This is a genomic window from Kitasatospora sp. NPDC101176 (assembly GCF_044768035.1).
Classification (GTDB): Bacteria; Actinomycetota; Actinomycetes; order Streptomycetales; family Streptomycetaceae; genus Kitasatospora.
This window is the reverse complement of record NZ_JBIWPA010000014.1, coordinates 1-56,626: the sequence shown is the minus strand read 5'-3', so window position 1 is coordinate 56,626 and position 56,626 is coordinate 1. Positions and strand designations below refer to the sequence as shown.

Below are 56,626 nucleotides of genomic sequence, written 5' to 3'. Positions count from 1 at the left end.
GGTTGCGCACCGAGGTGCGGTAGCGCGCCCGGAGCCAGCCGCGCCGGCGCCGCGGCGCCAGCTCGGTGTGCAGCTCGTGGAAGGGCTCCACGGTGACGGTGGTCTCGGGGACGGTCACGAGTTCGGGGCGCTCGGCGGGCAGCACCCGCACCCCGAGCGGGAACTCGCCCGCCCGGACCTCGGGGGAGCGGGCCGGTGCGAGCCGGACGGTCACCGTCTCCGAGGTCCCCGGGAAGAGCGAGAGGCGGGCCGGCTCGACCGTCGCCCACGCGGCGCACGGCCCGACCACCTCCAACGAGTACGCCTCAACGATGTCCGTCTCGTTGCGTACCGTCAGTGTGGTCGTGGCCACGGCGCCGGGCGACACCGTCAGCGCAGGCAGGCCGAGTTCGGCGGATGCGGTCATGCCGCGACGGTAGGGCCGCGGACCGCCCCGGCGAGAGAGCCCCGCGGGCAAGCCGCGGGCACGCGCCTTGCCCGAGCGAACAGCCCGGCCCTGCCCGGCACCCCCGCCGCCCGCCCCGGCGGCACCCCCCAGACCCCGGCAGTACCGACGGCCGCCGCCACGACGCGGTGGCGCCCGGCCGTCCTCCCCCCACATCCAGTCGACATCGCAGTAGCAGAACGGAACCGGTGATGACACCGATCGAAACCACCGTCCACGAGACCGCCGTGGCGCCGAAGTACGCCCAGGTCCGGCCCCGCGGAGCCGCCGAGTCCGCCGCCGTGCGCGTCAAGCCGGGTCGGGTGCGGGTGGCGGTGTACGCGGAGGACATCATCCTGCACACCGGCGTCGTCCAGCAGTTGCGGCAACGGCCCGAGGTGGAGCTGCTCACCGACGCCGAGGCGCCAGGCGCCCAGGTCTCGCTGATGGTCGTCGACGGGCTGAACGACGCCGTGGCCGACCGGCTGCGCAGGCTCCGGCTCAACACGTCGAGCCGGACCGGCCTGGTGGTGGGTCACTTCGAGGCCGGCGGCCTGCAGACCATCATCGAGTGCGGGGTCGGTGCCGTGCTGCGCCGCTCGGACGCCGACCAGGACCGCCTCGTCCACCTCATCACCGCCCTGGCCAACGGCGAGGGAGTCATGCCCGGTGACCTCCTCGGCAAACTGCTCGACCGGGTCGGCAGCCTCCAGCGCACCATGCTCGACCCGCGCGGCCTGACCCTGTCCACCCTCACCGCCCGCGAGGCGGAGATGCTGAAGCTCGTCGCGGACGGCTTCGACACCAGCGAGATAGCGGCGCACACCTCGTACTCCGAACGCACCGTCAAGAACGTGCTGCACGAGATCACCACCAGGCTGGGGCTGCGCAACCGGGCCCACGCCGTCGGGTACGCGATGCGCCACGGCCTGATCTGATCCGCCACGGTCCGATCCAATCCGGATCCGGGTCCGGTCCGGATCGGAGCGATCCGAGCCGAGCCGGCCGGAAACCGGCACCCGGCTCCGGGGCACCTGCCCCGGAGCCGGGCCGGATTGCCCTCACGGGCACCGCGCGCTACCCCCGGCTCGGGTGCCCCGGGCCTGTCGCCCGCGCGCCCGGGCCGGAGAGACTGCCGGGCGTACCGCCCTTCTCGGTCTGTGAGGTTGAGCGTGATCCGCGCCACCGGCACCCCCCGCCCCCTGCGGCGGTCGGCGCGAGCCGCCGCCGCGATGCTGTTGTCCCTGGCCGTGGCCGTGGTGACGCTCGGCACCGCGAACCCCGACGGCCCGGCCGGCGGCACGGCGCCGGTGGCCGCCGGCGACGACTCGGCCACCGGGCGGATCGTCTTCGCGGGCACCGGCCACCGCAGCCTGGCCCGGGTGACCGGCGCGGAGACCAGCGCCCCGCTGTTCGGGCCCGGACCGCGCCACTTCGACACCGAACCCTCCGCGCGCGGCGACCGGATCGCCTTCACCAGCCTGCGCGACGGCACGCTGCCCCAGGTGTACGTCCGCGAGGGCTCCGGCGAGGTGCGCCGGCTGACCACCGGCATGGACACCGCCCACCCCGCGCTCACCCCGGACGGCAAGGCCGTGGTCTTCGACGCGCTCGGGCCCGGCGGACGCGACGGCAAACCCCAGCGCGACATCTGGGTCGTCAACACCGACGGCTCCGGGCTCCGGCGGCTCGCCGAGACCACCTCCAACGAGACCCACCCGACCGTCTCGCCCGACGGCACCTGGGTCGCGTACACCTGCGACGCCGACCCGGAGCACCTGCAGATCTTCGTCATGCCGATGGCCGGCGGCGCGTCGCGGCGGATCACCGGGGTGACCACCGGCAGTGCCGTCGAACCGGCCTGGAACCCGGTGGACGCCCCCACCCTGCGCGACCAGATCGTCTACACCTGGGACCAGGGCGGCCAGACCGGACCGCGCCTGCGGGTCATCTCGCCCGCCGGCACCGACGACCGGGCGTTCTTCCCCGGCACCGGTTCCGACTGGCGCACCCGGTCCCCCGGCTGGCTGCCCGACGGCACGGGCGTGCTCTTCCTGAGCCCCGACCGGCCCAAGGACGGCCCGTCCGCGTACGAGAACGTGTACCGCGCCCCGACCTGCTCCTGCACGCCGTCCGAGCTGGTGCTCGCCGAGGACCGCGCCGTCCGGACCCCGACCTGGCTGGGCGGCCCGAAGGACGGTGGGCCCGTCGTGGACCAGAACAGCGCCGGCGCCCCGAACCTGGCCGACCTGGAGGACATCCGCCCCGACGGCGCCGACCCGCGCGACCTCGGCGTCGGCGTGCTCCGGGAGGACCCGGCCGCCGACACCGAGACCGACCCCGCCGCCGACCCGCTGTTCAACCCCCACCCCGGCTACGACCCGTGGTTCGAGCGGCAGAGCTACACCCCGGACGGCCGGAAGATCGTCGTCACCCGCTTCGAGGACACCCCCGCCGGCCGCGTCCAGCGCATCTGGCTCACCGGCGCCGACGGCTCCGACCCGAAGCCGCTGAACCTCGCCGGGCGCGGCCCCAAGGACTGGGACACCGACCCGGCGCTCTCCCCGGACGGCCGGCTGATCGCCTTCACCCGCACCTCCCCCGGCGGCGTCGGGCCGGCCTCCGGACCCGGCCGGATCCTGGTCGCCCAGGTGTCCACCGGCGCGGTCGTCGGCACCGTCGAACCGACCGGCGGCCAGCCGGCCGCCTCGCTCGCCCAGCCCACCTGGTCCCCGGACGGCAAGCTGATCGCCTACACCAGGACCGAGGTGGTCAACGGCAACGCCGGCAACAAGCACGTGTGGACCGTGCCCGCCGACGCCCTCGACCGGCCCACCGACCTCAGCCGCGCGGCCTGCCCGGGCGACTGCGCCGTCATCGACGACAGCCCCGCCTTCGCACCGGACGGCCGGCGGATCGCCTTCAACCGCAAGGGCGGCAACGGCGGGGCCGGCCAGGGCGGCGGAGTCCTCGTCACCTCGACGACCGGCACCGACTGCACCGTGGTGCTGCCCGCCGGACTCGACCGCAACGCCTGCCGGCGCCCCCTGCCGGACCCCTCCGCCGCCGGCCCCTTCCAGCCCCGCGACGTCGCCTGGACGGCGAACGGCGCGCAGCTGGTGCTGACCTCCCGCCGCGCCCAGCCGGCCAACTCGCCGGAAGGGCTGTCGATCTACGACTTCGCGACGGGCCGGCTCACCCCGCTCAACGACCGGCTGCCCGGGCGGCAGAAGGAGCCGAGCGTCCAGCAGTCCGTCGACCTGGCGGTCACCGCGCCCGCCGGGACGCCGCCGGTGCCGTTCGGCGGACGCACCACCGTCGAGCTGACGGTGACCAACCGCGGGCCGGCGCCCTCGCCGGGCACCGTGCTCACGGTCTCCGTCCCGGCGGGCGTCCGGCTCGACGGACTGCGGACCACGGCCGGCAGTTGCACGGCCGGGGCGCTCCGCTGCGAGTTCGGCACGCTGGCCCCCGGCGCCGTCGTCCGGGTGACCGCCACCATCGTCGGCACCCAGGCCGGCGACCAGAAGATCGGCTGGTGGGCCACCGGCACGGTGGTCGACCCGAACCCGGGGGACAACGCGGCACAGACGGTCGTGCCCGTGCAGGCCGCGCCGCCGACCCCCTCGCCGACACCGACGACCCCGTCGCCGACACCCACCCCGACGCCCTCCACCACCACGCCGCAGCCCGCCCCGCCGGCTCCCGCCCCGCCGGCTCCCGCCCCGCCGCCCGCCGAACCCCCGGCGCCGCCCGCGCCCAAGGCCGGACCGTCCGTCACCGTCGGCGCCCAGCCCAACCCCGGCTACGTCGGAGGCCGCGTCACCGTCACCTACACCGTGCGCAACACCGGCCAGGCCCCCGCCACCGGACTGCGCCTGCGGCTCGGACTGCCCGCCGTCGTCCCGGCCGCCGGACCGCTGCCGCCCGGCTGCACCGGCGACACCTGCGAGGTGGCCGACCTGCCCGCGGGCGGCACCGCCACCGTCCAGGTGGTGCTCGCCCCCGACGCGGCCGTGCAGACCGCCGTCACCGCCACGCTGACCACCACCGGCAGCGACGCCGCCCCCGGTGACCACGTGGCGAGCACCCCGCTGCGCATCCTCCAGCCGCGCATCACCGCCGTCCCGCCGATCGGCAAGCCCGGCTTCGTGACCTCCGTCCGCGGCCAGGACTTCCCGCCGGGCACGCCGGTGACGCTCACCTGGACGCCCGGCATCACCGCCGCCGCCGCGCCCACCCTGCCGCGCGCCGACGGTACCTTCGCGGGCCAGCTGCTCATCCTCCCCAAGGACGAGACCGGTCCGCGGACCATCACCGCCGCCGGCCCCGGGTTCTCCCCGGTCACCACCCCCTTCCTGGTCGTGACCGGCACCATCGGCCCGCCCGGGGAGGTGCAGCGCCGGTGATCCACGAAGTCGACGAGGCGCTGCGGCTGCTGCTCACCGAGAGCGGACTCCAGGACCGCGGGATCGAGCTGGTCTTCGACTCGCCCACCCGGGACTGGGCCGCCCGGCGCAACGCGCCCACCGTCAGCGTGTTCCTCTACGGCATCCGCGAGGACGTGGCCCGCCGGCAGAGCGGCACCACCGAGGAGTACGACGCCGACGGCATGGTCGTCGCCCGGCGCGGCGCACCCCGCTGGTACGAGCTCGCCTACCTGGTGACCGCCTGGACCAACCGGCCCCAGGACGAGCACCGGCTGCTCTCCGAAGTGCTCCGCTGCCTGACCGCGGCCGACGCGCTGCCCGCCCGGCTGCTCACCGGCACGCTCGCCGAACTCGGGCTCGTCGTCGGGCTGGAGACGGGCGGGGGCCGGGACGGCATGCCCTCGGTGTCCGACGTGTGGTCCGGCCTCGGCGGGGAGCTGAAGCCGTCCATCGACCTCCGGGTGCTCGCCCCGCTGTCCGGCCCGCGCACCGCCGCCGGTCCGCCGGTCACCGAGGGACTCGTGGTGCGCGCCACCGACCGGACGGCGCAGGGGGCCCCGGACGGCGCGGACGTCGCCGCGGGCCCGGGCAGCGCGACCGCGGCCACCGGCCCGACCGACGGGCCCGACGCGACCGACGGATCGGGTGGCGCCGCCGCCGACCCCGGCCGCCGGCTGCGCTACGAGGGCGGCACCGACCCGGGCCCCGACGGCTTCGCCGCTCCCCGCGAGCGCCGACTGCCGCCCGGCCGCCGCCGACGCGGCGGTGCCGCGCGGTGACCGTCGACCTCGAAGCGCCGGCCGCGAGCGCGACCACGGCCGGCCCCGACCCCCTGTGGGAGCGCCTGCGCGGCGTCGAGGAGCGGGTCAGGGCCGCCGTCCGCGACCGCCGCGCCGTCGACCCGGACCCGGACGACCCGTACCGCGGCCAGTACCTCACCCCGGAGGGGGCCGAGCGGACCCTCGCGGCGCCCGCCGCCGACGGCCGGGCCGGCGCCGTACTCGGCGACCCGCCCCAGCCGCCGCCCGGCTCCCGGCTCGCCCGGTTCGCCGAGGCCTTCGGGCTGCTCCCCGTCGACCTCGAACTCCTGCTGGTGGCGCTCGCCCCCGACCTGGACACCCGCTTCGAGCGGCTGTACGGCTACCTCAACGACGACCTGACGCTGCGCCGGCCGACTATCGGGCTCGCGCTCGAACTGTGCGGCCTGCCCGGTGCCGGGCCCGGCCGCTTCCGGTTCACCGCGCGCGCACCGCTGATCGCCGGCGGGCTCCTGGAGCTCACCGAGCCGGAACGCCCGCTGCTCTCCCGGGGGCTGCGCGTCCCCGACCGGGTGACGGCGCACCTGCTCGGCGTGGACGAACCCGACGCCGCGCTGGCCGGGCTGGTCCGGTTCGGCCGGCCCGGCGGCGGCCCGGCCGCCGAACCGTCCCGCCGGGTGCGCGCCGCCGCGGCGGACGGCACCGCCCCGGTGCACCTGCTCGACCGCGGCGGCAACGCCGGGCAGCTCGCCGTCGACGCCCTGGCCGCCCTCGGCCGCCCGGCCCTGGTCGTCGACACCGCCGTGCTCGCCGCCCGCCCCGCGGAGCCGACCGTGCGGGCCCTGGCCAGGGAGGCCCGGCTGACCGGCGGCGGCGTGGTGCTCGGCCCGCTGGAACGGCTCGAACCCGAACGCCCGGAACGCGCCGCCCTGGTGCGGCTGCTCTGCGGGCACCTGGCCGGCGTCCCCCTGCTGGTGCATGGCACCCGGCCGTGGGACCCGGCCTGGGCCGGGGACAGCCCGGTCGTCGTCGCCGTCCCGCCGCTGGACGCGGAACAGCGCGCCGAGCGCTGGGCGCAGGCGCTGGCCGAGGCGGGCGGCGCGGCCGGGCCCGACGACGAGCTGACCGCGGCGGTCGCCGCGTACCAGCTGGACGGCGAACAGGTGGCCAGGGCCGCCGGGGTCGCCACCAGGACGGCCGCCGCCGAGGGCCGCGCCGTCACCGCCGACGACCTGCGGGCCGCCGTGCGGGGGCAGAACGGGGCCGGACTCGCCCGGCTGGCCCGCCGCGTCGAACCCGCGGTCGGCTGGGAGGACCTCGTGCTGCCGGAGCCCACCGAGCGGCAGCTGCGCGAGCTCGCCCTGCGGGCCCGGCACCGCGACCAGGTGCTCGGTCAGTGGCGGATGCGCCCCGGCGGCGGCCGCGGCCGCGGGGTGATCGCCCTGTTCGCGGGGGAGTCGGGCACCGGCAAGACGATGTCGGCCGAGGTGGTCGCCGCGGACCTGGGCATGGAGCTCTACGTGGTGGACCTGTCCACCGTCGTCGACAAGTACGTCGGCGAGACGGAGAAGAACCTGGAACGCATCTTCACCGAGGCCTCCCAGGTCAACGGCGTGCTGCTGTTCGACGAGGCGGACGCGATCTTCGGGAAGCGCTCGCAGGTCAAGGACGCCCACGACCGGCACGCCAACCTGGAGTCCGCGTACCTGCTGCAGCGGATGGAGTCCTTCGACGGGATCGCCGTGCTGACGACCAATCTGCGCGCCAACCTCGACGAGGCGTTCACCCGCCGGCTGGACGTCATCGCCGACTTCCCGGTGCCGGACGAGGAACAGCGGCACGCCCTGTGGGAACGCTGCCTGGGCCCGTGGATCCCGCGCGGTGAGGACCTCGACCTCGCCTACTGCGCACGGCACTTCGAGCTCGCCGGCGGGTCCATCCGGGCCTGCGCCGTCACCGCGGCCTACCTGGCCGCCGAGGCCGGCCGGCCGCTGGACATGGCGCAGCTGGTGACCGCGGTGGTGCGGGAGTACCGCAAGCTCGGCCGCCTCGTCCTGGAGAGCGAGTTCGGGCCGTGGACGGGCGCGCTCGGGGGCACCGGGCGGGGCTGAGGCCTGCCGGGCGGCCGGCCGGGCTGGCTCCGGACCGGCCGGACGGGCACCCCGCGCCGCCCGGCGCGGCCCGCCCGGGCGCCCCGGGGTGCCCGCCGGGGCAGTGACGTTGCCCCTGGTCCGGGACCTGCGGACATGTCCCCGGGGGCGGTCCGGCGGCGAGACTCGGTGGCGACTGATCGGCCACCAGAAGGAGCGAGCATGCCGTCGTACCTCACCCCGGGCGTGTACGTGGAGGAGGTCCAGTCCGGTGCCCGGCCGATCGAGGGAGTCGGCACGGCCGTCGCCGCCCTGGTCGGCTTCGCCGAGACCGGACCCTTCCACGAACCCACCCTGGTGACGAACTGGGACCAGTACGTCCAGCAGTTCGGTGGTTTCACCGAGGGCACCTACCTGCCCCACGCCGTCTACGGGTTCTTCGCCAACGGCGGCGGTGCCGTCTACGTCGTCCGGGTCGGACGGCCCGCCGACGGCGCGGCCACCGGCCGGCCCGCGCCCGTCCGCCAGGCGCCCGCGCCCACCCCGGTGGCCGGCTTCCTGTACTCGGTGCTGCCCGCCGCCGGCGGCGACGTCTCCGTCGAGATCGCCGACGCCGAGGGCGAGAACGTCCCCGACGACCGCTTCAAGCTGGTCGTCCGCAAGGGCGCCGAGGTGGTGGAGACCTTCGAGGTCTCCACCCGCAAGAGCACCAAGGGCTACGTCGTCACCCAGCTGCGCGAGTCGAAGCTCATCGCGGTCAGCGAGCAGCCCGGTACCGCGCCCAGCCGCCCGGAGCGCCAGACCCTGGCGCTCGCCGCGGCCCCCGCGACCGGCCCGATCGCGCCCGCCGGCACCCGCGTCGACCCGGCCGAGTACGTCGGGGACGCCTCGGCCCGCACCGGGTTCGCCGGGCTGGAGTCGATCGACGAGATCACCATGGTCGCCGTCCCCGACCTGATGAGCTCCTACCAGCGCGGCGAGATCGACGCGGAGGGCGTGCGGACCGTCCAGCTGGCGGTCATGTCGCACTGCGAGCAGATGGGCGACCGGATCGCCGTCCTCGACCCGCCGCCCGGCCTGAACGCCCAGCAGGTGCGCACCTGGCGCAACGACGAGGCGGGCTTCGACTCCCGCTACGCCACGCTGTACTACCCGTGGATCAAGGTGTTCGACCCGGCGACCGGGCGCAACGCGATGGTCCCCCCGAGCGGTCACGTCGCCGGGGTCTGGGCGCGCAGCGACGCCGAGCGCGGCGTCCACAAGGCGCCCGCCAACGAGGTCATCCGCGGCGCCGTCGACCTGGAGATCCGCCTCAGCAAGGGCGAGCAGGACCTGCTGAACCCGATCGGCGTCAACTGCGTGCGGGCGTTCCCCGGGCGCGGCATCCGGATCTGGGGCGCCCGCACCCTGTCCTCGGACCCGGCGTGGCGCTACCTCAACGTGCGGCGGCTCTTCAACTACCTGGAGGAGTCGATCCTCCTGGGCACCCAGTGGGTGGTCTTCGAGCCCAACGACGACCGGCTGTGGTCCAGCATCCGCCGCAACATCACCGCGTTCCTCACCGAGGAGTGGCGGCGCGGGGCGCTGTTCGGGCAGACCGCCGCGGAGGCCTTCTACGTGAAGTGCGACCGCGAGAACAACCCCCCGGAGTCCATCGACCTCGGCCAGGTGATCTGTGAGATCGGGGTCGCGCCGGTGAAGCCCGCCGAGTTCGTGGTGTTCCGGCTGTCGCAGTTCTCCGACAGCACGAGCCTCGTCAACGAGTGACCGGTCCGTCCGGCGGACCGGAGGGGCCCGGCACGGACGCCGGGCCCGTCCGGTCGCACCGGTCCGGCCCGCGCCGGCCCGGCTCCAAGCAGGTCCAGTAGGTCCAGCAGGTCCGCAACACACCGGAAGGTGACAGGAAGTCATGGCTGAAGGCGATCCGCTCTCCACACACATCTTCGGCGTCCAGCTCGGCGGCTACAACGTCGAGTCCGTCAAGGAGATCAGCAACCTCACCGTCGACCAGGACGTCGTCGAGTACAAGCAGGTGACCCAGCAGGGCAAGCTGATCGTCCGCAAGCAGCCGGGTGCCCGGCTGCCGGGGGAGGTGACGATCACCCGCGGTCTCGACAAGAGCGGGGCGTTCACCACCTGGATCAAGGAGACCCTCAACAACGGCGCGATCAACACCGCGCGCCAGAACCTCACCATCGAGGTCAAGGACACCACCGGCGCCACCCTGCGCCGCATCCAGCTGATGAACGCCTGGGCCAGCCGCTGGGAGGGCCCCACGCTCACCGCCGGCGAGTCGAGCGCCGCGACCGAGAAGGTGACCATCGTGTTCGAGGAGATCTCCGTCGAATGAGGAGACGGATCGGCCTCGACGAGCTCCTGGAGAAGGCCCCGGCGCCTGCGGCGGCCCCGGCCCCGCAGGCCGCCGCGCCGCAGCGCGGCCGGAGCCCGCAGGACCACGGGCTGCAGACGGAGTTCGAGTTCGAGCTCCCGCGCGGGTACGTCGACGACGAGGGCACCGTGCACCGCCACGGTGCCATGCGCCTGGCGACCGCGCGGGACGAGCTCATGCCCCAGATCGACCAGCGCGTCAAGGAGAACCCGGCGTACCTGAGCGTGGTGCTGCTGAGCCACGTGATCACCCGGCTCGGCACCGTCACCGACGTGCACGCCGGCGTGGTCGAGCGCATGTACGCCACCGACGTCGCGTTCCTCCAGGACTTCTACCAGCGGATCAACAGCGAGGGCCACACCCGCGCCGCGGTGACCTGCCCGCACTGCGAGGGCGGCTTCGAGGTCGACCTCGCTGGTGGGCGCCTGGGGGAATGGTGACGTACGCGACCGCCCGGCTGTACGAGGAGGTCGCGTACATCGCCTACCACTTCCACTGGGAGCGGGAGTCCGTTCTCGACCTGACCCACCACGAGCGCCGGGCGTGGGTGGCGGAGATCGCGCGGATCAACACCCGCGTCAACGAAGGCGGGTGAACGGCATGGGGTTCCGGGACAGGTTCGCGCGCCGGCCCGCCGGCACCGCGCCGGCCGAGGCGCCGACGCCCGCTCCGGCGAGCGCACCGGCCGTCGACGGCCCGGCGCCGGGCAACGTGCCGGCGCCGGACGGCGGTTGGCGTGACGTCGGGCCACTGGCCCGCACCCTCGCGGAGCCGGCCACCGGGGTCAGCGACGGCCTGCGGTTCCGGGGCCGGCTCGCCTCCTGGCAGAACCCCTCGCTGTCCGGCACGCTCGGGCACGCGCTGCTCCCCGCCGCCCCGGCCGGCATCCTGCGGGCGGTCGCCCGGCCGTCCGTCCCGACGGCCTCCGCCGGGACGGACGAGCCTGCCCTGCCGTACGCGGCGCCGCCGCGGGCGCCCGGCTCGGACGGCGCCGACGCGCCGGAGGAGGTGCCCGGGCAGCTCGGTGCGGTCCGGCAGGTGCAGCGGGCCGTGCCCGCCCGACGCCGCCTGCCCGCGCGGGTCACCGCGGCGCAGACCCGGGCCGCCGCCCCGGCGCGGCCTGCCGACCGGGCGGCTGCTTCCGGCTCCGCCCCCGTGGCTTCGTCCGGTGGCGTGGCCTCGTCCGGCGGTGCGCCGTCGTCCGGTGGTGCGTCGTCGTCCGCCCCCACGTCGTCGTCCGCCCCCACGTCGTCGACTGCCAACGTGCCGACGTCCGCCGCCGTGCCGTCGTCCGGTGCGCAGGCCCGGACCGCGCCGGCCGGCCCGGTCGTGCTGCGCCGCGTGACGCGGCCGCTGACCGCGGCGACGCGCCCGCGCACCCTGCCGCTGCGCGCCGTCACCGTGCTCCCGCCGCCCGCGGTGGAACGGGTCGCCGCGCCGACGGCCGGACCCGCCGCCGCGATGTCCGCGGACCCGGTGCCGACGAGCGGCTCCTCGGCCTCCGTACCGACCCCGGCCTCCGTACCGACCCCGAGCACGCCCGCCGGTCGGCCCGAGCCGGCCGAGACCCGGCCCGCCGGCCCGGCGGCCACCGCCTCGACCGCAGGCCCCGGCGGCCCGGTGCAGCGCGCCGCCGCGCGCCGTCCCGTCCTGGGGGCGCCGCTGACCGCCCTGCCCGCGAGCGCCTCGCCGCAGCCCGCCACCGAGGGCACGGCCGGCCCCGCCGCCGCGCCGATGCCGATCGTGGCCGCGCCCGCCCCGGCGGCCCCGGTGGCGGATCCGGCCGGTGGCGCCGCGCCGCCCACCTCCGCGCCCGCGCGCGCCGAGGCCGCCCCCGTTCAGCGCGCCGCCCGCAGCGGCGGCCCCGCCGCGGCGCCGTCCACGGTGAACCCCGGCGTGCGGCGCACCGACTCCTCGACCTCCGCCACCCCCGGCGCGTCCGCCGCCCGGGCCCGTGGCGGGCTGGGCGCACCGCTGGCCGGGCTCCCGCCGACGGCCGGCGTGCCCGGGCCCGGCGGCCGGCGCGGCCCGGCCCGGCGGTCCACGGCCCCGACGCCGGAGGGCGGCACCACTGCTCCCGCGCCGCGCCGCACGGAGTCGCCTGCCGTTCCCGGATCCGGGAGCGGGGGCGCGGCCGCGGCCAGGCCCGCGGCCTCCGCAGGGAGCGGCGGGGCGGAGGCGCCCGGGTCCACGCGGTCGGAGCGGCACCGAGCGGCGACCGGCCCGGGCACTACCGCCGTGCAGCGCGCACTCGGCAGCGCCGGCCCCGGCCCTGGGCCCGGCTCCGGCTCCGGTCAGGGCGCCGCCCCGGACGCCCCCGGTACCGGCTCGGGTGCCGGTCCGGGTGCCGGTCGAGGTGCGCAGGGTGGCTCCGCGCCCTCGGGCGCCGTCCCCCGCCCCGCCCCGGGCACCCGGCCGGTCGTGACGGCCACGGGCGGCGGAGTGCCGCTCGTCGTGGCGCGGGCACCGATCGGCGGCGCGGCGGCGACCGGGCCCGGCCACCGGACGCGGGGCCTGCTCGGCGCGCGTGCCATGACCTCGACGCTCGCGGCGTCCGCGGCGGCAGCTCCCGTGTTCGGCGCCTCCGCGTCGGGCTCGGCCCCGGCACCGGCCGCTCCGCCCGTGGTGCGGGCCTCCTGGCGCCAGGAGCCGGCGGCACGCGCCGTCGAAGCGGACGCGCCACCGGCCGGTGAGCCGGCCGGGCCACCGGCCGCCCCCGCGACCTGGCGCAGCCGGGCCGCGGCCGCCCTGCGTGCCCCCCGAACCGGTGGGGAGCGCGGCGGGTCTTCCGCCCGCCCGGCTTCGTCGGCCCGCGCGGCCGCTGACGGGCGAGCGCCCGTGCAGCGCTCCGGGTCCGACGGGGCCGGTCCGCTGCCGCGCGGCCGCTCGGCGGCGCAGGGCCGGGCCGACCGGGCGGGGAACCCGGGCGCCGGGCATCCCGGGGCGGGCTCGACGGCTTCGTCGGCCCCGTCCGGTGGGCCCGGCGCCACGACCTCGGGGACGGGACCGTCGCCGGTGCAGCGGTCAGCGGTCCCCGGCGGCCGGGCCGCCGCGCGGCGGGCCCGGTCCGGCGGTGCCGGTCCGACGGCCTCGCCCGCACGGGCCGCCGTGCCCGATGGCCGCCCCGGCGTTCCGGCGGACGGCCGGCTGCCGCTGCCGACGGGTGGATCCGACTCCGGTGCGCACCGGTCTCCGTCGCGCGCCGGTGGCACCGCGGAGGCGCGGGCCGTCGCCGGTACGTCCACCGTGCCGGCGTCGACCGCGCCCGCGTCCGGGCGACTGCAGCGCAGGGTGAGCCCGACGCCGTCGGACGCGGCGGTCCGGCCCGGCGCGGCGCCCGCGGCGGCCGTCGCGGCGGTCGGTCGTGCCTGGTGGGGGCGGCGGAGGTCCGCTCCCGCCGCCGGAACGGACGGGACTGCGACGGATGTCCGGCGGGCCGTGCCCGGGGGCGGCGCGGCGAGCCCGTCCGCACCCGTGGCCGTGGGCTCCCCGACCGGACTCGTCGGCCCGGCGGCCGACCGGGTCTCCGTTCCCCGGGCTGCCGCCCGGCCCGCCGGTGCGGCCGGGCACGGTGCGCCGGCCGCCGGGCCGCCGCCGAGCGTGCAGCGGTCCGCTTCGGGCGCCCCGGCCCCCTCGGGCCCGGGCGCGTCGCCCGCGCCCTCCGGGGGCGGCGTGTCGCCGTTCGTGCCACCGCCCGGTGGCGCCGGGGCCGTCGCCGGCTCCGCAGCAGCCTCCGTGGCTTCGTCCGCCTCGTCCGCCTCATCCGGTTCGTCCGCCGGTTCGCGGCGGTCCGCGCCACGTGGCGCGGTGCCCGTGCCCGTGGTGCGCCCGGCCCCGCCGAGGGACGTGGCGGACCGGGCGGCCGTCCAGCGGCTGCCGATCGCCGGCCCCGCCGCCCAGCCCGCCGCACCGCCGGTGCCGTCGCTGTCCCCGCTGGCCCCGGTGTCACCCGGCGCCGGGGGCCGGTCGCTGCCGGGGTTGCCCGGGACGGGCGCCGCGCCGGCACCCCGTCAGGTGGTGTGGCGGGCACCGGTCCGGGGCGGCGCTCCCGGGCCGGCCGCCGGGTCGCAGCCCGGGGTGGCGGCGGACACCGCGCGGGTGCTGCAACGGGTGGCCGAGCACGCGGGCCTGACCGGGGTGCCGATGACGGCCGTTCCGGCCGGCAGCCCCGTGGTGTCCCGCTCCGCGGCGCCGGGCGGGCCGGGGCTACCGCACCCGGGCGCGACCGCCGGTGCCCAGGAGGGCAGCGGGGCGCAGGCCGGGGGCGCCTTCGGGGCGGACCACCTCGACGAGCTGGCCCGGCGTCTGATCGAGCCCGTCGGACGGCTGCTGCGCGCCGAACTGCGCAGGGGAAGGGAACGCGCCGGGCGGCCGTACGACGGTCGCCGGTGAGGGCGCGGGGCGGACATCGGCGGGCAGGCGACGGAGGCGGGACATGACCGACAACATCTTCGCGACGAGCGTGTTCTTCAGACTCACGATCGGCGGCAACGACCTGGGGGAGTTCACGACCTGCTCGGGCCTGGGCGCACAGGTGGAGATCCACCAGTACGCCGAGGGCGGCAACAACGGCTTCTCCTGGCAGCTGCCGGGGCGCATCACCTGGTCGAACATCACGCTCACCCGGGCGGTCACCGCGGACACCCTCAAGATCGCGCGCTGGCTGGACGAGACGGTGCGCCGGGTCGAGCCCAAGGACGGCGAGATCGTGGCGCTGCGCCCCGACCTGAGCCGGATCGTCAGCTGGCAGGTGCTGGGCATCGTCCCGGTGAGCTGGCAGGGCCCGTCCTTCGACCCGTCGAACTCGCAGGCCGCCGTGGAGACCCTGGAGATCGCCCACGCGGGCCTGCGCCCGTCCTGACCGGGCCGGCCCCCCACCCGGCCGGTCGGTCCCACCGGCGACCGGACCACCGACCGCCACGGACCACCAGGCGACCGAACCGCCGCCGACCACCGAACCGCCACAGACCAGCAGACGACCAGACGACCAACGGAAGGAGGTGCGGGATGTCCTCGGTCCCCGCGAGCGTGACCCGGGCCCAGGTGACCATCATGGAGCCCCCGTCGACCGTCGGCGCCCAGCCGGGCGGCGTGCTCGTGCGGCTCCGGCTGCAGTTCAACCCGGCGAGCCTCGTGCTGAGCAAGTCCACCGAGTGGCGCCGCACGCCGTCCCGGACGGCCGGCCAGTCCGCGCTGCCCGAGTTCGTCGGCAGCGGGCCGCGCTCGCTCTCCCTGGAGGTGTTCCTCGACGCCACCGCGACGCACGACAACTCCGTGGAACGGGCGGTGGAGCAGCTGATGACGGCCTGCGTGCCGACCCCGAGCAGCCTGGCGCGCAAGACACCGTCGAGCCCGTGGATCCGGCTGGACTGGGGGACGTCGAGGACGACCTCGTTCAACGGGGTGCTGAGCGCCCTGTCCGTCACCTACTCGCTGTTCGACGTGGACGGCAAGCCGCTGCGGGCGACCTGCTCGCTCACCATCGACGAGGCCAGCGTCGACCCGGCGGGCCAGAACCCGACGTCGGGCTCGATGGAGGCCCGCAGCACCCACCGGGTGATCGCGGGGGACAGCCTGCCGCTGCTCGCCTGGCGCGAGTACGGCGACGCGACGGCGTGGCGGACCATCGCCGAGGCCAACGACCTGGACGACCCGATGGTGCTCGTCCCCGGCACGGAGCTGATCGTTCCGGCCGTCGACGACCGGGCGCGGGGTGGTCGGCCGTGACCACCCCCGAGGCGCGCGGCGGCCGTTCCTTCGCCGCCGACCCGATCGTCGAGGCACCGGGCCCGCTCCCGGCGGCGTGGGCGGCGCAGCTGGTCTCCTGCGACATCGAGGAGAGCGTCGGCCTGCCCGACACGGCCGTCCTGGTGTTCCGCGACGCGTACCACGGCTTCCTCGCCGAGACCGGCATCACCATCGGCACCAAGCTGAAGGTCTCGGTGGTGACCGTCCAGGACCACGCGCAGGAGCGGCTGTTCACCGGGGAGGTGACGGCACTGGAGCTGGACGTGGACGCCACGGGCTCGTTCACCGTGGTGCGGGCCTCCGCGGTCACCCACCGGCTGATGCGCGGGCGCCGGGTGAAGGCCTTCCGCACCATGACGACGGCGGACATCGTCCGCCAGGTGGCAGCGGGCGCGGGGCTGGGCTGCGGCCGGGTCGACGCGTTCCCCGTCGTCCACCAGCAGCTCTCGCAGGCGAACGTCTCCGACTGGGAGTTCCTGCAGTACCTGGCGCAGGAGAGCGGCGCGCAGGTGCGGGTGGACGACGCCGGGCTGCTGGAGTTCGTGAAGCCCGAGCCGGCCTCCAAGGCGCCCGCGCCCTCGACGCCCGCCCCGCAGAACCCGCTGGTGCTGGAGTACGGCCGCAACCTGCTGGAGCTGCGCGGCGTGCTGACGGGCGGCGGCGGGGCGGACGCGGTCGAGGTGCGCGGCTGGAACGTGACCACCAAGAAGGCCCTGGTCGCCACCGAGCCGTCGGTGAACGGCGAGACGGTGCGCCCCGGGCTGAGCCCGTCCACGGTGGGCGCGGCCTTCCCGGGCAAGAGCCGGATGACCGTCGCCGACACGCCGTACCGCACCCAGGCGGAGACCACGGCCGCGGCCGGGTCGATCGCGGCCTCGGTGGCCGCCGGTTTCGGCGAGCTGGAGGCGGTGGCGGAGGGCAACCCGAGGCTGCGGGCGGGCACGCCCGTCGCCCTGGGCAACGTCGGCGCGGCCTTCTCCGGCCGCTACACCGCGACGGCCGTGCGCCACCTGCTGGAGCCGTACCGCGGGTACCGGACCACCGTCGTGGTGAGCGCGGCGCCGGACCGCTCGCTGGCCGGGCTGGCCGCCGGGGGCGCCGCGCCGCCGCGCGGGCCGCGGATGCCGGGCCTGGCGATCGCCGTGGTCACCGACGTGCGGGAGCCGGGCGGCGCGCAACGCGGCTGGGTCCGGCTGAAGTTCCCGTGGCTGGACGACACCTACGTCTCGGACTGGGTGCGCACCGTCCAGTGGGGCGGCCAGAGCGGCGGCGGCGTGTTCAGCCCGGAGGTCAACGACGAGGTGCTGGTCGGCTTCGAGCAGGGCTCCCTGGACAGCCCGTACGTGCTGGGGGGCCTGTACAACGGCGTCGACAAGCCGTCGCGGCACGACGTCCCGCTGGTCGACCCGGCCTCGGGAAAGGTCAACCGCCGTTCGCTGGTGTCCCGTTCGGGCCACCGGATGGAACTGCTGGACGTCCCCGGCGGGCCGTCCGGCGTTCGGCTGGCCAGCGGGGACCGCAAGCTGGAGGTCAAGCTGGACGAGCAGCGCGGCGAGATCGTGCTGACGGTCTTCGGCGCGGCCGGCGCGGCGGCGAGCTCGGTCCGGCTGTCCTCCTCCGGCGTCACCATCGACGCCGGCACCGGGGCCGTGAACCTGCGGGGGGCGTCGGTGAACGTCACCGGCCGCACCGAGGTCACCGTGGACGGCGGCGCGCTCGCGGTGCTCAAGGCGGCGCTGGTGCGCATCAACTGAACCGACACGTGATTGACGTGACGTCAAACATGCTTCCCACTGGGAGGGTTGACGTCCACCCGGCCCGCACCGACCGAACCCGCGTCGATGCGGGCCGCACACCCGGGGCGGGCCGGCCCCGAAGACCGCCCCGGCCCCGCACACCATCCGATGGGAGACCGCACATGCCACCCGCAGCCCGGACGGGCGACACCACCGACCACGGCGGTGCCCTCACCACCCCGCCCCCAGGCGCCCTCGCGGTGGAGACCGTGCTGATCGGCGGCCGCCCGGCCGCCGTCGCCGGCAGCCTGCACGCCTGCGTCCCGCACGTCGAACTCGGGCCCGCCAACGTCGTGCTGCCCGACCTCGGGGCGGTGGCCAGGGGCGAGGTGCTGATCGGCGGGCTCCCGGCGGCCCGGATGGGGGACAAGACGGCCTGTGGCGCGCGGATCCTGACCGGCGCGTTCACCGTACTGATCGGGGGCGTCGCATGACCGCCAACTTCATCGGCCGGGGCTGGGCCTTCCCGCTCCGGGTCAACGCCACGGGCGGGATCGGCATGGTGGACCGGGACCGGGAGATCGAGGAGGCCATCCGGCTGATCCTCGGCACCGCCCCCGGGGAGCGGCCGATGCGCCCGGAGTTCGGCTGCGGCATCCACGAGTACGTGTTCGCGCCGAGCGACGGCAGCACCGCCGGGCGGATCGCCCGCGAGGTGCGCATCGCCCTGGAGCGCTGGGAACCCCGGATCGAGGTCGAGGACGTGGTGATCGCCTTCGACACCGTGGACGACGGCACGCTCTACATCGACGTCCACTACACCGTGCGGTCCACCAACGACCGCCGCAACCTGGTCTTCCCCTTCTACACGATCCCGGCCTCCCCGGACGCCCCGGAGACCTCCGGCGCCCTGAGCGGGGGAGCGCTCTGATGGCACTGCCCTCCCCGAACCTGGACGACCGCCGCTTCCAGCAACTCGTCGACGAGGCCAAGCGGTTCGTGCAGCAGCGCGCCCCGGAGTGGACCGACCACAACGTGTCCGACCCCGGGGTCACGCTGATCGAGACCTTCGCGTACATGGTCGACCAGCTGCTCTACCGGCTGAACCGGGTGCCCGAGAAGAACTACTCCGCCTTCCTCGACCTGCTGGGGGTGCGGCTCTTCCCGCCGTCCGCGGCGACCGCCGAGGTCGACTTCTGGCTGTCGGCCCCGCAGCCCGAGACCGTCCTGCTGCGTGCCGGCACCGAGGTCTCCACGCAGCGCACCGAGACCGAGGAGGCGGTGGTCTTCTCCACCGTCGAGGACCTGCCGGTGGTGCCGAGCTCCCTCGACCGGCTGGTCACCGTCTCCGCCGCCGGGGAGCAGAGCGACGGCACCACCCGGCTCGCCGACGGCGTGGACGTGCCCTGCTTCCAGCCGCGCCCCGAGGTCGGGGACGCCATGCTGTTCGCCCTGCCGACGGTCGTGCCCCGCTGCATCCTCGTGGTCCGGCTGGACAGCCGGGTCGAGGGCGTCGGCGTCGACCCCCGGCAGCCGCCGCTGGCCTGGGAGGTGTGGGACGGCGCGCGGTGGACCGCCTGCGAGACCGGCACCGACACCACCGGCGGCCTCAACCGCCCCGGTGAGGTCGTGGTGTTCGTGCCCGCCGGGCACACCGCCTCGGTGGTCGCCGGGCGCCGGGCGGGCTGGCTGCGCTGCCGGGTGACGGCGCCCGAGCCGGGCCAGCCGTTCTACGCGGAGTCCCCGACGATCCGCCGGGCCGAGGTGTTCACCGTCGGCGGCACCGCGACCGTCGTCCACGCGCAGAGCGTCGTCGACGCGCCGCTCGGCGCCTCGGAGGGCGTCGCCGGCCAGCGGTTCCGGCTCGCCCGGCCGCCCGTCCTGCTCGACGACGGGGCCCCGGTGGTCGAGGTGTCGGCCGGCGAGGGCTGGGAGCGCTGGAGGGCCGTCGAGCACTTCGGCGACTCCGCGCCGACCGACCGGCACGTGGTCATCGACGCCACCACGGGCGAGTTCGCCTTCCCGCCCGCCGTCCGGGAACCCGACGGCACCCTGCGCTCCTTCGGCGCGGTGCCGCCCAAGGGAGCCCAGTTGCGGGTGCCGCACTACCGCACCGGCGGGGGGACGGCCGGCAACGTCGCCCGGAGCACCATCACCGTGCTGCGCAGCTCCGTCCCGTACGTGGCCAGTGTGGACAACCGCGAGGCGGCCCGGGGAGGGGTCGACGGCGAGACGGTGGAGAACGCCAAGCAGCGGGCCCCGCACGTGCTGCGGCTGCAGGAACGGGCCGTCACCGCGGGGGACTACGAGCTGATCGCCCGCCAGGCCGCGCCCTCCGCGGCCCGGATCCGCTGCGTGCCGGCCGTCGCCGGGGAGGCGGGCGCCGTACGGGTGCTCGTGGTCCCCGACGCGGTCGCCGACGAGGGCGACCGGCTGCGCTTCGAGCAGCTGATCCCCGGGGAGCCGATGCTGGCCGCGATCGCCACCGCCCTCGACGAGCGGCGGCTGGTCGGCACCCGGCTGCTCGTCCAGCCGCCCTCCTACCAGGGGGTGACGGTGGTGGCCCGGCTGGCGACCGACGCCCCGGACGCCGACCGGGTCCGCGAGGCGGCGCTCACCGCGCTGTTCCGGTACCTCAACCCGCTGCGCGGCGGGGCGGACGGGTCGGGCTGGCCGTTCGGCCGGTCCGTGCAGTACGGGGAGATGTTCGCGGTGCTGCAGCAGGTGCCCGGCGTCGCCGCGGTCGACGAGCTGCGCCTCTTCCCGGCGGACCCGATCACCGGACGCCGGGGCGCGCCCGCGGAGCGGGTCGACGTCGCCCCCGACGCCCTCGTCTTCTCGCACCAGCACCAGGTCGTGGTGGGCCCGCTGGCCGGGGACGGTCCGCGGTGAGCCGGGCCGCCCTGCCGGGGCTGCGCAGCCCCCACCCGATCGGCGGGCTGCTGCCCTCGATGTACGCCGAGGACGACCTCGCCCAGCGGTTCACCGCGGGGCTGGACACCGTCCTCGCCCCGGTGTTCGCCACCCTGGACAACCTGCCCGCCTACTTCCAGGCGCGGCTGGCCCCGGCCGACTTCCTCGACTGGCTGGCCGGCTGGGTCGCGGTGGACACCGACCCGGCCTGGCCGGAGGAGGTCCGGCGCGCCGTCGTCGGCCGCGCGCTCGAACTGCACCGGTGGCGCGGTACCCGGCGCGGGCTCCAGGAACGGCTGCGGCTGGTCCTCGGCGCCGGTGCGCAGGTCGTGGACGGCGGCGGCGCGGCCTGGTCCACCGACGCGGACGCGGCCCTGCCACCGGCGCCGTCCGGGGAACTGCTGGTGCGCGTCTGGCCGGAGCGCACCCCGCAGCTGGACGAGGAACAGGTGCTGGCCGTCGTCCGGGCGACCTGCCCGGTCCATCTCACCTGCCGGGTGCAGGTGTTGCCCGGTCCACCCGGGACGGAGGAGAGCTGAGCGATGCGTACGTGTCCCGAGTGCGGAGTGGCCAACGAGGACGGGGACGACTTCTGCGGCAACTGCGGGGCCTACCTGGGGTGGTCCGCGGGGAGGCCGTCGTCGGCCCCGCCGGCGGCCCCGGCCGGTGGTGGGCCCGCGGGTGGCGGTGAGGCGGCGGCGCCGTCGCCGTCGCGGGCGGTGGGGGCCGCCGCGGAGCCTCCGGCCCGCGAGGTGGGCGGCCGCGCGTCCGCAGCCGGGGCGCCGGCCGCCGGTGCGCCCGCGGCCGGCGCGCCCGCCGCGCAGCCGGTCCGGGCCGCCGCGCCCGAACCGCCGGCTCCGGCGACGTCTGACGACCCGCCGGCCACCGACACGCCGGCCACCGGTCCGGCGAGCACCCGTGCCACCGGGCGCACCCGCGGCCTCCGGCGCACCCTCGACACGGTGCGCAGCGTCCGCACGGGGCGCACGTCCGGCACCGGGCCCACCGGTGGCCTGGACGCGGCCGTCACCGCGGCGGCCGGGGCGGCGCTGGACGCCGCCGGGACGGGCACGGCCGGGCCGGGCACGTCGGCGACGACGGGGCGGACCTCCCGGAGCGGATCCCCCGCGGCCGGGAGCGCCACGGCCGGGAGCACCGATTCGGGGACCCCCGCTTCGGGGAGCACCGAGGCCGTGACTCCCGGCGCCGGTAGCGTCGGTGCCCCCGCCGCCCCGAGCACCGCGGACCCCGGGACGCCCGGGACGGGCGCCGCCGGGAGTGGCACCGCCGAGACGGGGCGGACCTCCCGGACCGCCCGCACCTCCCGGACGGGCCGCACCTCCCGGACGGAGCGCGCCGCGGACGCCGGGAGCACCGGGGCCCCCGGCCCCGCCGACCCCCCTGGCGGCGCCGGCACGGGAACGCCCGGGACGGGCGCTGCGGAGACGGGCACCGCCGGAACCGGGCGCACCTCCCGGACCGGCCGCACCCCCGGGGCTGCGCGCGCCGCCGACCCGGCCCCGGTCCCGCCGGGCCCGGTGCAGCCGCGCCCCGAGGCCGTCCGGCAGCCCGAGGCGGACCCGGTGGCCGTGCAGCCCGCCAAACCGGTCGCGCCGCGTCCGGTGGTCCGGCCGTCCACGGCCGAGGAGGCCCAGGTCGGCCCGCCCTGCCCGCGGTGCCAGACGCCCAACCGGCCCGACCGCCGGTTCTGCCGGCGCTGCGCCGCGCCGCTGACCGTCGCCGAGGCCGCTCCCGCGCTGCCCTGGTGGCGGACCCGTTGGCCGTTCCGCCGTCGGGTGCGGATCGGCGGCTCCGGCACCGCCCTGCGCCGGATGATCGCGGTGCTGGTGGTGGCGGCGCTGGTGGTCGCCGGGGTCCTGCTCTACCCGGCGGGCCGCAACGTGTACGAGGACGTGCTGGACAAGCTGCGCGACGCCAAGGCGATCACCCCGACCGGGGTCGAGGCGAGCGCCGCCGCCGGCGGCCACCCCGCCGCCCAGGCCGTGGACGGCCTCAGCAACAGCTACTGGGCCGCGCCGCGCACGGGGGACTCGATCAGCTTCACCTTCGCCAAGCCGTTCCGGCTGGTCGACGTCATCGTGCACGGCGGGTCCTCCACCGAGCCGCAGGAGTTCCAGAAGACGGCGCGGCCGATCGGCCTGGACCTCCGGGCGACCAGCTCGGACGGGAAGGTGCACGAGCAGAAGGTGACCCTGAACGACAAGCCGGGCCCCCAGACGGTGCTGACCGGGGTGAGCGACGTGGTGAAGGTGACGCTGGTCGTCCGCGAAGCGGCCGGCCCGGAGGGCGGCCCGATCGCCCTCGCGGAGGTGGAGTTCTTCAAGCGTTGAAGAGCGGGCTGCGGCCGTGTTCCCGGGCGCCGGCGTGGGAGGCTACCCGGGTACTGCCGCAGCCCGCGACCAGGAGCACCGCCATGCACCGACCGCCCGCCCTCCGACTCGACGCCACCGCCTCCGGGCACCCGGCGGGGATCCTCGACGCGGCCGAGCGGGCCGAACAGCGCGGCATGGACCGGCTGGTGGTCGCCGAGACCGCCTACGACCCGTTCCTGCAGCTGGCCCGGGCGGCCGACCGCACCCGGTCGATCGAGCTGGCCACGGGCATCGCGGTGGCCTTCGCCCGCACCCCGATGACGCTCGCCTACCAGGCGTGGGGCCTGCACGCGGCCTCCGGCGGACGGGCCGTCATCGGGCTGGGTTCGCAGGTCAGACCGCACATCGAGAAGCGCTTCGGGATGCCCTGGGACCGCCCGGCGGCCCGGATGCGCGAGTACGTCCACGCCGTCCGGGCGATCTGGCACAGCTGGCAGACCGGTGAACGGCTGCGCTTCCGCGGCGAGTTCTACACCCACACGATGATGTCGCCGGTCTTCTCGCCCGACCCGGTCCCGGCGGGGGTGCCGCGGATCCTGCTGGCCGGGGTCGGCCCGCTGATGACCCGCACCGCCGGGGCGGTGGCCGACGGGTTCCTGAGCCACCCGTTCTCCTCTCCCGCCTACCTGTCGGAGCAGGTGCTGCCTGGGCTGACGGAGGCCCGGGCGCGGGCGGAGGCGGACGGCGAGCCGTGGACGGACCGGCCGTTCGAGATCACCGGCAACGTGCTGACCGCCACCGGCCGCACGGAGGAGGAGCTGGCCGCCAACCGGGCCGGGGTGCGGGAGCGGCTGGCCTTCTACGCCTCGACCCCGGCCTACCGCCCGGTGCTCGCCCGGTACGGGTGGGAGGGGCTCCAGGAGGAGCTGCACACCCACTCGGTGCGCGGCCGCTGGGCGGAGATGGCGGCGCTGATCGACGACGAGGTGTTCGACACCTTCGCGGTGTCGGGCCCGGTGGAGGAGGTCGCCCGCGAGCTGACCCGCCGCTACGGCGGGCTGGTGACCCGGCTCTCCGTCAGCCTGCCGCCGGACGCGGACCCGGAGCTGGTCCTGGACGTCCTGGCCGCGGTCCGTGCGCTCGACGGGCCGCCGCCGGCCTGACCCTCCACCGGGGCGCTCCGCCCGGCCGCGCCGAACGCGGCGCCGACCGGGCGCGCTCCGTACCCGACCGGTCGGGCGGCGGCCAAGTCCGGGCAGATTCGGGCAACGCATCCCCGGCCGCACCTGTGGGCGGCAGGATCACGCCGAGGAACGTGACGCGCCGCCCGGCGGTCCGTCACGGTGCCTGTCATGTCTTGGCCATCCGTCGACGCCCGTGGGGGTGCCCGCTTGACCGTGCCGGACGACCACCCAGCCCCGGACCGCCCCACCGAGCCCGGGGCCTCCGACCACCTCGCCGACTTCGACGAGTTCCTGCGCGTCTGCGCCGAACTGACCGGCTTCGACGAACCCGAGCTGCGCGCCACCGGCGTCGCCCACGAGCACCACCGCACCGTCCTGGCCCACCGGGTCCGCGACGACCACGCGCTGGTCCACCTCTGGTACGTCGGCGCCTGGCCGGGCGAACAGCCCTCCTCCGTCCACGCCCACGACCAGGGCCTGGTCTGGCGGACCTTCCACGCCGCCCCGCCCGGCTCCGCCGCCCCCGGCCACGGCAGCTGGGCCGAGCCGCCCCGCGGGAGCGGTGCCCGGTGACCGCCCGCTGGGACGCCGTCGTGGTCGGCGCGGGCTTCGCCGGCACCCTGGTCGCCCACCGCCTCGGGGCCCACGGCCGGCGCGTCCTCGTCCTGGAGGCCGGACCGGTCGCCCCCACCCCCGCCGAGACCGCCGCCGCCCACCGCGCGGCCGGCGGCGGCCCGCCCACCTCGCCGTACCCGCACAGCCCCGACGCCCCCTCGCCCGACGTCACCGACCTCGCCGGGCTCCCCGGCGGCGGCTTCACCGCCACCGGACACCTCCGCCAGTACGGACCGCAGCCCTACGCCAGCGGCTACCTGCGCGCCAACGGCGGCACCGGGCTGCTCTGGACCGGGCTCACCCCGCGCATGCACCCCGAGGACTTCCGCACCGGCGACCTCGGGCGCGGCCGCAACTGGCCGATCGGCTACCACGACCTGGAGCCGTACTACCGCGCCGCCGAACACGAACTCGGCGTGGCCGCCGACGCGGCGCAGCAGCGCAGCGCCGTCGGACTGCCCATCCCGGAGGACTACGCCTTCCCCATGCGGGCGATCCCGGCCAGCCACCTGGACCGGCTGCTCGCCCGGGCCCTCGACGGCCGGACGGTGCGCGACCCGGCCGGGCCGGGCCCCTCCCGGCTCGCCGTCACGCTCACCCCGCATGCCCGCAACGGCCTGCCCACCCGCCCCGGCGACGCCGTCGGGCCGCCCTGCGCGGGCAGCGCCAGCTGCGTGCCGGTCTGCCCGAGCGGGGCCAAGTACACGCCCCTGCGGACCCAGGCCCGCTGGGCGGCCGGCGTCGAGCTGCGCACCGACGCCGTGGTCAGCCGGGTGCTGGTCGACCCGGCCACCGGGCGCGCCACCGGCGTGACCTACCTGGCCGGCGGCACCGTCCACCGGGTGGACGCGGACCTGGTCGTCCTCGCCGCGCACGCCGTCGAGAACGCCCGGCTGCTGCTCCTGTCCGGCCTGACCGGCCGCAGCGACCAGGTGGGCCGCAACCTGATGGACCACCCGGCGCTGCTCACCTGGGGGCTGATGCCCCGCCCGGTCGGCCCCTACCGCGGGCCCGGCTCGACCAGCGGACTGGAGGCCTTCCGGTTCGGACCGGCCCGGGCCCGCCGGGCGCCGTTCCGGATCGAGATCGGCAACTGGGGCTGGTCCTGGGCCGGCGGCACGCCGCAGGCGGAGACCGCGGCGCTGCTGGCCGCCGGACTGCGGGGCAAGGAACTGCGCGAACGCCTCGGCGACCGGCTCGGCCGTCAGTTCTCCCTCCAGTTCGAGCTGGAGCAGCCCGCCGACCCGGCCAACCGGGTCACCCTCGACCCGGACCGCCGGGACCGGCTCGGGCTGCCGGCCCCCGCCGTCCGCTACGACCTCGACGCGTACGTCCGGGAGGGCCTGGCCTCGGCCCGTGCGGTGTCGGACCAGCTGTTCGCGCTGCTCGGCGCCGAGGACCACACCGCCTACCCGGCGGGGCCCGGCTGGCCGGGGCGGGTGGAGCACCGGGGCGTCGCCTACGGCTACCGCGGCGCGGGCCACGCGGGCGGCACCCACGTCATGGGCGACTCGCCGGCCACCTCGGTCGTCGACCAGTGGCAGCGCTGCTGGGACCACCCGAACCTGTACGCCGTCGGGTGCGGCTCGATGCCCTCGCTCGGCACCTCCAACCCCTCCCTCACCATGGCCGCACTCGCCCTGCGCAGCGCCGAGCGGATGGACCGGGACCTGCAGGAGCTGCGCCGCCCGCTGCCCGTGACCACCGCGGCCCGTCCGGCCGGGCCGGACCCGTCGCCGCCGGGCCCGTCCGTGCCCGACCCGGCCGACCGCCACCTGCCGGGGCCACGCCCGTCCGACCCCCACCCGTCCGACCTCCACCCGTCCGACCTCACGGAGACGCCATGACCGGCCTGCCGCTCCCGCCCGTTCCCGAGCCGTACCACCTGCCGTTCCACTACGGCGCGCTGCACAACATCGGCGTCGACTACCTGGTCGCACCCGAGCGGGCGCGCGAGCTGCTCCGCAAGCGCCACCCCGGGCTGACCGTCGCCGTCTTCGACGGCCGGGCCTGCGTGTCGCTCAACTACCAGCTGTACTTCGCCCAGTACCCGAACGGCGGCGGCGTCACCGAGGAGTTGGAGATCAACCTGGTCGCCCACCCGGCGTTCGCCGAGGATCGGCTGCCCGAGCTCGACTACGGCGGCTACGCCCGCGGCCACGACCAGACCAAGCTGCTCGGCATCGCCCGGCTCCACGTCCTCTGCGACAACCCGCTCGCCATCGACGCCGGACGCCGCCTCTACGCCGAGCCCAAGCACCCCGGCTGGTTCGAGACCACCCTGCCCTCGCTCAACGCGGCGGCCGTGCAGGAGCGTTGGTCCGTCTCCTGCCGCCGCGCCGAGCTCGGACCGGACGGGCTGCGCCGCCACGACGAGCAACTCCTCGCCCTGGAGGTGGACCTGGGCGGGCTCACCCCCGAGTCCGTCAACAACACCCCGATCACCGGCTACGGCACCGACGAGGAGGGCCGGCTGCTCGCCGGGCCGCTCAACGTCCACCAGCCCTACCGCTACCACGCGTTGGACGGCCGCGCGGCCGACCGCGTCCGCCTCGAGGTGGGCAATCCCGCCGAGGAGGCCGCCCGCGACCTCGCCCACCTGATCGCCGACGCGCCCGCCGCAGGCGTCTGGACGTACCAGTCCGCGCCCGTCGCCGCCCACAACCGCGCCTACTACGTCCGGTAGGGCGTGTCTTTCGGATCACGTCGGATCAGCGGGCGTCGTTGGGGTGCGTGCATCGGCGGCGCCGAGGAGGGAGTCCATGCGGTGGGGGCACCTCCCGGCCGCCAGGCTGGGGGCCATCGGCGACTGACGAGAAGCCGGCGTGGGGGTACCCCCGGCCGAAGGCTGGGGGAGTGCGTGCCCCGGCGGCGATCGCCTGGCGTGATCCGAAAGACACGCCTAGCCCGCGGAGCCCTGTCGCGGCACCGTCGGTGGCGCACCCCCGGGTGGTGCGCCACCGGGGCTCACCCCGGCGGAGGCCCGCCCGGCCCGGTGAGAGCGGCCGGCACCCGCCGGCCGGGCGCCGCCCGTTCGGTGGCCGGGGCGGCCGGCGCCCGGGCCCAGCGGCCGGCGAGCACCGTGCCCGTGACCAGCTGGAGCTGGTGGTAGGCCATCAGGGGCAGCGCCAGCACCCCGGCCTCGGGGCCGAACAGGACGGTGGCCATCGGCAGGCCGTTCGCCAGGCTCTTCTGCGAGCCGCAGAGCACCGCGGCGATGGTGGCCGCCCGGTCCAGCCGGAGCAGCCGGGAGCCCAGGGCGGTGGCGGCCAGTGCGGCGGCGAGCAGGGCGAGCAGCACCGCGAGCAGGCCCAGCAGGGCGCCCGGCCCGGCCAGGCTCCAACTGCCCCGGGCCGTGGCCGCGCTGAACGCCGTGTAGACGACGAGCAGGATCGAGCCGCGGTCCACCGGGGTCAGCACCCGTCTGTGCCGGGCCAGGAACGCGCCCAGGCAGGGCCGCAGCACCTGCCCGAGCAGGAACGGGGCGAGCAGCTGGAGCCCGATCCGGACCAGCCCGTCGGCGGAGAGCGCGCCGTGGGCGTCCAGCAGCCAGGCCGCCAGCAGCGGGGTCACCAGTAGCCCGGCCAGACTGGAGTAGGTGCCCGCGCAGATCGCCGCCGGGACGTCCCCGCCCGCCGCGCCGGTGAGTGCGACCGAGGACTGCACCGTCGACGGGACCAGGCAGAGGAACAGCACGCCGGTCTGCAACTGCCCGGTCAGCGGGACGGGTGTGAGCAGAGCGGTGGCCAGCCCGAGCAGCGGGAAGAGGACGAAGGTGGCGGTGAGCACCAGGCCGTGCAGGCGCAGCCGGCGCAGGCCGGCCAGTGTCTCCCGGGTGGACAGGCGGGCGCCGTAGAGGAAGAACAGCAGGGCCACCGCGAGGTCGCAGGCCGTCTCCGCCGCCCGGGCCCGGCCGCCCGTCGCCGGGAAGAGGGCGGCCAGGCCGACCGCCCCGGCCAGCGCCGCCGTGTACGGGTCGAGCCGGCGCGGCAGGAGCCGGTGCCACCGGCCGCGATCGGCGGTGCGGTCCGTCACCGGCCGCCTCCGGCCACGCCGCCGTTCGGGACGACCCCCAGCAGCCCGCCCACCAGGGAGCCGGGGCCGTCCTGGTCGCTGCCCGCGGAGCCGCTGCCCTGCTGGACGTCGGCCGTGCGGTCGATCTCCACCCAGGAGTCGGCATGGCTGTTGTCGACGAGGGTGATCAGTGCGCTGCCGGCCACCGGCGCGGGGGGCCGCTCGGCGGGTGCCGACCCGCTCACCGCCCACCCCAGCGCGGCGAGCACCGGCAGTGCGGCGGCCCAGGGCGGGGCGGGGCCGCGCTGCCCGGCCGTCACGCCGTCACCCCCGCGAGCGGACGGGAGGCCGCGATGTTCCGCTCCAGCAGTTCGGTGGACTCGCGCACGCCGATCTGCCGGCTCTGGCCGGCGACCGCCGGCAGCCGCCCGTCGGCGACCTTCAGCCCGGCCAGCGCCTCGTCCATCGCCTGGTGGGCGGCGAACAGGCAGGGGGTGCTGTAGATGGCGACGTCCACCCCCAGCTCGGTGAGTTCGGAGAGCGACAGCCGGGGGGACTTGCCGCCCGCGATCTGGTTGAAGAGCAGCGGCTTGCCCCCGACGACGCGCCGGATCCGCCGGATCCACTCCTCGCTGCGCACCCCGTCGACCAGGACGACGTCGGCGTCGGTGGCGGCCAGGGCCCGGGCGCGGCGCAGGATGTCCTCCTCCTCGGTGGCGTCGGTGCGGGCGACCACCACGAGGTCCGTCCGGTTGGCGAGGACGAGCTCCAGCTTCTCCAGGTACTCCTCCAGCGGGAGGACCTGCTTGCCGTCGGCGTGGCCGCAGCGCCGCGGCCGCTTCTGGTCCTCCAGGATGACGCCCGAGGCGCCGATGCGTTCGAGCCGGCGCACCACGTGGCAGGCCACCTCGGGATCGACGTAGCCGTCGTCGATGTCGACGAGGAGGTGGTGCCGGGGGAAGGCGCCGCGCAGCCGTTCGACGAAGGCGACCATGTCCGGCCAGGCGATGAAGCCGATGTCGGGCAGGCCGTAGTAGGACGCGGCGAAGCCGAATCCGGAGACGAACATGCCGTCGTAGTGCTCGGCCGCGATGGAGGCCGAGTACATGTCGTAGACGCCGATGAGGGGCGTGGCCCCGGGGCCGGCGATCTCCTCGCGGAGCCGCTGCCCGTGGCCCGACGCCGTGGTTCCGTGGAACATGGCCTTCTCCTCGCGATCGGTGACTTTGCCTGAACTTGGCCTTCTTTAGACCAAACTGAGGTGCCATCACTATGCGCCCTTTAATGTTCCGTGGGCAAATCTTTAAAGGAGATTCCCTCGTTGGAGTGATGGAATTCGTGAAGATGTGACTGGGCATGGGAAAGGGGCGGTGGCGTGGGGGATCCACGCCACCGCCCCCGGGGGAGCCGGGCCCCGGCCGGTCCGGTCAGCCGCGCGCGACCGGTGCCCGGAAGCGCCGCACCGCCGTCCGTGCCGCGGCGGCGGCCAGGTAGGCCAGCAGGGCGGGCCCGAGCAGGTACACCGCCGTCAGGAGCGGGTTGCGGGTGTCGTAGGGGGAGCTGAGCACCGGGATGGCGAGCAGTGGAACGGCGGCGCACAGCCGCTCGGAGGTCGACAGCGGCTCCACGGCGAGCACGACGGCCGCCAGCATCGGGGCGACGAGCCAGAAGGGATCGGTCGGGGTCGTGTAGCCGTCGCCGAAGGTCAGTCCGTACGCCCAGGAGGCCGCGCCGGGGAGCGCGGTGCCGAGGGCGAGCACCACGAGCGGGGCCCGCCGCCCGGGTGCGCGGTCCGGCGGGCAGATCCGCACCAGCAGCATGGCGAGCGAGGTGGCGAGCAGGGTGCTCCGCCCGGGCAGCGAGCCCGGCTGCAGGCCGGTGAGGTCGTGCAGCGAGGTGGCGGAGGCGGCGGCGCCGAGGGCGGCGGCGCTCGCGAGGGCTGCCAGGGCGAAGGCCCGTGCCCCCGCCCAGCGGCCGAGCAGCGCGGCCCCGGCGGTCAGGGCGACCGGTGCCAGCAGGGCCAGGGTGACCAGCACGAGCGGCAGGGTCGGCGGGGCGAAGGGCTCCTCGCCCGGCCACAGGGCGCTCCGGCGGGCGGTCGCCAGTGTGGCGAGCAGGGCCTGCACCCCCGCCAGGGTGGCCGCCCAGGGCGCGACCAGGCCGAGCGCGCGGCCGAGCGGGCGGTCCGAGCTGAGGCCTGCACCGACCCGCAGCCCGTGGGCCGCCACGTCGGCGACCTGGCGGAGCCGGCCCCAGGGCCCGGCCTCCTCGGCGGCGAGCGCGGCGGTCTCCGCGACCTCGCGGGCCCGCTCGCGGCCGTAGGAGTCCGGGTAGAGCGAGGCGGCCCAGTCCAGGGCCCGGGCGGTGCCGGTGGGCTGGCGATCGGTCATGCGAGGCCTCCGGCGGGGCGGAACTGGAGGCCCAGGCGGCGCTTGGCCTCCCGGGCGGTGGACTGGAGGCGCTCGGCCTCGGTGGCGAGGAGTTCGCGGCCGTCGGCGGTCAGCGCGAAGGTCCGGCGCAGCCGGCCCTCGACGACCTCCTCCTGCTCGATCCGGATCAGACCGTCGGCGAGCAGCCGGTCGAGGGCCCCGTAGAGGGTGCCAGCCCGGAGTCTGACGCGGCCGCCGGAGATCTCCGAGACCTCGGCGATCAGCGCGTAGCCGTGGCGCGGCGCGTCGGCGAGGGCGGTGAGCAGGAGCGTCGTCGGCTCCTGCAGAGCGCGATGATTCATGACGGCATCATAGTACGGCTGACGGTATGTACCGCTAGCCGTACCATGAAGAAGATCTGACGCCGCCTCGGCCGGGCCGCCGGGTGAGGGTCGTTCAGCAGACGCTCCACGGCGGGGCGGAGTCCCCGGAGGGTGAGTGCGCGGACAGCACGAGGCCCCGGGGGCGCGGGTGCGCCGCCGGGGCCGTCCGCCCGTCCGGGGGTGTCAGGAAGCGGGCACCGGCGGCGCAGCGCGGCGCTCGCGCAGCGTCCGGAGCACCCGGCGGGTCGCCCGGGTGGCGACCGGCGGCAGCAGGTCCAGTGCAAGCCGGCGCGGGGCGGACTGCTGGACGGGCGCCTTGACCTGGTAGTTGAGCCGCAGCACCCGCTGCCCGGCGATGGTGTCGTCGTCCACGGTGTAGCCCTCGGCCCGCCAGTCGCGCTCCAGCAGGACCTGCCGGACGGCCGCGGCGTCGCCCCAGGTGCCGTAGAACTTCATCGGGGTGAGCAGCACCGGGCGCAGGCCGCCGGTGAAGACCGCCTCCCAGACCGCCGCGGAGACGCCGGGGGTGTGCTCGGAGCGGTAGTCGTCGAGCGCGACGACGCCGTGCTCGGTCAGTGCCGCCCTGGCCACCGCGATGTCCCCGGCGACGTGTTCGTACAGGTGGGAGGCGTCGATGTGGACGAACCGGCAGCTGCCGGCCGGGATCCGGCCGTCGGCCAGCACCGAGGTGGGCGCCTGCACGATCTCCGGCAGCTCGGCGTGGAAGGCGAGGTAGTTGGCCTCGAAGGCACTGCGGGTGAGGGTCCTGCGGTAGGACATCGTCATCTCGGCGGCGTTGTCCGCGTCGCCCGCCTCGGAGTCGAACAGGTCGCAGACGGTCAGCCGCTCGCCGGGACGCAGGTGGTCGCCGAGCAGCACGGCGCTGCGGCCGAGATAGCTGCCGAGTTCGAGCAGGTCGCCGGTCGTGCCGGCCGCGGTCTGGGCGGCCAGCAGGTGCCCGAAGGCGGCCCGGTCGAGACGGAAGAACCAACCGGGGATGTCGTCCCGGGTCAGCGGCGCGGGGCGGGCGGCTGCGGTCTCGGCGGTGGGCACGGCGGCCTCCAGGGGGACGGGCGGGGCGCGGTGGCAGGGGCACGCCGCGGAGGGGGGACGCCGTGGACGTGAGGCGGATCATCATAGCCACGCCGGGGCCTCCCGGAAGAGGGGGCGGAGCGCACTCCTTCCGCTGCTCGCGCTGCTGTTCGACGCCGCCCGGCCCGGGTCGTCGCCGCGCCCGCGCCGCCGACCCCGCCGGGGGCCTCCGGGCGGACGTCCTCAGCCCCGGCCGTCGAGCTCCGCGATGGTCTCCACCAGCCACGACCGCTCGGCCGCAGTGGACGCCCTGGCCACCAGCAGCACGCCGCGCCGGAACGGGTTCGGTTCGCGTTCGGCGGTGACGGGTCGGCCGTCCCCGTCCTGGAAGAAGCTGCTCGGAGCGTCCAGGAAGGCCAGCCGGCGCCGGAGCACCGCGGCCTGTCGCCGCGGGTCCGCGAGGTGGTGGAGGAAGGCGGCGAGGGCGAAGAACCGGATCTGGTCGGAGATCTCCACCTGCTCCGGGTCGGCCACCCGCCGGCGCAGCTCGGCCCGGCCCTCCTCGGTGAGCTCCAGCGTCTGGCGGGGCGCGGCCCCGGTGCCCGGTTCGGTTCGGCGGCGCAGCTGGCCGGCCTTCTCCAGGCGGGTGATGGCGGGGTAGAGAGCGCCGTCGCTGACCGGCCGGACGTGCCCGGTCAGGGCGGTGATCCGGGACTTGAGTTCGTAGCCGTGCAGCGGCTGCTCGTACAGGAAGCCGAGGATCGCGAGGGTCAGCACGATCGAAGCCCTTTCGTCGGAGTGCGCCGGTGGCGCGCTCATGTTACCTCTTGTCGAGGTGGCTCGATGAGAGGTATCTCTATTCGAGGCATCGCGCCGCCGACGGTCGAGGCGGCCGTGCGAGACGACGGCCGCCCGCGCGGGTGGCGGAACGGGGGAGGACCATGCGCGAACACCTGTCGCGACTTACCGCACTGGCCGGACCGGTCTACGCCGAACTGCTGTCCGGGGTGATCGCCTCGGTGATCGGCGCCTACTGGGTGGCCGGGCTCGGCGGGGCCGCCGTCGCCGCCGTCACCCTGGCCGGAACGGTCGAGAACCTGCTGCTCGGGCTCGTCCTGGTGGTCGGCTCCGGCACCAGCGTGCGGCTCGCCCGGGCCCTCGGCGCCGGCGACCGCGAGGACGCCGCCCGCACCACCCACGCGGCCCGGCGGCTCTGCGCCGCGGGCGGCCTCCTGATCGCCGTCCCGGGCTTCCTGTTGCGCGATCGCCTCGCCGGCGCCTTCCTGGACGGCGAGGCGGCCGCGCTCGCCGTCGACTACTTCACCGTCGCCCTCCCGGCCTTCGTGCTGTTCTGCGGCCAGCGCGTCGCCGACGAGCTCTTCAAGGGCGCCGGGGACACCCGCACCCCGATGCGGATCGCCCTGCTCTCCAACGCCCTGCTGCTCCTCCTCGACCCGTTGCTCGTCCTCGGCCCCGGCCCGCTGCCCGCCCTCGGCGTCACCGGCGCCGCTCTGGCCCTGACCGCCGCCCGGGCCGTCTCCCTCGCCGTCACCTGGCGACTGCGGCCGCGGACGGCCGCACCCGACGGGGGAGTCCGCGCGGCAGCCGGCCGGATCGTCCGCGCCGGGGCCCCGCTCGGCCTGGACTTCACCACCCGGATGGCCGTCGGAACGGCCCAACTCGCCCTGGTGGCGGGCTTCGGAGTCGCCGCGGTCGCCGGGTACGGCATCGGCTACCGCGTCCTGCTGGTCGTCACGATGTCCTTCTACGCGCTGCGCCAGGCCGCCGCCATCGAGGCCGCCCGCCTCGTCGGTGCCGGGCTGACGGCCGAGCTGCGCCCGCTGCGGCGCGCCACCGTTCGTCTCGCCGCGCTGCTGGGTGCGCTCGCCGCGGTGCTGTCCGTGGTGCTCGCCGCCCCGCTGACCGCGCTGTTCACCGACGACCCCGCGGTGGCCGCGCAGTCCGTCGGCTTCCTGCGGATGGCCGCGTGCTACCTGCTCCCGTACGCCCTGGTGGTCGCCCTCGGCGGCCTGCACCAGGCGGCCGGGGCCAGCCGGGCCCTGGCGCTCTCGGTGCTGATCGGCCTCGGGGCGCAGCTCGCCGCCTCCGTGGGCCTGGCCGGGCCGCTGGGGGTGACCGGGGTGTGGGTCGGCCCGGCCGTCGGCGCGGTGGTGCAGCTGGCGCTGCTGCTGCTCCTCACCCGGCGCCCGCCGTCGCCGTCCGGGTCGACCGGGTCGACCGGGGCGTCTGGGTCGTCCGCGGTGACGTCGGCGACGTCGGCGACGTCGGCGGCGGTAGGGCCTGCGGTGCCGGTGCCGGCGGGCGAACTCCCCGCCGGGGCCCCGTGATCCGCCGACCGACTGCCCCCGTACGGCCTGCCGGCGGTCCGTCAGCCCGTGCGCCGGACGTGCTCCGCGGCCCGGGCGTCCGGGTGCCGACGCCCGGGTGCCGGTGCCCGGGCGCCACGACGCAACGGGCCTGAGCCTGCCGCCGCGGCTGCTCGGCCGGTGCGTGATCCGGGCGCAGGGGCCCGTGAGGGCGGCGGAGCGCGTCGCCCGCTACGGCCTGAGCGCCGGCCGGTGATCGTCCGCCGGCGCGCCGAGGTGCGCGTCGAGGGTGGCCCGCAGCAGCGGTTCGAGGTCGTCGCCGCCGGTGACCAGCCGCAGGCTGCCCCAGGTGCGCAGCTGGGCGAGTCCGTGCAGGTTCGCCCAGAGCGCGGCCGCGGCCGGAGCGGGCTCCGCCTGGTCCTGGCGCACCTCGCCGACCAGCCGGGCGACGGTGCGGAACATCGGCAGGGTGGTGTGGCGGAGCTCGGTTCCGCTGCCCTCCAGCAGGTCGTGGCGGAACATCAGCTCGAACATGCCGGGATTGGCGGCCGCGTAGCCGAGGTAGGCGCGGGCCAGCGCGACGAGTCGGTCACGGGGGTCCGCGCCGGTGGCTGCGGCCAGTGCGTCGGTGCCCGCCATGGCGTCGGTGAGGCGGCCGAAGCCCTGTCGGGCGACGGCGGAGAGCAGTTCGCGGTGGGTGGGGAAGTGGCGGCGCGGCGCGCCGTGCGAGACGCCGGCCCGGCGGGCGATCTCGCGCAGACCGAGGGCGTGGACGCCCTCGGTGGAGACCAGTTCGACGCCGGCCGCCACCAGGCGGGCGCGCAGGTCCGTGTCCGGATCGTTCATGGACAGTGTCTACCAGGCTCGGTAGACACTGTCTACTCGCGGCCGGCGCGGTGCCCCGGCAGAATCGGGGCCATGGACGAAGGCGGCGAACCGGCCTGCTGGCTGGACCGGGTCTGCCCGGAGTGCGGGCGGTTGCGCGACCGGCCCGGGCCCGGGCGCTGTGAGAGCTGCGGCGCGGTGGGCGCGGAGTCGGTGGAGGAGGTGCCGGAGTCGGCGGAGGAGGTGCCGGTGCCGGAGTCGGCGGACGCGGAGCCGGAGGAGGAGCCTTCCGCGGGGCCGGGCGCCTGACCGGCCGGGCCGGAACGCCTCGGCCCCGGTCCGGCCGGTTCTTCCGGGCGGACCGGGGCCGCGGACCCGCGGCGGGGCGGGCTACTGCTGCTGCGGCGGCTGGTCGCGGAACTGGTTCTTCGCCTGTTCCTGAGCAGCGTCGACCTGGCCGCTGTACCTGCCCTGAGTACGGTCGTCGACGGCGTCCCCCGCCTTGTCGACGGCCTTCTCGGCCTGGTCCTCGTGGCCCTTCAGCAGGCCCTTGAGCTTATCCATCATGGACATCTGGTCACACTCCCGGATCAGTCGGCCCCACTCCTCCAGCATCACCGCGTTCGCCGCCGCCCGCATCCCGCGGTCGCGTGGCGGGCTTGGCAAGGTGGTTCCGGTCATGTCAAATCGGGGTTCACGGATCGTCGGAAGGAGCCGCCTTGAAGCTGCGCGCCCGTCGTCTCACCGCACCGCCCCACCTCCCGCACACCCCGATCGACCAGTCCGCACCGATACCGCGCCCGCGCACCGCCGGCCGCCACCCCCACGCCGCCGCCCGCGGCGCGGGCGCCGCGCTGACCGTCACCGCCCTGGTCGTGCCCCTGCTGCTGGCCGGTGCCGGCAGCGCGGCCGCCGACCCGGATCCGGCGCAGCGCGGCGCGAGACTGGCCGCCCGGCTGGTCGAGGCCGCCGACGCCGAGACCGCGCGGGACGACCTGGCCGCGCTGCAGCGGTTCGCCGACCGCAACGGCGGTACCCGGGTGGCGGGTTCGCCGGGGCACGAGGCCTCCGCGCGCTATGTCTACGAGCAGGCCCGGCGGGCCGGACTCAAGGTGTCCCGGCAGGAGTTCGAGTACACCTTCTTCGAGGCGCGCTCGCAGCGGCTGTCGGTGCTCTCACCGCAGGCAGAGAACGTCCCGCTGATCGCCATGACGTACTCCGTCGGCGGCCCGGAGGCCGGGCTGGAGGCCGAGTTGGCCGTCGCCCCGGTCGGCGCCGCGACGGGTTGCACGCCCGCCGACTACCCGGCCGGCGCGTTCACCGGCCGGATCGCGCTGATCCTGCGCGGCGGGTGCAGCTTCGCCGCCAAGCAGGCTGCGGCTGCCACGGCCGGTGCGGTGGGCGCCGTGATCTACAACAACACCGACGGGGACCTCAACGGCACCCTCGGCGATCCGGCGGCCGGGCGGATCCCGGTCGGCGGGATCACCCGGGCGGCCGGGGAGGCGCTGGCCGCGAAGGCCGCCGCGGGGCCGGTCCGGGTCAACCTGGACGTCCGCACCTTCATGGAGCCGCGCAAGACCTGGAACGTGCTCGCCGAGACCCGCGGCGGGGACGAGGCGAACACCGTCATGATCGGGGCGCACCTGGACTCCGTCCCGGCGGGGCCCGGCATCAACGACAACGGCTCCGGCTCGGCCGGCATCCTCGAGGTCGCCCGCAACCTGAGCGTCCACCCGGTGCGGAACAAGGTCAGGTTCGCCTGGTGGTCCGGCGAGGAGTTCGGACTGAAGGGCTCGGAGGCGTACGTGAAGTCGCTCTCCGACGCGGACAGGAAGAAGATCCGGCTCTACCTCAACTTCGACATGATCGCCTCCCCCAACTACGCGCAGTTCGTCTACAACGGCTCGGGCAGCAGCGGCGGCCCGGCGGGCCCCGCGGGCTCGGCGCAGATCGAGCGGGACATCACCGGCTACCTGGACGGCCGCCGCCTGCCGCACGAGCCGACCGCCTTCAACGGCCGCTCCGACTACGGCCCCTTCATCGACGCGGGCATCCCGGCCGGCGGCACCGACACGGGCGCCGAGGTCGTGAAGTCCGCCGAGCAGGAGGAGCGCTACGGCGGCACGGCGGGCACCGCCTTCGACGCCTGCTACCACAAGGCCTGCGACAACCTGGGCAACATCGACATGGACGCCTTCGACGTCAACATCGACGTGATCGCCCAGGCCGTCGGCACCTACGCCTGGGACCTCTCCTCGCTCGACCGACCCGTCCCGCCGCAGCGCCCCGCGGGGCAGGGCGGCGCCGGTATCAGCGGCGGCCACGCCCACGAGGTGGCGGCCTGACGCCCGGGTGGGCCCGCTGCCGTCCTCGGGCGGCGGGCCCACCCGCCCCGTCGTACGCTCATCGGCCCCTCCTCCCGGGCGGCGCCCCTGGTCGGGCCCGGGTGCGTGCACCGTAGCGCAGGGCACTGACAATCCGGCCCCGGGGCCTGTACGGTGCCGCGCGGGGCGCATCCGCCGAGACCCGGGGGGTGCGCCGAGTCCGGTCCTGACACCATGGGACCTAGATCACGACACCGTGAGACCCTCGGAGGAGCAGCACCATGAGCACGCACTACGACGTCGTCGTCCTCGGCGCCGGCCCCGGCGGCTACACCGCCGCCGTCCGCTCCGCGCAGCTCGGCCTGAAGACCGCCGTCGTCGAGGCCAAGTACTGGGGCGGCGTCTGCCTGAACGTCGGCTGCATCCCCTCCAAGGCCCTGCTGCGCAACGCCGAGCTCGCCCACATCTTCACCAAGGAGGCCAAGACCTTCGGCATCAAGGTCGAGGGCCAGGTGACCTTCGACTTCGGCGAGGCGTTCCGCCGCAGCCGCTCGGTGGCCGACGGCCGGGTCAAGGGCGTCCACTACCTGATGAAGAAGAACGGCATCACCGAGTACGACGGCTGGGGCACCTTCGTCGACGACCACACCCTGCAGGTCGCGCTCAGCGGCGGCGGCTTCGAGGTCGTCACCTTCGACCACTGCGTCATCGCGGCCGGCGCCACCACCCGCCTGCTCCCCGGCACCAGCCTGAGCGAGCGCGTGGTCACCTACGAGGAGCAGATCCTCACCGAGCAGCTGCCGGAGAGCATCATCATCGCCGGCGCCGGCGCGATCGGCGTCGAGTTCGCGTACGTGCTGCACAACTACGGCGTCAAGGTCACCATCGTCGAGTTCCTCGACGGCGTGGTGCCGCTGGAGGACGTCGAGGTCTCCACCGAGCTGGCCAAGCAGTACCGCAAGCTCGGCATCGAGGTGCTCACCTCCACCCGGGTCGAGTCGATCGACGACAGCGACCCGAACGCCAAGGTCCGGGTCACCGTCACCAAGGACGGTCAGCAGCAGGTGCTGGAGGCCGACAAGGTGCTCCAGGCGATCGGCTTCGCGCCGCGGGTCAACGGCTACGGCCTGGAGAACACCGGCGTCAAGCTGACCGACCGCGGTGCCATCGCCGTCGACGGCCGCGGCCGCACCAGCGCCGGGCACATCTTCGCGATCGGCGACGTGACGGCCAAGCTTATGCTCGCGCACGCCGCCGAGACGATGGCCGTGATCGCCGCCGAGACCATCGGCGGGGCGGAGACCATGGAGGTCGACTTCGCCATGATCCCGCGCGCCACCTACTGCCAGCCGCAGATCGCCTCCTTCGGCTACACCGAGGCCCAGGCCCGTGAGCTCGGCCACGACGTCAAGGTCGCCAAGTTCCCGTTCACCGCCAACGGCAAGGCCCACGGCCTGGGCCACCCGATCGGCTTCGTCAAGGTCATCAGCGACGCGAAGTACGGCGAGCTGCTGGGCGCGCACCTGATCGGCCCCGAGGTCACCGAGCTGCTGCCCGAGCTGACGCTGGCCCAGCAGTGGGACCTCACCGTCCACGAGGTCGCCCGCAACGTCCACGCGCACCCCACCCTCGGCGAGGCGGTCAAGGAGGCCATCCACGGCCTGGCCGGCCACATGATCAACATGTGACCGCGGCCCGCTGACGGCCCCTCCGGCGCCCGCCCGCCCGCACCCGGGAGCATCCCGGTAATCCGGGTGCGCGGGCGCCGGTCCCGTTGGCAGGATGCCGGGATGACCTCACACTCCGCTGCTCGTGACTCGCTGGAGGGCCTCGCCCTCGGGGACGGATTCGGGGAGCGCTGGTTCCCGCTCTTCCGGCCGGCGCAGACGGCGATCCCGGAGATCCGGGCCCGGCGGGTGCCGCAGGAGTCCCCCTGGCACTGGACCGACGACACCGCGATGGCGCTGTCGGTCTACGGGATCCTCACCGCCTTCGACGCCGTCCACCAGGAGCGCCTGGCCCGCGCCTTCGGGGCCACCTACCAGGCCGACGCCTACCGCGGCTACGGCCACGGCATGCACCTGCTGCTGCCCGAGCTGGCCGCGGATCCCGGGAGCTGGCGCACCCGGGCCCGGGACCTGTTCGACGGGCAGGGCAGCCTCGGCAACGGCGCTGCCATGCGCGTGGCGCCGTTGGGGGCCTGGTTCCACGAGGACCTGGACGAGGCGGCGGAACAGGCCGTGCTCTCCGCCGAGGTCACCCACGCGCACCCGGAGGGGACGGCCGGCGCGACGGCGGTCGCCCTGGCCGCCGCGCTCGCCGCCCGCGGCCGCTCCGGGGCCGCCGCTCCGGCCGGTGCGGAACTGCTCACCGAGGTGGCCGACCGGACACCCCGCGGGGAGGTCCACGAGGGCCTGCGCCGGGCCGCCGGACTCCCGGCCGGCACGGAGCCGTGGCGGGCGTCCGACCTGCTCGGCAACGGTCAGCGGATCACGGCCGCCGACACGGTGCCGTTCGCCCTGTGGTCCGCCGCCCACCACCTGGACAGCCTCACCGACGCACTCTGGACCACCGCGGAGGGGCTCGGCGACGTGGACACCACCTGCGCCATCACCGGCGGCGTGGTCGCCGCCCGCACCGGCCTGGCGGACGTCCCGCAGGACTGGCTGTCCCGCCGCGAACCCCTGCCGGACTGGGTCGACGCCGCCGAGGCGGAACTCCCGTAACCCGCCGCAGCCCCCGCCCCCGCTCAGCCCCCGGCCCGGTGGGGGCCGGGGGCGCGGGGGTCACATCGTGCCGGTGAAGAGCAGGGCCACGAGGGTGCCGTCGGCGTCGCGGCCCTCGAGGCAGAGGGCGGCCTCGGCGGAGACCGGGAAGGCGAGGAGGTTGGCGCCCGTGGTCTCGTCGATCGGGAGGTCGACCCAGGCGGGGGCGCGGCCGGTCCCGTCGGGGGTGGCGAGCCCGGCCTCGACGCGGGCGACCAGGGCGTCGAGGTCGGCGAGGCCGGCGGGCCGTGGGCGGCCGGGGCCGAAGGCGTCCCTCGCCGTGGCGTCCCAGAGGAAGCCGAGGTCAGGGCCGAGCGGCTGGTAGTCCTCGACGGCGTCCTCGAACTCGGCCTCGGCGATCACCTCGGGTGCGGCCAGCGGCACGAGCACCAGCGTGACGGCCGGCGTCTCCCGGCCGGTCTCGGTGTCGTGGGTCCGGACGACGCCGACGTGGACGGGGTGCCGGCCGGCCGGCACGCCGGAGCACTCGGAGAACTCCGACGGGTCCGGGCAGCTGAAGACGAGGTTGGAGACGACCGTGAGGTCTCCGGCGTGGTGGAACTCCTCGGGGCGGTCGCAGGAGTACGCGACGTGTTCGTCGGCGAGCTGGTGCAGCAGGGTGTCGATGTCCATGGGCGCACATCCTGGCGGACGGCACCGACAGCCGGCCGCGCGGGTGTCACCGGGCCGACAGGTCCGCCCCGGCGGCCCGCTGCCGGGTGCTCGGTTCCGGGGTGTCCGCGGCGGTGAACGGGCCCTCGTCGACGAACCGTTGCAGCCAGTGGGCGAAGGCGCGGGCGTCGGCCTGCGGCCAGGAGGCGAGCGAGTCGTCGATGCGGGCCGCGAGCCGCCGCCGGGCGACCTGCACGGCCTCCCGCCCTCGGTCGGTGAGGGCGAGCAGGGTCGCGCGGCCGTCGGCCGGATCGGACTCGCGGCGCAGCAGGCCGCCCCGCTCCAGCCGGTCGGCGCGGCGGGTGACGGTGGTGCGGTCGAGTCCGACCTCGCGGCCGAGGTCGGCCGCGCTGCACGGGCCGGTGCGGGCCAGGCCGCTGAGCACCGGGTAGGTGAGCTCGTCCACGGACTCGCCGAGTCCGTCGGTGAGGTGGGCGTAGAGGCCGGCCCGGCTGCTGCGGCGCAGGAGCAGTCCGAGGGCGTCGGCGATCTCGTCGCCGGTGGTGTGGGGTGGCTGGTTCGTCACCCCAGCAGAATAGCGTGCGCGGGGCACGCTTTGCCGGTAGCGTGAGAAGCGTGCTCAAGGCACGTAAATTCTGCGAGGCAGTCCCGCACACTCCAGGAGTCCCGATGAACCGCACCGACATCCGCGCCGCCCTGACCGACCTGATCCTCACCCCGGGCCTGAGTCTGGACGAGGCCGCCGACCGCCACTTCGCCCCCGACTACCGCCAGCGCACCGACGGCGAGTGGGCCGACCGGCGCGAGTTCCTCGACCACATCGCGCACCTGCGCTCGGTGGTCGCCGGCGGCACGGTGGAGGTGCACGACGAGCTGGTGGTGGGCGACCGCTACGCGGACCGGCACACCGTGGAGGTCACCAAGAAGGACGGCTCCACCGTCCGCATGGAGGTCTACCTCTTCGGCGAGTTCGCCCCGGACGGCCGGTTCCGCCGGGTCGAGGAGACCACGCTGATGCTCGTGGGCGCGGAGCGCGACCGGAACCTCGGCAGCGCCCGCTGAGGGGGTCCGGCGAGCCGCCGGGGTGCTGCGCCGCCCGGGGCCGCGCCGCCGGGGTGCTGCGCCGCCCGGGGCCGCGCCGCCGGGGTGCTGCGCCGCCCGGGGCCGCGCCGCCGGGGTGCTGCGCCGCCCGGGGCCGTACCGGCGTCAGAGCCGGTCGTAGACGGCCGAGAGGCGGTGCAGCACCTCGGCGGCGCGTTCGAGGGCTGCGGCGTCGTGGTCGGCGAGGTCGGTGTGCAGCGCCTCGGTGAGCGCCTGCTGGCGCTGCCGGTGGCGCTCCCGCCCGGCGTCGGTGAGGGTGACCACGACGGAGCGCTTGTCCTCGGGCGGTCGGGTGCGGGTGACGTAGCCGGCCGTGACCAGGCCGTTGACCAGCTGGGTGGTGGCGGCGCCGGTGGTCTCGGTGCCCGCCGCGAGTTGACCGATGGTCAGCGGACCCTGGTCGGCGAGGGTGCGCAGGGCGCGGGCGTGGGTGAGGGAGAGGGCGCCGGGGGTGCGGGTGGCGCGGCCGCGCAGCCGGGCGTCGGCGGCGCTGAGGCGGTAGGCGGCCCGGGCCAGGAGGTCGAGCGCCCGGGCGCGGTCGGGTGTCGGCGGCGTGTCGGTCATGCGGGTTCTCCCGGGTCGGTTCGGCGGTGGGGCGGTCGGCTTGACAGCAGCTTAACCTAAGTACTTAATGACTAAGTACTTAACTGTTGGCCGGGTCGACCGGTCGGCAGCGCGCCACGCAGGAGGAGGACCGTCATGACCATTCGATCGACCGGCCAGAACTGGGCCCTGGACATCGCCCTCGCCCAGGGCGGCTTCGACGCGCTGCACCCCGAGGCCGTCGGGACGATGGAGCAGCTCGGCCACGACCACACCGACTTCGCGAAGGTCTTCGCGCTGGTCCGCAGCGGTGCGATGCTGCCCAAGGCCTGGGCCACCGTGGCCGGTCAGGCCGAGGAGCGCGCCGCCCACCACGAGCGGGGCGGCTTCGCGCAGACCGCGGCCGACCTCTACCTGCGGGCCGCGGTGATGTGGGGGCGTGCCCAGTACTCGGTCTTCGACGCGGAGGACCCCCGCAAGCTCGCCATGCGCGAGCGCGCCAACCACTGCGTGGAGCGCCTGGGCGCCCTGCGGGACGGCCGGGTGCGGCGCGTGGAGCTGGACTTCGAGGGGTCGCGGATCCACGCCCTGCTGCACCTGCCGGCCGGGCGGGTGGAGAACGCGCCGGCCGTCATCCTCGGCCCGGGGATGGACATGATCAAGGAGGACTACATCTGGGCCGCCGAGCGCTACTACACCTCCCGCGGGATGGTCGCGCTGTCCATCGAGGGGCCGGGCCAGGGTGAGAGCCGGGCCGGCGGCCTCACCGTGGACCTGGGCAACTACGAGCGGGCGATCGGTCGTTACCTCGACCACCTGGCCGCGCTGCCGGAGGTGGACGCGGGCCGGATCGGGATGTTCGGCATCTCGATGAGCGGCTACTGGGGTTCGCGGGCCGCCGCCACCGACCGGCGGCTGTCCGCGCTGGCCGCCTTCGAGGCCGTCACGGGCGACTTCGCGACCATCTTCGAGCGCGCCCAGCCGACCTTCAAGAACAACTACATGTACATGGCCGGGTACACCGACGAGGAGGCCTTCGACCGGGACCTCGCGCACCGGATGCCGCTCGGCGAGCTGGTCGCGGACATCACCTGCCCGGTGCTGTACGGCATCGGCGAGTTCGACGAACTGACCGAGCTGGGCCAGGCCCTGGCGAACTTCGAGCTGATCCGGGCGCCGAAGGAGCTGCGCGTCTACGAGGACGAGTTCCACCCGCTCGGCGGGGTGGCGGCGGAGGCCTTCCGGTTCGGTGCCGAGTGGCTGGAGCGCGCCCTGGCCGGCGAGTTCCGGGAGCCGGGCCGCGACGTCCGCCACTACGTCCACCGGGACGGCCGCACCACCGACGGCGGCGCCGACCCGGTCTGGTGGCTCGGCGCCGCCCCGACCCGGCTCGTCGAGGCCCGTCGGGGCTGACGGCCGCGGGACGTCGGCGGGGCCCGGTCGGCGGCGGGCGACGCCGGGGCGGCGGCCCCCGGGGCGGCTGTCGGGCCCGGACGGCTGTGGACGCCCCCGGGTGTCGGCGGGGTGGCCCCGGGACGCTATGTTTGAACGTGTTCAATACCGGCGTTCGGGGGGATCGGCCATGGCCAGGCAAGCAGTACCGCAACGGGCCCGATGGCTCGCCGCCGCAGCCGCGGCACTCTGCGCCGCACCGGCCTGCCTGCTCCTGGCCGGGGGCGGGGAGGCCGTCGCGGGCCTGGTGGTGCTCGCCGCCGCGCTCCCGGCGGCCGCGCCGCTGGCGTTCCACCGGGACCGGATCGCGTTCCGCACCGCCTGCGGCGCGGCGGCGGTCGTCGCCGGGCTGGTCACCCTACTCTGCATGCTCCTCGGCCTGGCGGTGCTCGGCTGGCTCGGTCTCCTCGCCGGCGCCTGGATCTGCATGTTCGGCCCGGCGCTCGTCCTCCTGCTGGCCGCCCGCCACCTCGCCCGCCCGATGGTGCGCGGTCGCGCGGTGACGGCGCTGGGCTGGTCGGCGGCCGCACTCGCGGCGGGTACCTGGGTCTATCCGGCGGTCGCCCCGCTGGTGCGCCCCCACGTCACCCCGGCCGACGGCTACGTGGTGGTGATCGGCCCGGACGGCCCGGCGGTGAGCCGCGGCATCGAGGCCGCCACCTGGGCGGCCGGCGAGATCGGCCCGGGCACCCAGGTGCTCACCCTGTGCACGGCCGGCGCCGGCGTGGCCGACACCCGGCTGCTCGTACGGATCCAGTCGGGTACCCCGGGCGGGGAACGCGACCGGATCCGCACCCGGGCCGGCGCCCTGCCCGGGACCGTCGAGGTCCACGAGCACCACGACGGTCAACACGTGACGTGCTGAGCGGGCGCGCCCGCGAAAACCGTTCGACAGCGGGCGGGCCGGCTGGCAGTCTGCGCGCATGACCCACGGAATCGAGTCCCACACCACCCGGTGAGCGCCCAGGACGAGCGCCACGCGCTCACCCTCCCGCCCGCCGCACCCGCACTGTACGACCTGGCCGTGGAGGTGCTGGCCGCCTCCCCGGACGGCCTGCCGCCCCGGCGCGGGGGCTTCCTCCAGCCCGCGAGGGCCGCGAGCTCCGCGAGTCCCGGGAGCCCCGCGGAGTCCGGTGAGCCCCCGGATCCCGGGAGTCGAGCGGACCCACTGCCCCGGGCGGAGGCGCTCGCCGTCCTCCGGGAGGTCCTCCACCCGCTCCCGGGTGGCCCGGACGGCCCGGCCGCCCTGCACCGCCGCCTGGCGCATCCAGGGCTCCAGGACCACCACCGGCACCTGATCCGGCAGGTCGTCGCCGAACTTCCGCTCCTCGCCGGGCGGTCGGCCGAGGCCCGGACCCTGGCCCGGGGGCTGGTCCGCACGGGCACGACCACGCTCGCCGTCGTCGTCGGCCTCCTCCTACTCGCCCGCACCGGCGAGCCCGAGGACGTGCCGCAGCTCGCCGTCCTCGGCCGCTTCCGGGAGTTCACCGGCCCGGCCGTCGAGGCCCTCGACCTGCTCGACCGCCCGACCGCCGGGCTCGTCCACCTGGGCGTCGGCGCCCGTCGCGACCTGTTCCGTCCGCTGCTGCGCGCCCTGCGGGCCGGGGGCGACCCGGCCGTCCGCGCGGCGCTCCTGGCCCTGCCGGACCCGCCGCGCGAGCTCCCCGCCGCGACCGCCCGGCGGATCGTCGAGGCTTCCCGGCTGCCCGGGCTGATGGACCGCCACCCCGCCGACCCCGACCTGCTCGCCCTGGCGGGCGCCCTGCTCGTCCGGATGGCCTCCTCCCGTCACGACCCGGCCGATCTGCTCGCCTGCCGGGGCGTGCTCGGCCTCTACCGCCGCGTGGTCACCGCGGCGGCCCGGCTGCCGGCCACCGTCGACAACGCCGCGATGCTGCTCTCGCTCGCCCTGGACCTGAGCAGTGGTGCCGGTGTGCTGCTGGACTGGCCGCCCGGGACGCGCACCGCGTTGCTGGAGTCGTTGGGCCGGCTGCTGGCGCAGCCGCGCTGGGCCGCCGTCGGCACCCGCCCGCAGGACGCGGAGCAGCGCCCCCGAGCGGCCTGGATCCGCCGCGTCGGGCGGCGCCCCTTCGAGCAGCCGGACGGCGGCCCCGGCCGCGGGCCCGCCCTGCGCGTCGAGGTGGTGGCCGGCGACCCGGCGGAGCGGGCGGCGGTCGAGACCCGGATCCTGATCGACGGCCGTCCGGCCGTCCCGGCGCTGTTCGGCCGCGGCCCCGCCGAACCGCCCGAGGCGCTGCTGGACGGTGGATTGCTACGGGCCGCGGCGGAGCCGCGCGAGGTGCGGCTCGCCGAGGCGGCCTGCGCCGAGGGGTGCTGCGGCGCGCTCTACGTGACCATCCGTCGGGTCGGCGGTGAGGTGGTGTGGGACGGCTGGCGGAGCCCGTGGAACGACCGGGACGCGGGGGAGCCCGACCCCGGCCCGCCCGCCCGCCGCTTCGACGCCGCCGCCTACGACGCGGAGGTCGCCCGCGCGGAGTCCGATGACTCCTGGTCCTGGCCGGCCCGGCGGACGGCCCGGCTGGTGACCGCCGCACTGGACGAGTCGCCCGGGCTGCTGGGCCGCTGGGGTGTCCGCCGCGGCTGGATCGGCACCGACGCCGACGACCCGGACGTCGTCGTGGTGACCTTCTGGCGCCGGCCGGGCGAGGCCTCGGGCACGGGCGTGGGCGATGCCTCGGACGAGGCGCGGGGGAGCGGCAGGCCGCAGCAGTTCCGCTGGACGCTGCCGGACGACGGCACCCCGCCGCAGCCGCGGGCCGCCGCGATCCTGCGCCGTCTCGCGCAGGAGGACCCGACGGTCCACGCGCAGGCGTGCGGCTGAGATGCGGGCGCCGGGAAGTGTTGGGAAACTTTCCTAACCATATCCATTGACGGGTGGTCATCACGTGGGGATCCTGAACTCCGCGTCTCCGGTGGCCACCCGCGTCGCGCGCCCTCCCCTCCACCCGATCAGAGAATCGAGTAGACGTGCGCCGTCTCACCTCCGTCCTCGCCGCCGCCGCGCTGGCGCCGACCGCCCTGGCCCTCGCCCCCGTCGGCACCGCGGCCGCGGGCACCCCGCACGCCGCCGCCGGGCCCGGCGCGATGGCCGCCGCCCCGTACGAGTACCTCGGCTGGGGCAACCCGCAGAAGCCCACCGACGTGATGGCGGCCACCGGCGTCACGTGGTTCACGCTGGCCTTCATGCTGTCCGACGGCACCTGCAACCCCAAGTGGGACGGCAGCCGGGCCCTGCGCGGCGGCTCCGACGAGGCCGCCATCGCGTCGATCCGTGCGGCCGGCGGCGACGTGGTCGTCTCGGTCGGCGGCTGGAGCGGCAACAAGCTCGGCGAGAAGTGCGGCAGCGCCGCCGCACTCGCCGGGGCGTACCAGAAGGTCGTCGACGCCTACCACCTCAAGGCGCTCGACATCGACATCGAGAACACCGAGTTCTCCAACGCCACCGTCCGCCAGCGGGTCGTCGACGCCCTGAAGACCGTCAAGGCCAGGAACCCCGGGCTGGTCACCTACGTCACCATGGGCACCACCCCGAGCGGCCCGGACGCCAACGGCAAGGACCTGATCCGCCGGGGCGCCGCCGCCGGCCTCGCCAACGACGGCTGGGTGGTCATGCCCTTCGACTTCGGCGGGCACAGCGGAAGCATGGGCCAGGCCAGCGTCAGCGCCCTGGAGGGCCTGAAGGCCGCGGTGAAGTCCGCCTACGGCTACGGCGACGACGCCGCCTACCGGCACATCGGCGTCTCGTCCATGAACGGCGTCACCGACGAGGCGGACGAGACCGTCACCACCGGCGACTTCCAGACCATCCTGGGCTACGCCCGCCAGCACCACATCGCCCGCTACGCCTTCTGGTCCGTCAACCGCGACCGCGGCTGCTCCGGGGGCGGGTCCGACGCCTGCAGCGGCATCAGCCAGTCCCCGTACGCGTTCACGAAGATCGTCGCCCAGTACAAGGGCTGACCGGTCATCGGTCGGCCTCGGCCTCGGCGTCGGTGCCTGCCGCCGCCCCCGGGGCCAGGGCCAGGTGGGTGAGGACCGCGCCGACGGCGGACATCACCGCCAGGACCACGCCGAGCGTGTGCAGGGCGCCGGTGAGACCGGCGGTCAGGGCCGGGTGGTGCGCGTCCGGCACCCGGCCCTGGACCGCCAGGGCCGCCACCCGCGCCGCGTCCCCGGGGGAGAGGCCCATGCCGTCCAGCCGGGCGGCGGTCAGCGTGCTGAGCAGTGCGGCGGCCCCGGAGACGGCCACCGACTCGCCGGTGACGCGCATCGTGTTGAAGACGCCCGCGGCCGCTCCGGCCTGCTCGGGCGGCACGGTGCCGACGGCCGCGTCGTCCATCACCCCGAACGCCAGCCCGACACCGGCCCCGAAGGGCAGCAGCGGCACGGCCAGCGCCGCCCACGACCCGTCGGCCCGCACGGTCGTCAGGAGCAGCGCGCCCACCACGATCAGCACGGAGGCGGCGGTCAGCACCGTCCGCACGGAGCAGGCCGCGGCGAGGCGGGCCGCCGGCAGCGGCAGCAGCAGCACGGGCGCCGTCATCGGCAGCAGGAGCAGCGCGCTGGTCAGGACACTCCGGCCGCCGACGCCCTGGAGGTAGGCCGGCAGGTGCACCAGCAGCACCACGAAGCCGAGCGTGACGGTGAACGGCTGGCACATCAGGGCGAGGAAGGCGGGGCGACGGAACAGCCGGACGTCGACCATGGCGCGTCCGGCCCGGCGCAGCTCCACCACCACGAAGAGCGCGACCAGCAGGAGCGCGCCGGCGAGCGGCAGCAGGGTGCCCGGGGCCGTCCAGCCGGCCGTGGTGGCCCGGACGAGCGCGAACGACAGGGCGCCGAGGCCGGCGGTGAAGCAGCCCAGCCCCGGCAGGTCGACGCCGGGGTGCCCGGGGTCGCGGGACTCCGGGGCCCGGGTGGCGCACAGCCACGCGGGCACGGCCAGCGCGGCCACCAGCAGGAAGACCGACCGCCAGCCGGCCGCCTCCACGAGTGCGCCCGCGGCCATCGGGCCGATCGCCAGGCCCGTCCCGAAGGCGGTGCCCAGGACGCCGAAGGCGAGCTGGCGGCGCCGCCCGGACGTGGCGTTCGCCAGCACCGCCGCCCCCGAGGCCAGCACCGCCGCCGCCCCGCACCCCTGGACGGCCCGGGCCGCGTCGGCCACCGCCATCGAGGGCGCCAGCGCGACCAGTGCCGACAGGGCGCCGACCAGCGCGATGCCCGTCAGGAGCACCCGGCGCCGGCCGATCCGGTCGGCGAGGCCGCCGGCGGCCAGCGGCAGTGTGGCGAAGGTGATGTTGAAGGCGTTCAGCATCCACTGGGCGGCGCTGACCGAGGCGCCCAGGTGGGCGGTCATGCTGGGCAGGGCCACGGCGGCCCCGGTCACCGAGAACGGCAGCATCAGCGCGGACCAACCGACCGCGCTGACGGTGGCCCAGTAGCGGGGCGGTGCGGGTGCGGCGGCCGGCGCGGTGGCGTCCACCGGGCGGGGGTGTGCGCGGTGCGGGGCGTCCGGGGGCAGGGCATCGGCGTGCGGGGCGTCGGCGTGCGGGGCGTCGAGGTGCGGGGAAGCGGTCATGGCGCCGATCGTCCGCGGGCGCCGCCCGGCGGTTGAAGGGAGCCGCGTTCCCTGGGAGTGGCAGGGCCACCCTCCGGCCTCGGCGGCTCGGGCCCGCCCGCCCATACTGGAACGCATGCCCGACCCGATCATGCTCACCAACAGCCTCGGTGACTACCTGCGCAGCCGCCGGGCCCTGGTCTCGCCGGAGGACGTCGGGCTGCCGCCGACCGCCCGGCGCCGGGTCCCCGGCCTGCGGCGCGAGGAGGTCGCGGAACTGGTCGGCCTCAGCACCGACTACTACGTCCGGCTGGAACAGGGGCGCGCGGAGCGCCCGTCCGACGAGGTCCTCGACGCGCTCGGCCGCGCGTTGCGGCTCGGCCCGGCCGAGCGCGCCCACCTGTACGACCTGGCCCGTCCGCCCCGCCGCCGTGGGGGGCGGTCGGCGGCGGTCGGACGCGAGGAGGTGCTGCGTCCCGCGCTGCACCGCGTGGTGGCGGCGATGCCGACCACCCCCGCCCTGATCATGAACGAGCGCAACGACGTGCTGGCCTGGAACGCCCTGGCGGCCGCGCTGATCGCGGACTTCCCCCGGCTGCCGCCGCGCGAGCGGAACATGGCCCGCCGGATCTTCCTGGACCCGGCGGCGCCGGCCGTCCACCTCGACTGGGAGGAGGCCGCGCGGACCACCGTCGGGGTGCTGCGGATGGCCTCCGGGCGCCGGCCGCACGATCCGGAGCTGGTCCGCCTCATCGGTGAACTCTCGCTGGGCAGTGCCGAGTTCCGCACCCTGTGGGCCGGCCGCCACGTGCACGAGAAGACCTGCGGCCCCAAGCGCTTCCGGCATCCGGTGGTCGGGGACGTGACGCTGGACTACGAGACCTTCCGGGCGCCGGGCGCCGCGCACCACCTCCTGGTCGTCTACACGGCGGCGCCGGGCAGCCCGGACGAGCGGGCGCTGCACCTCCTCGCGGCCCTGGAACCCGGCCCGGTGCAGGCCCCGGGGCAGGACCCGGAGCAGGAGCCGACGCGGGGCCTGGCGCGGGACCTGGCACGGGACCGGGCGCAGGGGAGGCCGGAGCGGGCCCGGGTGTGACCGGCCGGGGAGGGTGGCTGCGCCACTCGCCCGTTCAACTGCAACTCGGCTGCCCCGGCGGCCGGTTGCGCCACTCGGTTAGGCTGCCGTCATCGACCGGCCGGTGGGGCGGCGTGCGGTTCCGGGCGGCGCGCGGACCAGCGCCCGGCCCCACCGGGCGGCCGCCCGGCGTCGTCCCGCGGGGCGGCCGCAGGCGTCCACGCATCCAGGAGGTGTCATGCGCATGGCTACTGCAACCCCGACCCAGAGCGTCGCCGTCAGCGTCCGACTCGTGCGACTGGTCGAATCGGTGCGAGCGGCCGTGCGGAGCTGTACCTCGCCCGCCGGGACGGCCGCGGCCGTGGCACACCGCCTGCGCCCCTTCCTCGACCACCCCGACCTGCTGACCCCGGACCAGCGCGAGGGGGACCGTGCGCACTACCGCCAGCACGTCCTGCACGTGGAGCCGGACGGCACCTTCTCGGTGGTCGCGCTGGTCTGGTACCCGGGGCAGCGGACGGCGATCCACGACCACGTGTCCTGGTGCGTCACCGGGGTGTACGAGGGCGTCGAGCAGGAGACCCGCTACCGGGAGGTGCCCGCCGGCGACGGCACCCGCCTGGTGGTGACCGAGGAACTGGTGAACGCCACCGGTGACGTCGTCGGCATCGCCCCGCCCCACGACATCCACCGGGTCAGCAACGGCGGGGACCGCAAGGCGGTGTCCATCCACGTGTACGGGGCGGACATCGGCCGGCTGGGTTCCAGCATCCGGCGCGTCTACGAGGACCCCGCACGGACGGAAGGCTAGGGCGTCTCGCCCTCGCCCTCGGTGTCGATGTGGGGGAGGATCCGGTCGAGGAACCGGGGTGTCCACCAGGCGGCCGCGCCGAGCAGGGTCATCACCGCCGGGACGAGCAGCAGGCGCACGACCGTGGCGTCCACCAGGACGCTGACGGCGAGGCCGAGCCCCATCATCTTGATCACGATGTTGTCGCTCACGATGAAGGCGGCGAAGACGCTCACCATGATCAGGGCGGCGCAGGAGATCACCCGCGCGGTGATCTCCAGCGCGTGGGCCACCGCGTCGTGGCTGCGGCCGGTGCGCAGCCAGGCCTCGTGGACGCGCGAGAGTAGGAAGATCTCGTAGTCCATGCTCAGGCCGAAGACGATCGCGAACATCATCATCGGCACGTAGCTCTCGATCGGAACCTTCCCGGAGACCCCGAGGGCCGGCCCTCCCCAGCCCCACTGGAAGACGGCCACCACGACGCCGTACGAGGCCGCGATCGAGAGCAGGTTGAGCACCGCGGCCTTGACGGCGACGAGCAGGCCGCGGAAGACGACGAGGATGATCAGGAAGGCGAGGCCCACCACGACGGCGATGATCAGCGGCAGCCGGCTGGACACGATGTCCAGGAAGTCCACCTGCGCCGCGGTGTTCCCGGTGACGTAGGTGGTGGCGCCCGTGCCGGCCACCGCGTCGGGCAGTACGGTGTCCGACAGGTGGTTGACCAGGTCGGTGGTGCTGCGGTCCTGCGGCGCGCCCGCCGGGATGACGGTGTTGAACAGCACCGCGCCGTCCGGGCTGGTCTGCAGCGGGGTGGCGCTGGCCACGTCGGCCAGGCCGGTGAGCGACTGCTGGACGGCGGTCTGCACCGCGGGCCGGTTCGCGGCGGGCACGGCGCTCTGGTCGACGACCACGGTGAGCGGCCCGTTCGACCCGGGGCCGAAGGCCGCGGACATCAGGTCGTAGGCCCGCCGGTCGGTGAAGCTGGTGGAGTCGGCGCCGTCGTCGATGTGACCGAGCTGGATGGAGAACAGCGGGATCGACAGCACCACCAGGACGGCCACGCCGGAGATCAGGTACGGCCACGGGTTCGCCTCCACGCGGCGGGCGTAGCGGTGCCAGGTGCCGGTGGCCTCCGTGCCCGCCGCGCCCCCGGTCTCGGCGATCGGCCGGCGCACCGTGAACCGGTCCATCCGGCGGCCGATCAGCCCCATCAGGGCCGGTAGCAGGGTGAGTGCCCCGAACACCGCCGAGACCACGGTGACGGCGGCGGCCGCACCGAGTTTGGCGATGAAGGAGATGCCCGAGACGGACAGCCCGGAGAGCGCGATGATCACCGTGCAGCCGGAGACCAGCACCGCCCGCCCACTGGTGGCCACCGCCTGCCCGGCGGAGGCCACCGGGTCCACGCCGTCCATCAGGTTCTGCCGGTGGCGGGTGAGCAGGAAGAGTGCGTAGTCGATGCCGACGCCGATGCCGATCATCGTCGCCAGGGTGGGGGCGACGGTGGCGAAGGTGGACAGCGCGGCGATCAGCCCGAGCACGCCGAGGCCGACGACGGCGGCGAACAGCGCGGTCAGCAGCGGGAGCCCGGCCGCGATGAGGCTGCCGAAGCCGACCAGCAGCACCACGATCGCGACGGCGAAGCCGATCGCCTCGCTGGTGCGGTCGTCCGGGGCGGGGCGGGCCAGCTCGCCGAGCGGGCCCCCGTACTCCACCTGCACGCCCGCCTCGCGCAGCGGTGCCACGGCGGTGTCCACGCCGGTCAGGTACTCCGTCCCGAGCAGCGTCGGGTTGGTGTCGAAGCGGACGGTGATGTAACCGGTCTGGCCGTCGGCGGACAGCGGGCCGCCGGGCGGGGCGGGCTGACCGGCCGGGGGCAGCGGGCTCTGCACGGACAACACGTGCGGCAGCTGCTGCAGGGCGCCCACGGTCTGCGCGACCTGGTTCGGGAAGTCGGTCAGCGGCTGGGCGTCGTGCAGGACCACCTGGGAGCTGGTGCCGGCGGCGGCCGGCTCGTGGGCCTGCAGCACGTCCCGGCCCTGCTGCGCCTGGGTGCCGGGGAGTGAGAAGTCGTCCGAGTAGCTTCCGCCGACCGTCTTGTTGGCCGCCTGGACGCCCGCCAGGGCCACGATCCACAGCACGATGACGATCAGTGAGTGGCGCGCGCACCACTCGCCCAGCCGGCGCAGCGCCGCGCGCTTGGCCGGGGGCGCGGCGGTCGGCGGGGTACGGCGGACGGGCGGCGGCATGGACGGCTCCTGGGGCTCTGCTCTACGGGTCGCCGATCCGGCGGAGTCTCCCCGTGGTGCGGGGCCGGGCAACGGTACCGGCGGGTAGTCGCCCCGTCGGCCCTGTCGCCCGAGCCGTGCCCCGCGCCCGCCTCCTCCCCCGCGCCCGCCTCCTCCCGCGCGCCCGGCCCGGCCGCCGAGCCGCCCCCCCCGCCCGGCCCGGCCGTGCCGCGGGGTCAGCCCTGCCGCTCGGGCCCGCCCAGGAGCGGCGTCCGGACCGGGGCCGCGGCGCCGACCAGGACGACGAGTTCGTGGCCGCCGGGGTTCGTCTGGACCGGGAGGGTGCGCCAGTTGTTGGCCAGCCAGACGTTGCCCGAGGGGTCGATCTGGACCCCGGTGTTCCGCTCCAGCCCGTCGCTGGTGTACCCGGTGTCGGCCGGGGAGATCGGCTGCCCGGTGCCGACGCCGGGCGGGCAGGCGGACGTCCTGACGCCGCACAGCCGGGCGACGCGGTGGCCGCCGAAGTTGGCGACCCACACCGTGTCGTCCCCGTCGACGGCGAGGCCCCAGGGCAGGAACAGGCCCCCGTTGTCAAAGGGCTGCGCGGCCGGGGTGCCGTCGGCACCGATCATGGTGACCGAGGTGCCCGGGAGCGGGCCGGCCCCGCCCGCGACGACGTCCGCCACGGCGTCCGCGAAGCCGGCCGCCGTGGCGTCCTCGCAGGGGACGGGGAGCACCCCGCTGTTGGACACCCAGGCGTTGCCCCGGCTGTCCGTGGCGACGCCGAGCGGATGGTTCAGGCCGCCGCCGGAGACCAGTCGCTCCGGGGTGCCGTCCGGGGCCAGGACCTGCACGTTGTCGCTGCCGTTGCCCGAGACCCAGAGCCGCCCGGCGGGGTCGACGGCCGCGCCGAAGGGCTTCACCAGCCCCGGCACCGGGATCTCCCGGGCGCGGGCCGCGTCGCCGTCCGGGACGCGGGTCACGCTGCGGCCGCCGCAGTTGGCGACCCAGACGGTGCCGGAGCGGTCGGCGGCCATGCCCTGGGGCTGGACGATGCCGCCGCCCCGCCAGCCGTCCCGCGGGGAGAGCGCGGTGCCGTCCGGGGCGAACTGGGAGACGCTGCGGTAGAAGCGGGAGGGGTCGAGGGGGCAGCCGGAGCCCTGGAAGCCGAAGTTGCCGACCCAGGCGTCGCCGCGCGCGTCGACGGTGACGCCGAACCCGGCGCCGTAGAGCCCGCCGCCGCGGTAGGGCGCGCCGGGGGCGTCCTGGCCGGTGGGGGTGAACTTGAGCAGGGTGCGTCCGCCGCAGACCGATTCGGCCGGGTCGGCGCCGAACCGGTAGTTGTTGCTGACCCAGACGTTGCCGTCGGCGTCGAAGGCGAGGTTGCCGGGGCCGTCGAGCTCGTGGCCGTTGCCGTCGTAGCGCAGGGCCACCGTCCAGGCGTCGGGGGCGGCGGGCAGCGCGGGCAGGTAGCGCGGGGTGGTCGCGGCGAGCGCGAAGAGGGCGCCGACGTCGTGGCCGGGGGCGTGGGCGAGGTCCACCGCGGCCTGCAGGGTGGTCCGCGGCCGCTCGCCGCCGGGCGGCCGGGCGAGGTCGAACAGCTGTCGGCAGGCGTCGCCGGTGACGCAGGAGGCGAGCAGGTTGGCGAGGGTGTTGAACTCGGCCATGGTCGAGGTGCGGTCGCCGTTCGGCGGGGTCGCGAGCACGGGTGCGACGTCGCCGGTGCCGGTGTCGGCCAGGTTGTGCGCGATGGCGGCGGCGTTCTGCAGCCCGGGGGAGGTGCCGGCGATGCCGGCCGGTCCGGTGAAGCGGGCCAGGGCGTACGCGACGGCGACGGTGGTGCGCTCGTTGACGACGACTTCGGGCGGTGCGGCGGCGCCGCCGAGCACCGCGGCGAGCGTGACCGGCCCGTCCGGGGAGTCGCCGCCCGGCCCGTCCGGGGACGCCCCGCCCCGGTGCTCCTGGCCGGGCTGCCGGTCGGCCAGCAGGTAGAGCACGGCCCGCGGGTCCGCGGGCCGGCGGTAGTCGAGGGTGAACCGGCCGTCCTCCCCGCTGCGGGCCCGGGCCAGCGCCCGGGGCCGTCCGCCCGCCTCGTCGCCGGCCTGGTACAGCGTCACCTCGGCCCCGCCGAGCGGGGTGTCGCCGCTGCGGACCACTCCGCACTGGTGGTCCGGTCCCCAGCCGGGCGGGCCGGCCGGGGCGGCCTGGGCCGGGCCGGCGGCGAGCTGGGAGAGCAGGGCTGCGGTCAGCAGGACGCCCTGGCGTCGGCGCATGGGTGGCTCCGTTCGGTCGCGGACGGGCGGTCGGCCCGTCCGCGGCCCGCCACGGTCCGCGGACCGGGCCGCCGCCGTATACCTGCCACACCGGGGGCTTCGAGCGTGCGACCGGGCGCGGGACGCGGCCGAAATTGCCCGGGACGGGTGAGCGCCGCCACCGCCGGCGGCAGGGGCTCGGCCCCCGCCGCGGGTGGTTCAGAGTCGTTCGAAGCCGCGGCGGCGTTCCCAGTCGGTGACGGCCCGTTGGTGGGCGGCGAGTTCGGTGCGTCCGGCGTGGGTGTAGTG

General features: G+C 76.2%; 49 protein-coding genes and 2 pseudogenes (1 of these 51 cut by a window edge). 35 read left to right on the top strand and 16 right to left on the bottom strand.

Going from position 1 to position 56,626, the window contains the following annotated elements; translation table 11 throughout:
- Positions 1-406, bottom strand: the beginning of a protein-coding gene (locus ACIRS1_RS20520) for a hydrolytic protein (protein ID WP_402841722.1). 926 nt of this gene lie to the left of the window's left edge; the window shows 406 of its 1,332 coding nt (coding positions 1-406); the start codon lies at positions 404-406; the stop codon falls past the left edge of the window.
- Between the two features lie 230 nt (positions 407-636).
- On the opposite strand from ACIRS1_RS20520, the gene ACIRS1_RS20515 reads away from it, so the two are divergent.
- The 22 genes and pseudogenes from ACIRS1_RS20515 to ACIRS1_RS20410 all read left to right on the top strand — a co-directional run bounded on the left by ACIRS1_RS20515 (position 637) and on the right by ACIRS1_RS20410 (position 27,306).
- Positions 637-1,362 (top strand): LuxR C-terminal-related transcriptional regulator, encoded by a 726-nt coding sequence (locus ACIRS1_RS20515; RefSeq protein WP_402841720.1) that lies wholly within the window; start codon positions 637-639, stop codon positions 1,360-1,362.
- A 294-nt stretch (positions 1,363-1,656) separates the two neighbouring features.
- On the top strand, positions 1,657-4,833 hold the full coding sequence (locus ACIRS1_RS20510) for a hypothetical protein (RefSeq protein WP_402841998.1): 3,177 nt from the start codon (positions 1,657-1,659) through the stop codon (positions 4,831-4,833).
- Entirely contained in the window at positions 4,830-5,633 is an 804-nt protein-coding gene (locus ACIRS1_RS20505) for a DUF4255 domain-containing protein (protein WP_402841717.1), read from the top strand. Before ACIRS1_RS20510 ends, ACIRS1_RS20505 begins: the two co-directional genes overlap by 4 nt.
- A complete protein-coding gene (locus ACIRS1_RS20500) occupies positions 5,630-7,723 on the top strand; it encodes an AAA family ATPase (RefSeq protein ID WP_402841714.1) in 2,094 nt (697 codons plus the stop codon). Before ACIRS1_RS20505 ends, ACIRS1_RS20500 begins: the two co-directional genes overlap by 4 nt.
- Positions 7,724-7,924: 201 nt before the next feature.
- Entirely contained in the window at positions 7,925-9,469 is a 1,545-nt protein-coding gene (locus ACIRS1_RS20495; RefSeq protein ID WP_402841711.1) for a phage tail sheath family protein, read from the top strand.
- A gap of 142 nt (positions 9,470-9,611) precedes the next feature.
- Complete coding sequence (locus tag ACIRS1_RS20490; protein ID WP_360216653.1) at positions 9,612-10,052, top strand: phage tail protein; 441 nt, start codon at positions 9,612-9,614, stop codon at positions 10,050-10,052.
- Positions 10,049-10,531: a hypothetical protein gene (locus ACIRS1_RS20485; RefSeq protein ID WP_360216650.1), complete on the top strand. Its 483-nt coding sequence runs from the start codon at positions 10,049-10,051 to the stop codon at positions 10,529-10,531. The genes ACIRS1_RS20490 and ACIRS1_RS20485 overlap by 4 nt, the downstream gene beginning before the upstream one ends.
- Positions 10,528-10,686: a DUF6760 family protein gene (locus tag ACIRS1_RS20480; RefSeq protein WP_360216685.1), complete on the top strand. Its 159-nt coding sequence runs from the start codon at positions 10,528-10,530 to the stop codon at positions 10,684-10,686. The genes ACIRS1_RS20485 and ACIRS1_RS20480 overlap by 4 nt, the downstream gene beginning before the upstream one ends.
- A 3,212-nt stretch (positions 10,687-13,898) precedes the next feature.
- On the top strand, positions 13,899-14,483 hold the full coding sequence (locus tag ACIRS1_RS20475) for a hypothetical protein (protein WP_402841707.1): 585 nt from the start codon (positions 13,899-13,901) through the stop codon (positions 14,481-14,483).
- A 43-nt stretch (positions 14,484-14,526) separates the two neighbouring features.
- On the top strand, positions 14,527-14,952 hold the full coding sequence (locus ACIRS1_RS20470) for a phage tail protein (RefSeq protein ID WP_360216644.1): 426 nt from the start codon (positions 14,527-14,529) through the stop codon (positions 14,950-14,952).
- Positions 14,953-15,098: 146 nt separating this feature from the next.
- Positions 15,099-15,818, top strand: a complete 720-nt coding sequence (locus tag ACIRS1_RS20465; RefSeq protein ID WP_360216641.1) for a LysM peptidoglycan-binding domain-containing protein — start codon at positions 15,099-15,101, stop codon at positions 15,816-15,818.
- A complete protein-coding gene (locus ACIRS1_RS20460; RefSeq protein ID WP_402841703.1) occupies positions 15,815-17,593 on the top strand; it encodes a VgrG-related protein in 1,779 nt (592 codons plus the stop codon). The genes ACIRS1_RS20465 and ACIRS1_RS20460 overlap by 4 nt, the downstream gene beginning before the upstream one ends.
- A gap of 164 nt (positions 17,594-17,757) precedes the next feature.
- Complete coding sequence (locus ACIRS1_RS20455; protein WP_360216635.1) at positions 17,758-18,069, top strand: PAAR domain-containing protein; 312 nt, start codon at positions 17,758-17,760, stop codon at positions 18,067-18,069.
- Positions 18,066-18,506, top strand: coding sequence for a GPW/gp25 family protein (locus ACIRS1_RS20450; RefSeq protein ID WP_402841700.1), 441 nt, complete (start codon positions 18,066-18,068; stop codon positions 18,504-18,506). Before ACIRS1_RS20455 ends, ACIRS1_RS20450 begins: the two co-directional genes overlap by 4 nt.
- Positions 18,506-20,467, top strand: coding sequence for a putative baseplate assembly protein (locus ACIRS1_RS20445; RefSeq protein ID WP_402841697.1), 1,962 nt, complete (start codon positions 18,506-18,508; stop codon positions 20,465-20,467). The genes ACIRS1_RS20450 and ACIRS1_RS20445 overlap by 1 nt, the downstream gene beginning before the upstream one ends.
- Complete coding sequence (locus ACIRS1_RS20440; RefSeq protein ID WP_402841694.1) at positions 20,464-21,027, top strand: phage tail protein; 564 nt, start codon at positions 20,464-20,466, stop codon at positions 21,025-21,027. The genes ACIRS1_RS20445 and ACIRS1_RS20440 overlap by 4 nt, the downstream gene beginning before the upstream one ends.
- Positions 21,028-21,030: 3 nt before the next feature.
- A pseudogene (locus ACIRS1_RS20435) lies at positions 21,031-21,096 on the top strand (zinc-ribbon domain-containing protein); the annotation flags it as partial.
- 975 nt (positions 21,097-22,071) lie between these two features.
- The gene (locus ACIRS1_RS20430; RefSeq protein ID WP_402841995.1) at positions 22,072-22,839 is read left to right on the top strand and encodes an NADase-type glycan-binding domain-containing protein; all 768 of its coding nucleotides are present in this window, start codon (positions 22,072-22,074) and stop codon (positions 22,837-22,839) included.
- Positions 22,840-22,922: 83 nt separating this feature from the next.
- Positions 22,923-23,984 (top strand): TIGR03617 family F420-dependent LLM class oxidoreductase, encoded by a 1,062-nt coding sequence (locus ACIRS1_RS20425; protein WP_402841691.1) that lies wholly within the window; start codon positions 22,923-22,925, stop codon positions 23,982-23,984.
- 228 nt (positions 23,985-24,212) lie between these two features.
- Positions 24,213-24,578, top strand: a complete 366-nt coding sequence (locus ACIRS1_RS20420; protein ID WP_387904295.1) for a hypothetical protein — start codon at positions 24,213-24,215, stop codon at positions 24,576-24,578.
- Positions 24,575-26,467 (top strand): GMC family oxidoreductase, encoded by a 1,893-nt coding sequence (locus ACIRS1_RS20415; RefSeq protein ID WP_402841688.1) that lies wholly within the window; start codon positions 24,575-24,577, stop codon positions 26,465-26,467. The genes ACIRS1_RS20420 and ACIRS1_RS20415 overlap by 4 nt, the downstream gene beginning before the upstream one ends.
- Positions 26,464-27,306, top strand: a complete 843-nt coding sequence (locus ACIRS1_RS20410) for a hypothetical protein (protein WP_402841685.1) — start codon at positions 26,464-26,466, stop codon at positions 27,304-27,306. The genes ACIRS1_RS20415 and ACIRS1_RS20410 overlap by 4 nt, the downstream gene beginning before the upstream one ends.
- Positions 27,307-27,587: 281 nt before the next feature.
- On the opposite strand, the gene ACIRS1_RS20405 is transcribed toward ACIRS1_RS20410, so the two are convergent.
- The 7 genes from ACIRS1_RS20405 to ACIRS1_RS20375 all read right to left on the bottom strand — a co-directional run bounded on the left by ACIRS1_RS20405 (position 27,588) and on the right by ACIRS1_RS20375 (position 33,195).
- Complete coding sequence (locus ACIRS1_RS20405) at positions 27,588-28,655, bottom strand: bile acid:sodium symporter family protein (protein ID WP_402841682.1); 1,068 nt, start codon at positions 28,653-28,655, stop codon at positions 27,588-27,590.
- Positions 28,652-28,954 carry a hypothetical protein gene (locus ACIRS1_RS20400; RefSeq protein ID WP_402841679.1) on the bottom strand — a complete coding sequence of 101 codons (303 nt, stop codon included), beginning with the start codon at positions 28,952-28,954 and terminating at the stop codon, positions 28,652-28,654. The genes ACIRS1_RS20405 and ACIRS1_RS20400 overlap by 4 nt, the downstream gene beginning before the upstream one ends.
- Positions 28,951-29,835, bottom strand: a complete 885-nt coding sequence (locus tag ACIRS1_RS20395) for an oxaloacetate decarboxylase (RefSeq protein WP_402841676.1) — start codon at positions 29,833-29,835, stop codon at positions 28,951-28,953. The genes ACIRS1_RS20400 and ACIRS1_RS20395 overlap by 4 nt, the downstream gene beginning before the upstream one ends.
- A 226-nt stretch (positions 29,836-30,061) precedes the next feature.
- Positions 30,062-31,024, bottom strand: a complete 963-nt coding sequence (locus ACIRS1_RS20390; protein ID WP_402841673.1) for a hypothetical protein — start codon at positions 31,022-31,024, stop codon at positions 30,062-30,064.
- Positions 31,021-31,365, bottom strand: coding sequence for a PadR family transcriptional regulator (locus ACIRS1_RS20385; RefSeq protein WP_360216602.1), 345 nt, complete (start codon positions 31,363-31,365; stop codon positions 31,021-31,023). Before ACIRS1_RS20385 ends, ACIRS1_RS20390 begins: the two co-directional genes overlap by 4 nt.
- Before the next feature lie 204 nt (positions 31,366-31,569).
- On the bottom strand, positions 31,570-32,439 hold the full coding sequence (locus ACIRS1_RS20380; protein WP_387904306.1) for a class I SAM-dependent methyltransferase: 870 nt from the start codon (positions 32,437-32,439) through the stop codon (positions 31,570-31,572).
- Positions 32,440-32,661: 222 nt separating this feature from the next.
- Positions 32,662-33,195, bottom strand: a complete 534-nt coding sequence (locus tag ACIRS1_RS20375) for a PadR family transcriptional regulator (RefSeq protein ID WP_360216676.1) — start codon at positions 33,193-33,195, stop codon at positions 32,662-32,664.
- A 164-nt stretch (positions 33,196-33,359) separates the two neighbouring features.
- On the opposite strand from ACIRS1_RS20375, the pseudogene ACIRS1_RS20370 reads away from it, so the two are divergent.
- Positions 33,360-33,857, top strand: a pseudogene (locus tag ACIRS1_RS20370) (MATE family efflux transporter); the annotation flags it as partial.
- 219 nt (positions 33,858-34,076) lie between these two features.
- Positions 34,077-34,766, top strand: coding sequence for an MATE family efflux transporter (locus ACIRS1_RS20365; RefSeq protein WP_402841989.1), 690 nt, complete (start codon positions 34,077-34,079; stop codon positions 34,764-34,766).
- A gap of 210 nt (positions 34,767-34,976) precedes the next feature.
- Here the strand turns inward: ACIRS1_RS20365 and ACIRS1_RS20360 are convergent, their stop codons facing one another.
- Positions 34,977-35,591, bottom strand: a complete 615-nt coding sequence (locus ACIRS1_RS20360) for a TetR/AcrR family transcriptional regulator (RefSeq protein ID WP_402841668.1) — start codon at positions 35,589-35,591, stop codon at positions 34,977-34,979.
- Between the two features lie 72 nt (positions 35,592-35,663).
- Here ACIRS1_RS20360 and ACIRS1_RS20355 point away from each other — a divergent pair, with 72 nt between their 5' ends.
- Positions 35,664-35,879 carry a hypothetical protein gene (locus tag ACIRS1_RS20355; protein ID WP_402841666.1) on the top strand — a complete coding sequence of 72 codons (216 nt, stop codon included), beginning with the start codon at positions 35,664-35,666 and terminating at the stop codon, positions 35,877-35,879.
- A gap of 81 nt (positions 35,880-35,960) precedes the next feature.
- Here the strand turns inward: ACIRS1_RS20355 and ACIRS1_RS20350 are convergent, their stop codons facing one another.
- Positions 35,961-36,143, bottom strand: a complete 183-nt coding sequence (locus tag ACIRS1_RS20350; protein ID WP_360216586.1) for an antitoxin — start codon at positions 36,141-36,143, stop codon at positions 35,961-35,963.
- 281 nt (positions 36,144-36,424) lie between these two features.
- Here ACIRS1_RS20350 and ACIRS1_RS20345 point away from each other — a divergent pair, with 281 nt between their 5' ends.
- From ACIRS1_RS20345 to ACIRS1_RS20335, 3 genes are all read left to right on the top strand, one after another.
- A complete protein-coding gene (locus tag ACIRS1_RS20345; protein ID WP_402841986.1) occupies positions 36,425-37,918 on the top strand; it encodes a M28 family peptidase in 1,494 nt (497 codons plus the stop codon).
- Positions 37,919-38,178: 260 nt separating this feature from the next.
- Entirely contained in the window at positions 38,179-39,585 is a 1,407-nt protein-coding gene (gene lpdA / locus ACIRS1_RS20340; RefSeq protein WP_402841664.1) for a dihydrolipoyl dehydrogenase, read from the top strand.
- A gap of 102 nt (positions 39,586-39,687) precedes the next feature.
- The gene (locus tag ACIRS1_RS20335) at positions 39,688-40,623 is read left to right on the top strand and encodes an ADP-ribosylglycohydrolase family protein (RefSeq protein WP_402841661.1); all 936 of its coding nucleotides are present in this window, start codon (positions 39,688-39,690) and stop codon (positions 40,621-40,623) included.
- 60 nt (positions 40,624-40,683) lie between these two features.
- Here ACIRS1_RS20335 and ACIRS1_RS20330 read toward each other — a convergent pair whose 3' ends face one another.
- Both ACIRS1_RS20330 and ACIRS1_RS20325 read right to left on the bottom strand, forming a co-directional pair.
- Positions 40,684-41,295 (bottom strand): hypothetical protein, encoded by a 612-nt coding sequence (locus tag ACIRS1_RS20330; RefSeq protein ID WP_402841659.1) that lies wholly within the window; start codon positions 41,293-41,295, stop codon positions 40,684-40,686.
- Positions 41,296-41,341: 46 nt separating this feature from the next.
- On the bottom strand, positions 41,342-41,860 hold the full coding sequence (locus tag ACIRS1_RS20325) for a MarR family winged helix-turn-helix transcriptional regulator (protein ID WP_402841656.1): 519 nt from the start codon (positions 41,858-41,860) through the stop codon (positions 41,342-41,344).
- A 104-nt stretch (positions 41,861-41,964) separates the two neighbouring features.
- Between ACIRS1_RS20325 and ACIRS1_RS20320 the strand changes: the two genes are divergently transcribed.
- Positions 41,965-42,357 (top strand): nuclear transport factor 2 family protein, encoded by a 393-nt coding sequence (locus ACIRS1_RS20320; protein ID WP_360216571.1) that lies wholly within the window; start codon positions 41,965-41,967, stop codon positions 42,355-42,357.
- A 144-nt stretch (positions 42,358-42,501) separates the two neighbouring features.
- Here ACIRS1_RS20320 and ACIRS1_RS20315 read toward each other — a convergent pair whose 3' ends face one another.
- A complete protein-coding gene (locus ACIRS1_RS20315; RefSeq protein WP_402841653.1) occupies positions 42,502-42,960 on the bottom strand; it encodes a MarR family winged helix-turn-helix transcriptional regulator in 459 nt (152 codons plus the stop codon).
- 135 nt (positions 42,961-43,095) lie between these two features.
- Between ACIRS1_RS20315 and ACIRS1_RS20310 the strand changes: the two genes are divergently transcribed.
- The 4 genes from ACIRS1_RS20310 to ACIRS1_RS20295 all read left to right on the top strand — a co-directional run bounded on the left by ACIRS1_RS20310 (position 43,096) and on the right by ACIRS1_RS20295 (position 48,372).
- The gene (locus tag ACIRS1_RS20310; protein ID WP_402841650.1) at positions 43,096-44,352 is read left to right on the top strand and encodes an alpha/beta hydrolase; all 1,257 of its coding nucleotides are present in this window, start codon (positions 43,096-43,098) and stop codon (positions 44,350-44,352) included.
- A gap of 169 nt (positions 44,353-44,521) precedes the next feature.
- Positions 44,522-45,256: a hypothetical protein gene (locus ACIRS1_RS20305; protein WP_402841647.1), complete on the top strand. Its 735-nt coding sequence runs from the start codon at positions 44,522-44,524 to the stop codon at positions 45,254-45,256.
- A gap of 90 nt (positions 45,257-45,346) precedes the next feature.
- The gene (locus ACIRS1_RS20300) at positions 45,347-47,233 is read left to right on the top strand and encodes a hypothetical protein (RefSeq protein WP_402841644.1); all 1,887 of its coding nucleotides are present in this window, start codon (positions 45,347-45,349) and stop codon (positions 47,231-47,233) included.
- A gap of 146 nt (positions 47,234-47,379) precedes the next feature.
- Positions 47,380-48,372, top strand: coding sequence for a chitinase (locus ACIRS1_RS20295; protein WP_402841643.1), 993 nt, complete (start codon positions 47,380-47,382; stop codon positions 48,370-48,372).
- Positions 48,373-48,376: 4 nt separating this feature from the next.
- Here the strand turns inward: ACIRS1_RS20295 and ACIRS1_RS20290 are convergent, their stop codons facing one another.
- Positions 48,377-49,990, bottom strand: a complete 1,614-nt coding sequence (locus ACIRS1_RS20290; protein ID WP_402841642.1) for an MFS transporter — start codon at positions 49,988-49,990, stop codon at positions 48,377-48,379.
- A gap of 115 nt (positions 49,991-50,105) precedes the next feature.
- Between ACIRS1_RS20290 and ACIRS1_RS20285 the strand changes: the two genes are divergently transcribed.
- Positions 50,106-51,065, top strand: a complete 960-nt coding sequence (locus tag ACIRS1_RS20285) for a helix-turn-helix transcriptional regulator (protein WP_402841640.1) — start codon at positions 50,106-50,108, stop codon at positions 51,063-51,065.
- A gap of 223 nt (positions 51,066-51,288) precedes the next feature.
- Positions 51,289-51,855 carry a cysteine dioxygenase gene (locus ACIRS1_RS20280; RefSeq protein ID WP_402841638.1) on the top strand — a complete coding sequence of 189 codons (567 nt, stop codon included), beginning with the start codon at positions 51,289-51,291 and terminating at the stop codon, positions 51,853-51,855.
- On the opposite strand, the gene ACIRS1_RS20275 is transcribed toward ACIRS1_RS20280, so the two are convergent.
- Both ACIRS1_RS20275 and ACIRS1_RS20270 read right to left on the bottom strand, forming a co-directional pair.
- Positions 51,852-54,086 (bottom strand): MMPL family transporter, encoded by a 2,235-nt coding sequence (locus ACIRS1_RS20275; protein ID WP_402841636.1) that lies wholly within the window; start codon positions 54,084-54,086, stop codon positions 51,852-51,854. The genes ACIRS1_RS20280 and ACIRS1_RS20275 overlap by 4 nt on opposite strands.
- A gap of 215 nt (positions 54,087-54,301) precedes the next feature.
- Positions 54,302-56,338 carry a hypothetical protein gene (locus ACIRS1_RS20270; RefSeq protein ID WP_402841633.1) on the bottom strand — a complete coding sequence of 679 codons (2,037 nt, stop codon included), beginning with the start codon at positions 56,336-56,338 and terminating at the stop codon, positions 54,302-54,304.
- Positions 56,339-56,626 lie beyond the last annotated feature (288 nt).

Bases quoted from the DNA above. Each gene is read 5' to 3' on its own strand.
- ACIRS1_RS20515 (WP_402841720.1), top strand. From the start codon at position 637: ATGACACCGATCGAAACCACCGTCCACGAGACCGCCGTGGCGCCGAAG.
- ACIRS1_RS20510 (WP_402841998.1), top strand. From the start codon at position 1,657: ATGCTGTTGTCCCTGGCCGTGGCCGTGGTGACGCTCGGCACCGCGAAC.
- ACIRS1_RS20495 (WP_402841711.1), top strand. From the start codon at position 7,925: ATGCCGTCGTACCTCACCCCGGGCGTGTACGTGGAGGAGGTCCAGTCC.
- ACIRS1_RS20490 (WP_360216653.1), top strand. From the start codon at position 9,612: ATGGCTGAAGGCGATCCGCTCTCCACACACATCTTCGGCGTCCAGCTC.
- ACIRS1_RS20485 (WP_360216650.1), top strand. From the start codon at position 10,049: ATGAGGAGACGGATCGGCCTCGACGAGCTCCTGGAGAAGGCCCCGGCG.
- ACIRS1_RS20470 (WP_360216644.1), top strand. From the start codon at position 14,527: ATGACCGACAACATCTTCGCGACGAGCGTGTTCTTCAGACTCACGATC.
- ACIRS1_RS20465 (WP_360216641.1), top strand. From the start codon at position 15,099: ATGTCCTCGGTCCCCGCGAGCGTGACCCGGGCCCAGGTGACCATCATG.
- ACIRS1_RS20455 (WP_360216635.1), top strand. From the start codon at position 17,758: ATGCCACCCGCAGCCCGGACGGGCGACACCACCGACCACGGCGGTGCC.
- ACIRS1_RS20450 (WP_402841700.1), top strand. From the start codon at position 18,066: ATGACCGCCAACTTCATCGGCCGGGGCTGGGCCTTCCCGCTCCGGGTC.
- ACIRS1_RS20445 (WP_402841697.1), top strand. From the start codon at position 18,506: ATGGCACTGCCCTCCCCGAACCTGGACGACCGCCGCTTCCAGCAACTC.
- ACIRS1_RS20425 (WP_402841691.1), top strand. From the start codon at position 22,923: ATGCACCGACCGCCCGCCCTCCGACTCGACGCCACCGCCTCCGGGCAC.
- ACIRS1_RS20410 (WP_402841685.1), top strand. From the start codon at position 26,464: ATGACCGGCCTGCCGCTCCCGCCCGTTCCCGAGCCGTACCACCTGCCG.
- ACIRS1_RS20395 (WP_402841676.1), bottom strand. From the start codon at position 29,835: ATGTTCCACGGAACCACGGCGTCGGGCCACGGGCAGCGGCTCCGCGAG.
- ACIRS1_RS20390 (WP_402841673.1), bottom strand. From the start codon at position 31,024: ATGACCGATCGCCAGCCCACCGGCACCGCCCGGGCCCTGGACTGGGCC.
- ACIRS1_RS20385 (WP_360216602.1), bottom strand. From the start codon at position 31,365: ATGAATCATCGCGCTCTGCAGGAGCCGACGACGCTCCTGCTCACCGCC.
- ACIRS1_RS20365 (WP_402841989.1), top strand. From the start codon at position 34,077: ATGGCCGTCGGAACGGCCCAACTCGCCCTGGTGGCGGGCTTCGGAGTC.
- ACIRS1_RS20360 (WP_402841668.1), bottom strand. From the start codon at position 35,591: ATGAACGATCCGGACACGGACCTGCGCGCCCGCCTGGTGGCGGCCGGC.
- ACIRS1_RS20355 (WP_402841666.1), top strand. From the start codon at position 35,664: ATGGACGAAGGCGGCGAACCGGCCTGCTGGCTGGACCGGGTCTGCCCG.
- ACIRS1_RS20350 (WP_360216586.1), bottom strand. From the start codon at position 36,143: ATGTCCATGATGGATAAGCTCAAGGGCCTGCTGAAGGGCCACGAGGAC.
- lpdA (WP_402841664.1), top strand. From the start codon at position 38,179: ATGAGCACGCACTACGACGTCGTCGTCCTCGGCGCCGGCCCCGGCGGC.
- ACIRS1_RS20335 (WP_402841661.1), top strand. From the start codon at position 39,688: ATGACCTCACACTCCGCTGCTCGTGACTCGCTGGAGGGCCTCGCCCTC.
- ACIRS1_RS20330 (WP_402841659.1), bottom strand. From the start codon at position 41,295: ATGGACATCGACACCCTGCTGCACCAGCTCGCCGACGAACACGTCGCG.
- ACIRS1_RS20320 (WP_360216571.1), top strand. From the start codon at position 41,965: ATGAACCGCACCGACATCCGCGCCGCCCTGACCGACCTGATCCTCACC.
- ACIRS1_RS20315 (WP_402841653.1), bottom strand. From the start codon at position 42,960: ATGACCGACACGCCGCCGACACCCGACCGCGCCCGGGCGCTCGACCTC.
- ACIRS1_RS20310 (WP_402841650.1), top strand. From the start codon at position 43,096: ATGACCATTCGATCGACCGGCCAGAACTGGGCCCTGGACATCGCCCTC.
- ACIRS1_RS20305 (WP_402841647.1), top strand. From the start codon at position 44,522: ATGGCCAGGCAAGCAGTACCGCAACGGGCCCGATGGCTCGCCGCCGCA.
- ACIRS1_RS20290 (WP_402841642.1), bottom strand. From the start codon at position 49,990: ATGACCGCTTCCCCGCACCTCGACGCCCCGCACGCCGACGCCCCGCAC.
- ACIRS1_RS20285 (WP_402841640.1), top strand. From the start codon at position 50,106: ATGCCCGACCCGATCATGCTCACCAACAGCCTCGGTGACTACCTGCGC.
- ACIRS1_RS20280 (WP_402841638.1), top strand. From the start codon at position 51,289: ATGGCTACTGCAACCCCGACCCAGAGCGTCGCCGTCAGCGTCCGACTC.
- ACIRS1_RS20275 (WP_402841636.1), bottom strand. From the start codon at position 54,086: ATGCCGCCGCCCGTCCGCCGTACCCCGCCGACCGCCGCGCCCCCGGCC.
- ACIRS1_RS20270 (WP_402841633.1), bottom strand. From the start codon at position 56,338: ATGCGCCGACGCCAGGGCGTCCTGCTGACCGCAGCCCTGCTCTCCCAG.